47 protein-coding genes and 2 pseudogenes are annotated in these 45026 nt (G+C 66.7%); 14 read left to right on the forward strand and 35 right to left on the reverse strand.

All coding sequences use genetic code 11. From position 1 onward, the window contains the following. Positions 1 to 190 precede the first annotated feature (190 nt). From merE to merA (ACUVYZ_RS16415), 16 genes and pseudogenes are all read right to left on the reverse strand, one after another. The gene (merE, locus tag ACUVYZ_RS16340; protein WP_439935553.1) at positions 191 to 436 is read right to left on the reverse strand and encodes a broad-spectrum mercury transporter MerE; all 246 of its coding nucleotides are present in this window, start codon (positions 434 to 436) and stop codon (positions 191 to 193) included. Between the two features lie 33 nt (positions 437 to 469). After that, positions 470 to 1045, reverse strand: coding sequence for a CBS domain-containing protein (locus ACUVYZ_RS16345; protein ID WP_439935552.1), 576 nt, complete (start codon positions 1043 to 1045; stop codon positions 470 to 472). 67 nt (positions 1046 to 1112) lie between these two features. Next, positions 1113 to 1883, reverse strand: coding sequence for a sigma-70 family RNA polymerase sigma factor (locus tag ACUVYZ_RS16350; RefSeq protein WP_439935551.1), 771 nt, complete (start codon positions 1881 to 1883; stop codon positions 1113 to 1115). Positions 1884 to 2016: 133 nt separating this feature from the next. Next, entirely contained in the window at positions 2017 to 3681 is a 1665-nt protein-coding gene (gene merA, locus ACUVYZ_RS16355) for a mercury(II) reductase (protein ID WP_439935550.1), read from the reverse strand. Between the two features lie 340 nt (positions 3682 to 4021). Further along, a complete protein-coding gene (locus ACUVYZ_RS16360) occupies positions 4022 to 4240 on the reverse strand; it encodes a MerR family transcriptional regulator (RefSeq protein ID WP_439935549.1) in 219 nt (72 codons plus the stop codon). Continuing rightward, positions 4222 to 5031: a putative bifunctional diguanylate cyclase/phosphodiesterase gene (locus ACUVYZ_RS16365; protein ID WP_439935548.1), complete on the reverse strand. Its 810-nt coding sequence runs from the start codon at positions 5029 to 5031 to the stop codon at positions 4222 to 4224. The genes ACUVYZ_RS16360 and ACUVYZ_RS16365 overlap by 19 nt, the downstream gene beginning before the upstream one ends. Further along, positions 5028 to 5480, reverse strand: a complete 453-nt coding sequence (locus tag ACUVYZ_RS16370) for a MerR family transcriptional regulator (protein ID WP_439935547.1) — start codon at positions 5478 to 5480, stop codon at positions 5028 to 5030. Before ACUVYZ_RS16370 ends, ACUVYZ_RS16365 begins: the two co-directional genes overlap by 4 nt. Then, entirely contained in the window at positions 5477 to 6424 is a 948-nt protein-coding gene (locus ACUVYZ_RS16375; protein WP_439935546.1) for a patatin-like phospholipase family protein, read from the reverse strand. The genes ACUVYZ_RS16370 and ACUVYZ_RS16375 overlap by 4 nt, the downstream gene beginning before the upstream one ends. A gap of 27 nt (positions 6425 to 6451) precedes the next feature. Further along, the gene (gene merB / locus ACUVYZ_RS16380) at positions 6452 to 7102 is read right to left on the reverse strand and encodes an organomercurial lyase (RefSeq protein ID WP_446033087.1); all 651 of its coding nucleotides are present in this window, start codon (positions 7100 to 7102) and stop codon (positions 6452 to 6454) included. 4 nt (positions 7103 to 7106) lie between these two features. Beyond that, positions 7107 to 7751, reverse strand: a complete 645-nt coding sequence (locus ACUVYZ_RS16385) for a hypothetical protein (RefSeq protein ID WP_439935544.1) — start codon at positions 7749 to 7751, stop codon at positions 7107 to 7109. Positions 7752 to 7802: 51 nt separating this feature from the next. Next, positions 7803 to 8171 carry a MerC family mercury resistance protein gene (locus ACUVYZ_RS16390; protein WP_439935543.1) on the reverse strand — a complete coding sequence of 123 codons (369 nt, stop codon included), beginning with the start codon at positions 8169 to 8171 and terminating at the stop codon, positions 7803 to 7805. Positions 8172 to 8208: 37 nt separating this feature from the next. Beyond that, a complete protein-coding gene (gene merA / locus ACUVYZ_RS16395; protein ID WP_439935542.1) occupies positions 8209 to 9915 on the reverse strand; it encodes a mercury(II) reductase in 1707 nt (568 codons plus the stop codon). Beyond that, positions 9912 to 10208 carry a mercury resistance system periplasmic binding protein MerP gene (merP, locus tag ACUVYZ_RS16400; protein WP_439935541.1) on the reverse strand — a complete coding sequence of 99 codons (297 nt, stop codon included), beginning with the start codon at positions 10206 to 10208 and terminating at the stop codon, positions 9912 to 9914. The genes merA (ACUVYZ_RS16395) and merP overlap by 4 nt, the downstream gene beginning before the upstream one ends. A gap of 34 nt (positions 10209 to 10242) precedes the next feature. Beyond that, positions 10243 to 10671, reverse strand: coding sequence for a mercuric ion transporter MerT (locus tag ACUVYZ_RS16405; RefSeq protein WP_439935540.1), 429 nt, complete (start codon positions 10669 to 10671; stop codon positions 10243 to 10245). Between the two features lie 60 nt (positions 10672 to 10731). After that, on the reverse strand, positions 10732 to 11193 hold the full coding sequence (locus ACUVYZ_RS16410; protein WP_439935539.1) for a MerR family transcriptional regulator: 462 nt from the start codon (positions 11191 to 11193) through the stop codon (positions 10732 to 10734). 17 nt (positions 11194 to 11210) lie between these two features. Next, positions 11211 to 12599 (reverse strand): annotated as a pseudogene (gene merA / locus ACUVYZ_RS16415) (mercury(II) reductase); the annotation flags it as partial. Positions 12600 to 12685: 86 nt separating this feature from the next. On the opposite strand from merA (ACUVYZ_RS16415), the gene merR reads away from it, so the two are divergent. Next, a complete protein-coding gene (gene merR / locus ACUVYZ_RS16420; RefSeq protein ID WP_439935538.1) occupies positions 12686 to 13108 on the forward strand; it encodes an Hg(II)-responsive transcriptional regulator in 423 nt (140 codons plus the stop codon). Positions 13109 to 13165: 57 nt separating this feature from the next. Here merR and ACUVYZ_RS16425 read toward each other — a convergent pair whose 3' ends face one another. Then, on the reverse strand, positions 13166 to 14140 hold the full coding sequence (locus tag ACUVYZ_RS16425; RefSeq protein WP_439935537.1) for a quinone oxidoreductase family protein: 975 nt from the start codon (positions 14138 to 14140) through the stop codon (positions 13166 to 13168). Between the two features lie 175 nt (positions 14141 to 14315). Between ACUVYZ_RS16425 and ACUVYZ_RS16430 the strand changes: the two genes are divergently transcribed. Both ACUVYZ_RS16430 and ACUVYZ_RS16435 read left to right on the forward strand, forming a co-directional pair. Next, positions 14316 to 14546 carry a YdcH family protein gene (locus ACUVYZ_RS16430; protein WP_439935536.1) on the forward strand — a complete coding sequence of 77 codons (231 nt, stop codon included), beginning with the start codon at positions 14316 to 14318 and terminating at the stop codon, positions 14544 to 14546. A gap of 100 nt (positions 14547 to 14646) precedes the next feature. Then, positions 14647 to 15774: a GGDEF domain-containing protein gene (locus tag ACUVYZ_RS16435; protein WP_439935535.1), complete on the forward strand. Its 1128-nt coding sequence runs from the start codon at positions 14647 to 14649 to the stop codon at positions 15772 to 15774. 54 nt (positions 15775 to 15828) lie between these two features. Here ACUVYZ_RS16435 and ACUVYZ_RS16440 read toward each other — a convergent pair whose 3' ends face one another. From ACUVYZ_RS16440 to ACUVYZ_RS16450, 3 genes and pseudogenes are all read right to left on the reverse strand, one after another. Beyond that, positions 15829 to 17136 carry a hypothetical protein gene (locus tag ACUVYZ_RS16440; protein WP_439935534.1) on the reverse strand — a complete coding sequence of 436 codons (1308 nt, stop codon included), beginning with the start codon at positions 17134 to 17136 and terminating at the stop codon, positions 15829 to 15831. 337 nt (positions 17137 to 17473) lie between these two features. After that, a pseudogene (locus ACUVYZ_RS16445) lies at positions 17474 to 17620 on the reverse strand (anti-sigma factor family protein); the annotation flags it as partial. Beyond that, entirely contained in the window at positions 17617 to 18237 is a 621-nt protein-coding gene (locus ACUVYZ_RS16450) for a sigma-70 family RNA polymerase sigma factor (protein ID WP_439935533.1), read from the reverse strand. The pseudogene ACUVYZ_RS16445 and the gene ACUVYZ_RS16450, both read right to left, overlap by 4 nt. Before the next feature lie 143 nt (positions 18238 to 18380). Here ACUVYZ_RS16450 and ACUVYZ_RS16455 point away from each other — a divergent pair, with 143 nt between their 5' ends. After that, positions 18381 to 18626 carry a PsiF family protein gene (locus tag ACUVYZ_RS16455; RefSeq protein ID WP_439935532.1) on the forward strand — a complete coding sequence of 82 codons (246 nt, stop codon included), beginning with the start codon at positions 18381 to 18383 and terminating at the stop codon, positions 18624 to 18626. A gap of 67 nt (positions 18627 to 18693) precedes the next feature. On the opposite strand, the gene ACUVYZ_RS16460 is transcribed toward ACUVYZ_RS16455, so the two are convergent. Beyond that, entirely contained in the window at positions 18694 to 19128 is a 435-nt protein-coding gene (locus ACUVYZ_RS16460) for a DUF411 domain-containing protein (protein WP_439935531.1), read from the reverse strand. Between the two features lie 148 nt (positions 19129 to 19276). Between ACUVYZ_RS16460 and ACUVYZ_RS16465 the strand changes: the two genes are divergently transcribed. The 3 genes from ACUVYZ_RS16465 to ACUVYZ_RS16475 all read left to right on the forward strand — a co-directional run bounded on the left by ACUVYZ_RS16465 (position 19277) and on the right by ACUVYZ_RS16475 (position 20606). Continuing rightward, on the forward strand, positions 19277 to 19822 hold the full coding sequence (locus tag ACUVYZ_RS16465; protein WP_439935530.1) for an alanine racemase: 546 nt from the start codon (positions 19277 to 19279) through the stop codon (positions 19820 to 19822). A gap of 15 nt (positions 19823 to 19837) precedes the next feature. Then, complete coding sequence (locus ACUVYZ_RS16470; RefSeq protein ID WP_439935529.1) at positions 19838 to 20155, forward strand: hypothetical protein; 318 nt, start codon at positions 19838 to 19840, stop codon at positions 20153 to 20155. Positions 20156 to 20312: 157 nt separating this feature from the next. Beyond that, positions 20313 to 20606, forward strand: a complete 294-nt coding sequence (locus tag ACUVYZ_RS16475; protein ID WP_439935528.1) for a calcium-binding protein — start codon at positions 20313 to 20315, stop codon at positions 20604 to 20606. Positions 20607 to 20672: 66 nt separating this feature from the next. Here ACUVYZ_RS16475 and iscA read toward each other — a convergent pair whose 3' ends face one another. From iscA to ACUVYZ_RS16500, 5 genes are all read right to left on the reverse strand, one after another. Next, on the reverse strand, positions 20673 to 20996 hold the full coding sequence (iscA, locus tag ACUVYZ_RS16480) for an iron-sulfur cluster assembly protein IscA (RefSeq protein WP_439935527.1): 324 nt from the start codon (positions 20994 to 20996) through the stop codon (positions 20673 to 20675). A gap of 67 nt (positions 20997 to 21063) precedes the next feature. Next, on the reverse strand, positions 21064 to 22224 hold the full coding sequence (locus tag ACUVYZ_RS16485) for a cysteine desulfurase family protein (RefSeq protein ID WP_439935526.1): 1161 nt from the start codon (positions 22222 to 22224) through the stop codon (positions 21064 to 21066). After that, positions 22221 to 22700: a Fe-S cluster assembly transcription factor gene (locus ACUVYZ_RS16490; protein ID WP_439935525.1), complete on the reverse strand. Its 480-nt coding sequence runs from the start codon at positions 22698 to 22700 to the stop codon at positions 22221 to 22223. The genes ACUVYZ_RS16485 and ACUVYZ_RS16490 overlap by 4 nt, the downstream gene beginning before the upstream one ends. A gap of 90 nt (positions 22701 to 22790) precedes the next feature. Next, positions 22791 to 23543, reverse strand: a complete 753-nt coding sequence (gene cysE / locus ACUVYZ_RS16495; RefSeq protein ID WP_439935524.1) for a serine O-acetyltransferase — start codon at positions 23541 to 23543, stop codon at positions 22791 to 22793. Between the two features lie 117 nt (positions 23544 to 23660). After that, entirely contained in the window at positions 23661 to 24383 is a 723-nt protein-coding gene (locus ACUVYZ_RS16500; RefSeq protein WP_439935523.1) for an RNA methyltransferase, read from the reverse strand. A gap of 55 nt (positions 24384 to 24438) precedes the next feature. Here ACUVYZ_RS16500 and ACUVYZ_RS16505 point away from each other — a divergent pair, with 55 nt between their 5' ends. Both ACUVYZ_RS16505 and mutS read left to right on the forward strand, forming a co-directional pair. Continuing rightward, a complete protein-coding gene (locus ACUVYZ_RS16505; RefSeq protein ID WP_439935522.1) occupies positions 24439 to 25239 on the forward strand; it encodes an inositol monophosphatase family protein in 801 nt (266 codons plus the stop codon). 43 nt (positions 25240 to 25282) lie between these two features. After that, positions 25283 to 27856, forward strand: coding sequence for a DNA mismatch repair protein MutS (gene mutS, locus ACUVYZ_RS16510; protein WP_439935521.1), 2574 nt, complete (start codon positions 25283 to 25285; stop codon positions 27854 to 27856). A 171-nt stretch (positions 27857 to 28027) separates the two neighbouring features. Here the strand turns inward: mutS and ACUVYZ_RS16515 are convergent, their stop codons facing one another. Further along, positions 28028 to 28504 carry an FKBP-type peptidyl-prolyl cis-trans isomerase gene (locus tag ACUVYZ_RS16515; protein ID WP_439935520.1) on the reverse strand — a complete coding sequence of 159 codons (477 nt, stop codon included), beginning with the start codon at positions 28502 to 28504 and terminating at the stop codon, positions 28028 to 28030. A 184-nt stretch (positions 28505 to 28688) separates the two neighbouring features. Further along, positions 28689 to 29192, reverse strand: a complete 504-nt coding sequence (locus tag ACUVYZ_RS16520; RefSeq protein ID WP_439935519.1) for a peroxiredoxin — start codon at positions 29190 to 29192, stop codon at positions 28689 to 28691. 111 nt (positions 29193 to 29303) lie between these two features. Here ACUVYZ_RS16520 and ACUVYZ_RS16525 point away from each other — a divergent pair, with 111 nt between their 5' ends. Both ACUVYZ_RS16525 and ACUVYZ_RS16530 read left to right on the forward strand, forming a co-directional pair. Further along, a complete protein-coding gene (locus ACUVYZ_RS16525; protein ID WP_439935518.1) occupies positions 29304 to 30473 on the forward strand; it encodes a JmjC domain-containing protein in 1170 nt (389 codons plus the stop codon). Positions 30474 to 30710: 237 nt separating this feature from the next. Continuing rightward, on the forward strand, positions 30711 to 30980 hold the full coding sequence (locus ACUVYZ_RS16530) for a hypothetical protein (protein WP_439935517.1): 270 nt from the start codon (positions 30711 to 30713) through the stop codon (positions 30978 to 30980). 72 nt (positions 30981 to 31052) lie between these two features. Here the strand turns inward: ACUVYZ_RS16530 and ACUVYZ_RS16535 are convergent, their stop codons facing one another. The 4 genes from ACUVYZ_RS16535 to ACUVYZ_RS16550 form a co-directional block, all read right to left on the reverse strand. Then, positions 31053 to 31820, reverse strand: a complete 768-nt coding sequence (locus ACUVYZ_RS16535) for an MBL fold metallo-hydrolase (protein WP_439935554.1) — start codon at positions 31818 to 31820, stop codon at positions 31053 to 31055. 95 nt (positions 31821 to 31915) lie between these two features. Further along, complete coding sequence (gene bamC / locus ACUVYZ_RS16540; protein WP_439935516.1) at positions 31916 to 33064, reverse strand: outer membrane protein assembly factor BamC; 1149 nt, start codon at positions 33062 to 33064, stop codon at positions 31916 to 31918. After that, entirely contained in the window at positions 33061 to 33939 is an 879-nt protein-coding gene (gene dapA / locus ACUVYZ_RS16545; protein ID WP_439935515.1) for a 4-hydroxy-tetrahydrodipicolinate synthase, read from the reverse strand. The genes bamC and dapA overlap by 4 nt, the downstream gene beginning before the upstream one ends. Positions 33940 to 34033: 94 nt before the next feature. After that, on the reverse strand, positions 34034 to 34597 hold the full coding sequence (locus ACUVYZ_RS16550; RefSeq protein ID WP_439935514.1) for a class I SAM-dependent methyltransferase: 564 nt from the start codon (positions 34595 to 34597) through the stop codon (positions 34034 to 34036). A 191-nt stretch (positions 34598 to 34788) separates the two neighbouring features. Here ACUVYZ_RS16550 and ACUVYZ_RS16555 point away from each other — a divergent pair, with 191 nt between their 5' ends. Then, positions 34789 to 36987: a serine/threonine protein kinase gene (locus tag ACUVYZ_RS16555; protein ID WP_439935513.1), complete on the forward strand. Its 2199-nt coding sequence runs from the start codon at positions 34789 to 34791 to the stop codon at positions 36985 to 36987. Between the two features lie 11 nt (positions 36988 to 36998). On the opposite strand, the gene clpB is transcribed toward ACUVYZ_RS16555, so the two are convergent. After that, entirely contained in the window at positions 36999 to 39596 is a 2598-nt protein-coding gene (gene clpB, locus ACUVYZ_RS16560) for an ATP-dependent chaperone ClpB (protein ID WP_439935512.1), read from the reverse strand. Positions 39597 to 39733: 137 nt separating this feature from the next. Here clpB and ACUVYZ_RS16565 point away from each other — a divergent pair, with 137 nt between their 5' ends. Then, on the forward strand, positions 39734 to 40402 hold the full coding sequence (locus tag ACUVYZ_RS16565) for a haloacid dehalogenase type II (protein WP_439935511.1): 669 nt from the start codon (positions 39734 to 39736) through the stop codon (positions 40400 to 40402). Between the two features lie 4 nt (positions 40403 to 40406). After that, complete coding sequence (gene nadC, locus ACUVYZ_RS16570) at positions 40407 to 41249, forward strand: carboxylating nicotinate-nucleotide diphosphorylase (RefSeq protein ID WP_439935510.1); 843 nt, start codon at positions 40407 to 40409, stop codon at positions 41247 to 41249. A gap of 39 nt (positions 41250 to 41288) precedes the next feature. Here the strand turns inward: nadC and ACUVYZ_RS16575 are convergent, their stop codons facing one another. Together ACUVYZ_RS16575 and ACUVYZ_RS16580 are read right to left on the reverse strand one after the other, a co-directional pair. Next, entirely contained in the window at positions 41289 to 42725 is a 1437-nt protein-coding gene (locus ACUVYZ_RS16575) for an HlyD family type I secretion periplasmic adaptor subunit (protein ID WP_439935509.1), read from the reverse strand. 31 nt (positions 42726 to 42756) lie between these two features. Further along, on the reverse strand, positions 42757 to 44880 hold the full coding sequence (locus tag ACUVYZ_RS16580) for a type I secretion system permease/ATPase (RefSeq protein ID WP_439935508.1): 2124 nt from the start codon (positions 44878 to 44880) through the stop codon (positions 42757 to 42759). Between the last annotated feature and the right edge of the window lie 146 nt (positions 44881 to 45026).

A 45026-nucleotide genomic window follows, 5' to 3' on the forward strand; every position in this document is an offset into this window, starting at 1 on the left:
GCACGGGCTTGCGCTCTGCGCGACCTTCGGGGATGTTCTCCTCGGGGAAATGCTCCCGAATTCGCTCCCATCGTTCGTCGCTCAAACGCAGCATGAACCCAATTCTAGAAACTCATACGCGCGCAGACAACAATTTTGAGATAGGTTCTACCCATTCATGCTCACCTTTCCTTTTGAGCTTTGCAAAAAACTACAAATTCGATCCTCCTCGCGCAGCGTCATTCCGCAACAGCCGCATGGCGGCGGACAGCGAGAGCAGGAACAAGGCCCCCAGCACCGTCAACGCCACTCCCATGTGCTCGGTCAGGTAGGCGCCCGCTGCAGTCCCCGAGAGCAAAAGCGCAAGAACAGGCAAGTGGCAAGGGCAGGTCAGCGCAGCGAGGAACATCATGGCGTAACCGCCTCGCCGCCGGACGGCGCTTTTTTCGGAGTTCATTCGATTTTCCTCCACGAATCTCGGTCAAACCTTTCAGTCGCACTCGCCATGAGGATGTGCGAGCACTCGTTCGATGTCGGCGAAACTCTTGGCCATGCACAGAACATCGATACCCAGGCCGAGCTCCCGCTCGAGCCGGCTCGCCGAAAAAAGGCCCCGCACGATGCACCGGCCAGGCTCGGGTGGGCATTCGACCACCACCAAGTGGCGACATCCTGTGGCCTTGAAGGTGGCGACCACCTGGGCGATGCTCGCCCGGCGCACGGCCTCGTAGTCCAGTACTTCCCAGTCGGCCACGGGCGTCATGATGTTCCGGGCCAGGACATCGCGCCGGGAACAGCTCCGATCCTTGCATTCGATCGCCTGCAGGTATCGCAACGGCTTCTCCCCCTGGATATCGTCGGCGGTGATGAGCCCGATCAAGCGGGCATCGCGGCCGGTCACGAACAGCAGCCGCACGCCTGAATGGATCATGTGCTGCAGAGCCTGGTCGATGGAAATCCCGCCGTCCACGGTGATCGGGGTTACCTGCCGAAAGTCGGTCATGACGTTCAGGGCGAGCGCATCCGGTTTGAGCATCCCCGGCGCGAGGAAAGCCGGTCTCGCCAAAATGGGATCCCGTGTGATTTTCAACCTAGGAAGTGCGGTACCGATATTCACACTGTTACTCATAAGGTCACCCTCCTCGCATCTTTTTCCGTCTTAGGCCGTCACCTTCCTGGGAGGCGGCCCCCTCCCCCGCCGACCCTGCACGCGACGTGCAGCAACAATTCTCTGCCGGGGCACACGAAGTCATGTAACCGGCCCGCACAAGGCACCGTCGCAGACAGGCTTTCGCTCGCCACAGCATCGCTGAACAGGCGTTCATAGAAACCGCGTCTGCCGCCTTACAGGCTACGCCGAGGGGTTCGCCCATGAGCACCCGTAGGACGAAGGCTTGCGCTCGCTTCTCGGGCATTCCGGAGAGACAGCGGCCAACCACGTTCCAGAGCTCGCGAGCCTCCATCGCCTGCTCCGGCGTGCGCCCGTCGACGATAAAATCCCTCGTCGCTCCATGGGCAAGCTCCCCTTGTGCGCTTTCTTCATCGCTCTCCCAGTCCGGCGAGAAGTCAATCGCTACCCGCCGCGTGGCTTCCCGCTGCAAATCAATGATCTGGTGCTTGACAATACTGGCCAGCCACGAACGCAGCGACGAGCGCCCCTCGAACGACGCCAGATTCTCTAACGCGCAGACCAGGGCTTCCTGGACCGCCTCGCGCGCCATCTCGGGGTCGCGGGCTAGTGCCAACCCGAAGCGGTACAGGTAACCAAGATGGGGCTGCAGCGATGCGGGGTCTACCTGTCCCCCCAGCGGGCGACCGCCATTGACCGGCTGGGCGATGCGATGGTTGGGGGGCATGGTGTCTCCCGTCATACCGCTTTGACTCATGGTGCCATGCTTGCTCACAGGGCGCCCTCGTATCAAAGGCTAGACGCGGTACTCGGATACAGAGTCAAGCAGGGTTTTTCTCAAGACTTCGGCACCCCTGGCAAGCGAGCCTAACCCCGATGCCGATAGGGATAACACAAGGTGAGCCCGGCTACGCAGCGCAGCAGGAGAGCTGCTTCACGTCCTTGGTGAACGTTATCGCGGCGAGTTTCAGGCCCTCGACCATGGTGAGATATGGGTGGAACGTCTCGACGAGGTCCTGCACCCGCAAGCCGAAGCGGATGGCAAGGACGGCCTCCTGGGTCACTTCGCCAGCCTCGGCCGCCAGCACGTGAGCGCCAAGCAGCTTGCCGGTGTCCTCCTCGGCCACCAGCTTGATAAGCCCTTTCGTATTCCGAGCCGCGATAGCGCGGGGAACCTCGCTGAGCGACAGCACCGACGCGCGCACTTTTCTGCCTTCGGCCCGCGCCTGAGCTTCGGTCAGACCGACGCTGGCGATCTGGGGGTCGGTGAAGGTCACCCGCGGCAGCGGCACGAGATCGTAGATCCGGCCCGCATCGGTGAGAGCGTTCTCGGCGGCGAGGCTTCCGGCGTAAGCCGCCACATAAACGTACATGGGATCGCCGATGCAGTCGCCGGCGGCGAAAATATCCGGGTTATCGGTGCGCAAGTGCCGGTCGACGAGGATCTCGCCCCTTTCGCCGAGCTTCACCCCGGCACGCTCGAGGCCGAAGCCGGCCGTGGTCGGCCGACGGCCGGTGGCAACGAGCAACTGCTCGGATTCGATCGCGCGGATCTTGCCATCCACGACGGCCTCAAGCCGGTAGCCGGCCTCGCTCCGGCTCACACGCTCGATCGCCGCGCCGCAAAGCACCTGCATTTTTTCTTCCTCGAGGTAGCGGCACAGGGCCTTCCCGATTTCGGGCTCCTCCTGAGGTGCGATGCGGGGGCCGGCCTCGAGGAGCGTGACCTTGACGCCGAAGCGGTTGAAGAGCTGCGCGAGCTCGAGCCCGATCGCACCAGCACCGATCACCGCAAGGGTCGCGGGTAAGCGCTCCAGGCTCAGGGCGTCGGTGCTGTCGAGGTAGCTCGACTCGGCAAGACCCGGAATCGGCGGTGCCCAGGGCTTCGAGCCCGTGGCCACCAGGAGCTTGGCAGCGCTCAAGGGCTTGCCGTCCACGGCGACGCCGTGGCCGCCCGTGAGCTCGGCGTGGCCTTTCACGATGGTGATGCCGGGATAAGCGCTTGCTACGTCGACGTACTTGCCCTGCCGCAGGGCGGCGACCAGCTCGTCTTTCTGCCGGACGACGCGCTGCCAGTCCTGAGGTGGCGGACAAGCGCCCAGTCCCTCAAAGGCGGAATAGGCAGCGTGGTAGCAGTGCTCGGCCGCGCGGATGAGCGTCTTGGACGGCACGCACCCGATGTTGACACAGGTGCCGCCGAGGGTGCCGTGCTCGACGATGGCAACCTTGGCGCCCAGCTCGGCGCCCTTGATCGCCGCAGCGAAGGCCGCCGAGCCGCCGCCCACGATCACGAGGTCGTAGTCTGTCGCCTCGCTCTGCGGAACCTTGCGCCCGGCGTCCAGCTCGCGTCGCTCGCGCACGAGCGCCCGGTAACCTGCGCTTTCGACCGCACGGGCGATGGTCTCGTCGGCCAGCTCGCCTTTGACCAGCACTTCCGCCTTGCCAGCCTGCCAATTGGGCAGCCGGACTTCTTCGACCCCCTCCATTGCGGAAAGCGCTTTCCGCACATGGGCAGCGCAACCGTCGCAAGTCATACCCTCCACTTGCACAACGATCCATTGACGCTTTGACATCCTTCCCTCCTATCGTTCAGCACCCCACACTACAACCAACCACATCCCCGGGTGGACGGAAAAAAGTTAAGGGCCCTCATGCGCCCTGATCGGCCGGCGTGCTAGGACGGCCTTTGCGGGGGTTCGCGTCCGCACGCCGGCCCGATTTCTATGGCTGTGCTCGCTGAAGGTGTTCCAGCAGCCGGCAATCGGGAACTTCCTCGCCGGTGCAACGGTTAAGCTCTCGAGCAAGTGCGCGGCGTACCGCCAAGAGCTCTCTAAGCTTTGCATCGACGAGATTCAGGTGCTGCCTCGCAAGGTTCTCGACCTAAGCGCAGGTGTAACGAGGACCCTCCATGACCTAAAGCAGATCCTTGACCTCCGGGAGAGAGAAGCCCAGGGAACGACATCTCGCAATGAAGTTCAGGCGGGTAACGCTGCCGGCGCCGAAAACCCGGTAGTTCGCGCCCGTGCGACCCGCGGCCTTGATCAGCCCCAGACGCTCGGAATGCCGGATCGCCCTGGCCGTGACGCCGGTCTTGCGGGCAAGCTGTCCAACCGTCAGCGGTCTCGAGGACACGGCTCACGCTCCGATGCGGCTTTGATCCCCCAACGCTTTAGCTCGCCGGGAACCATCTCTGCACGCACGGCCGGGCTCACGAGGAATCCCTGGATTTCGTCGCAGCCATAACCGCGCAGCAGTTCGAGCTGTTGCTCGGTCTCCACGCCTTCGGCCGTGACCCTCATGTCAAGGCTATGACCGAGAAAGACAATCGCTTGGACGATCGCTTTGTCCGGCGTGTTGCGTGCAAGATTGCCGACAAACGAACTATCGATCTTGAGCTTGCTTACCGGACAGCACTGGAGCTGAGCGAGCGACGAATAGCCCGTGCCGAAATCGTCGATCGAGAGGTTCACGCCCATTGCCTTCAACGCCTTGAGGGATGCAATGGCGTGTTCCTCGCGCGCCATGGCGATGCTCTCGGTAATCTCGAGCTCAAGCCCCTCGGGCGCAAGGCCCGTCTCCCCCAGGATCCTGGCCACCGTCTCGTGCAGGTGCCCTTCCTGGAACTGCCAGGGCGAGACGTTGACCGCGACGGTCAATCCGCTCAGGCTGTTCCTTTGCCAAGCCTTGGCTTGCTCGCACGCGGTGCGCAATACCCAGACGCCGAGAGACACGATGAGCCCGGACTCCTCGGCGAGGGAGATGAACGTCGAAGGCAACCGGATCTCCCGCCCCGGCCGTTCCCATCGGAGAAGCGCCTCCACCCCGTTCACGACTCCTGAGCGCAGATCCACCGAGGGCTGATAATAAAGCCGCAGCTCGCCCTGTTGGAGCGCGAGTCGCAAGGCCGTCACATCGGGCATCATTTTACCGCGCGCTTCACCGGAGCCCCGTTCCGGCGTCTGTCCATGTCCTGCCGATTCCCGATGAGCGCCTCGACGACCGGGCACTTAAGGCCCGCTTCTTTTCGTTCGCAAGCTTCCATCATCACCTGCAGCGTGTGCTGCAGGGCCTGAAGGGCGGCAATGCGCGCGCCAATCTGGGTAAGCTTGTTCGCGGCGAGCCGCCGCGCGTCGTCGCAGCGTCCCGCGTCCAGCGCAAGCAGTTCCCTGATCTCGTCGAGACTGAACCCAAGCTGCTGGGCCCGCTTGATGAACCGCACCCGATCCGCCGTATCCTGCGGATAATGGCGGAAGCCGTAAGCAGGCTTCTGCGGCTGTTCGATCAGGCCGATTCTTTGGTAATAGCGGATCGTCTCGACGATCACGCCGGCCGCTTTGGCCAGCTTTCCGATGGTCAGGGCGCGGCTGGTCATGAGCTTCTCTCTACCAGGCCGGTGAGCGTGTCCGTTCCGCTCGCTCCCGGAACTACAGGAGCACACGTCAGGGCATTCTGCGCCTGCGCAAGGGGGACAAGATACTCGATGCTCTGCCGGTAGCCCGCCTCGATCAGCTCTGCCGTGTAGGAAAAGTCGAGCAGCCCGATATCCCAGGCCAGCCTGGGACGCACCACATGGATACGAACCAGAGAGCCCAACCGCTCGAGATCGACGTTGTACTTGCTGTCCATGGCGATGGAAAAACTCCGGGTCATTACTTCGAGCAGGCTAATGTAGCGTTTCAGGACCGGATCGCAGCAGACACATTCGATCATCAGCACGGTACGGGCGCCTAATTCGTAAGCCCTGTCCAGGGGGGCCTTGTTGGCCACACCGCCGTCTACATGCTGGTGGGCGCCGATGACGACAGGCGGAAACAGCCCCGGGAGACTCATGCTAGCCACGACGGGCTCGATGAGATCCCCACTGCCAGACCAGTAAACGGGCGCGCCGAGCTGCAGATCGGTGGTCACCACGGTCAATGGCATCTCGAGCTTTTCGAAGCGCTGGACAGGGAGGGCTTGCCGCAGGGTTCGACGCAGACGTTCCAGGCTGAACAGCCCGGGTTGGTCACGCAAGCCGAACAGCCACGGCAGGTTCCACGAGAGGGCATCCCTGCGCCGGAATTTGAGCCAAAGCTCCGCCAGCGCATCCGGGCTCATTCCTGCCGCGATGAACGCTCCATTCAAGGCACCGATCGAGCTTCCAATGACGAAATCGGGGCGCAACCCCAGCTCCCACAACGCCCAGTAGAAGCCGACCTGCAAGGCACCCCGACTGTTGCCGCCGCACAGGACCAGCGCTACCGGCGGCTCGATCCCAAGGGCAGGATCGACCGGCCTTGTTCCAGCCGAAGCCCTATCGCTAGAGATGGTAGACACCGACTGCTCCCGATTCGTGTAGCGCTGTCACAGAGGCCCGTAGTGCTCTAAGAGCTTGTGCTGGAACGCGAAAAACGCGTTCCCGATCGCTGCGGCTTCAGGCAACGAAAAAGCGGCGGACTCTCCCGGGACCGAGCAGTAGCGGCAGATGAAGGTAATCCCGGCACACAAGCTGTCGCAGCACGGGCCCGCGTGAGACGCGGATGGCTCCCACAGGATGCGGATTCCTCGGTCGAAATCATGGGGCAGGGCGCCGTTGGCCTCCAGATCGCAGGCTAGGCGGCACCGGCAAACTGTGCAGCGCGCTTCGATGCGAACCGGCCGCCGGACCAGCCGCGGGATGGCAAGCGCGTCGATGGCGCACATCGCGTAGACAGGGCTGCCCGAATACTGCACCCGGATGCCGGTCTTGCGCGCGCTGAAGGGATAGCAACCAATGCCGCTTTCGCCTATCACCAAGGCGTCCATCGCAGTCAGCTCGTCGAGAACCGCAAGGGGCGCTATGTCGGCTCGCGGCGGCATCCCATGGCGCACCCAATGCAAAATCACCTGGGCATACACGGCCTGCACTGCTGGCTGAGCCCGCTTGATCCGCTCCTCCAGGGGAAAATCGCGCCGGAGTCGGTCCAGCGATTCGAGGACCCGGGCCCTGCGCTGCGCTCGACCCACTTCCACCATTGAGTCAATCCCTGTCCGAAATCGGACGGTACCCCGCCGAGATCACTTTTTGCAGCACGCCAAGCTGCCCTATGCTGAGATATCGCCTCCCGGCCGCCATGGTTCCTTGGAATATTCTCTCTCGGCGTGCCTGTTCCGGCTCCGGGGAGTAGTTGATGAACTCGTGTCGGCAAACCTCGGCGAAAGCAGCCTGTAGCGTTTCGCTTTGCCCATCGGGCAGCGGTAGCCTCTTGCGTAATCTACGCACTAGCCTCGCCGCTATGACTTCGGCCTCTTCTTCGCTGAGCCGATCCACCTGCGCTCCACGATACCAGCCGATGCCGAAAACAAGATCTTTCAACGCCTGCTCCCGCTCAATTCCCTTTATCTCCTCCTCCATTGTCAGACCGTGGACTAGAAGAAGCGCTTTCAGCGTTTGAGCGCTGGGGGTTGCACTCTTCCACACCAAGCACAGCATCGTCCCAGAGCGGTGGAGCCAGGCCTGCGCGACGGAGGATTCCCGCTCCAGCGCTTCTAACAACGGTTTGGCGCGCGAACCGCAACCGAGTCCCGGAGCGGCCCGGCAGCCTAAGGAGACTCTGAGTACACTGGCGGACATGGACGAGTACGCCCCGAGACGGAACGAGCGCATGTTGTCCGATTTCTTCACGGCGTGACCTCCCCTATGGAAGAAACGCCAATGGGCCCGGGCCGATAAACATCAATTACTCGAACAAGCGCGTTGCCGGCGCTTCCTTTGAAAATCCCAGACGCTCCCGGCGACAATCGCCGCAAGCCCCCCGTAAACCAAAAAAGGGCCGACCCATAACCCCACGAGCGCGACGATTGCCCCGCTCAGCCCCAGGTAGAACGGAGCGGGGCTGCCGTGGGCCCGTGTCGAACGATAAAGGAGCCAGACGCTCAGTCCGAGGAGCGCTCCATAAAGCGGGATCAGAAACGCGTCGTTGATCAGGAAGCCCGCGCCGATAGCGGTGACCGCCGAGAGCGCCGCGCTCACGCCGAGGCAGCACGCGGCGGCGAACCCCGCTCCAAAAACGCTGCCGAATTGCTTGATTAGATCCGCTAGCATAGGGTCCTGTCCTGCTCTTCGTCATTGCGCCGCTCGCTCACCCTGCGCAACACGAGAGCTGTCTCACATCCTTGGTGAAGGTTTGAGCGCAGAGCTTCAGTCCTTCGACCATGGTGAGGTAAGGGAACAATTGGCCCGCCAAGGCCTGCACCGTCATGCGGTTTCCGATGGCAAGCGCGGCAGCCTGGATCAGTTCGCCCGCCTCCGCCGCGAGCGCCTGAACACCGATCAGACGGCCGGAGCTCCGCTCCGCGACCAGTTTGATGAATCCACGCGTATCGAAGTTCGCGAGCGCCCGCGGCACGTTATCCAAGGCAAGGATGCGGCTCTCCGCCTCGATGCCCAGTTTGGTCGCCTGGGCTTCAGTCAAGCCCACCGTCGCCACTTGCGGATCGGTGAACACCACTGCCGGCATCGCTGATAGATCGAGGGTTTCCGCGCCGCCCAGCATGTTGAGCGCCGCCCGAGTGCCAGCCGCGGCCGCCACGTATACGTAGCTCGGCAGGGTCGTGCAATCGCCAGCAGCATAGATGTGTTCAATGGACGTACGCATGTGCTCGTCCACAATGATGGCGCCGTTGGCATCGGTCTTGACGCCCGCCTTGTCCAAATCCAGCGCAGAGGTGTTTGGCTTACGGCCCGTCGCCACCAGCAAGCGGTCGCCGATCAGCTTTTCGCCGCCCACATCGACAGTGAACCGCTCGTTGTCGAAGCCCACATACCTGGGCGCGGTATGCGTGAGCACGCGCATGCCTTCACCTTCCAACGCCGCCTTGAGCCCCTCGCCGATCGCCGGATCTTCCTTCGACAACAGGGTCGAACGAGCGACGAGGGTCACCTTGGAGCCTAGGCGCAGAAAAGCTTGTCCCAACTCCACAGCGACCACTGAGCCGCCGTAAACGATCAGGTGCCTGGGCAACCGCTGCGCAGCCAGTGCCTCGGTCGACGTCCAGTAAGGGGTGCTCTCCAGGCCGGGCGTGGCGGGAACAGCCGGCGAAGCGCCCGTGGCGATCAATATCCGGTCCGTCCGCAGTTCCAATTCCCTGCCGTCGGGCCGCACCACAATCAGCGTGTGAGCATCTTTGAAACGCGCAAAACCCCTAACAAATGTTATTCCATGGTTGGCTTTAAGTATGCTCTCATACTTAGCGTGACGCAGCGCCTCGACCCTGGCTTGCTGCTGCGCGACTAACCTTGTGCGTTCCACCACGGCCGGCTGTCTCGCCAGACCATCAAATGGATGGTGTGCCTGGAGATGCGCCACATGCGCCGCCCGGATCAAGATCTTGGAGGGCACGCAACCCACGTTGACACACGTTCCCCCCAGCGTGCCGCGCTCGATTAGAGTCACTCGAGCACCCTCCCCGGCAGCGCGGATGGCCGCGGCGAAGGCCGCCCCGCCGCTTCCGATGATCGCAATGTGCAACTGGGCCGGCTTCTTGTGCTGACGACCGAAGAGGTCCTTGACGACCCCCAAGAGGGGCCCCTCGCGCACGCGCGGTTTCTCTTTTGCCTCGGCAGCTACGCGCTGATCCGGAAGCCACACTTTATAGCCTTTAGCTTCGATCGCCTCGACGAGCTCAGAGGCTACCACTTCACTTGTGGTTTGAATGTGAGCGATTCCGTCAGGGTACGAGACAACGGCCTTGATCACGCCAGCGACGCTGGCAAGTGTTTTCTCGATCCCCTGCGCGCAGTGGTCGCAGGTCATCCCCGAGATCCCAAGCCTATGAGTCACCGTCATCGCCTTGCTCCCTCTTTGATGAATGAGGGATAACCCGCCTCGGCGGTCGCTCGCATTAGCGCGTCAGGCGAGGTTTTGCTATCGTCGTAGGTGACTACGGCTTCCTTGGGCTCATAGGTCACCTTGGCCTTGAGTACGCCAGGAACTCTTTCCAGACTCTTCCTCACCGTGATCGGGCAAGCTGAGCACGTCATGCTCGGCACCTCGAGCACGACGGTTTGCGTAGCCGGGAAAGCCGGCGTGCTCATCAGCACGCCCAGGCCGAAGACGGCGGCAAACGTCAACCCACGCATACTCATCTCCTGGATCTCCTATACATAGGGTGAATCAGTAGAACAGGGGGGCAAGGTAGGGTGAAGCCCCGGCCAGCAAGACCAGCGCGGAGACGGCCCAAAACAAAGCCTTGTACAGGCGATCGACGCGCGGCGTCGCGCAGACAGCGCCGGAGGCGCACGCTTGCTCCGGCCGGGCGCGGTAGAGCTTGCGGTAGGCGAGAACCAGGGCGGTCACCGCGGCGACGAGAAACAAGGGTCGATAGGGCTCGAGCGCGGTCAGGTTCGCCATCCAGGCGCCCCCGAAGCCCAGGCTCACTAGGACCAGAGGTCCCAGGCAGCACAGCGATGCACCGACCGCGGCAAGCACCCCTCCCGCCAGCGCACCGCCTACGAGTTTTTCTTTGGCACTTTGGCGGCTGTTCAAAGCACGCTCCGCCTTGAGTGTTCCAGCTTCCAACGCATGGTCTTTGACTCGCGACATCGATCACCTCCAAGGTATGAATATCGTGGCGAATGCTAGAGAAGGTACCTAAGTACAATGTCAAGCGCCCGAGGGCATTTCGGCTTCCGAAGCGGTAATCGGCTCAAGCGTCCCGAGTGTGCTGGCCGATCGGCGCACACGGGGCGTGGGTCGTGGGATGCCCACGGCCTCTTTGCTGGGTCCAGGCGGCTTCCGAAGGACGATCAGTGCGGCATCCAGAACAGCCAACGCGCTGCGCACGCCTGCGATATACGCTCGGATCGTCGCGACACCGCGAGCCATTCGTCGTTCGTCGTCCTCGTCCAGCGCGTGAACAACTTCAGCCAACGCATCGAGAGGAATGCCAGCCGCTCTCCCCGCGCGGATCCATCGCAGGCGCTCCAGGTCGCTCGCGTCATAAATGCGATAACCAGAGAGCGTGCGGCCACATGCCCTTAGCAATCCACGCTCGGTATAGTTGTGCACGAGATGGATGCTGACCTTGGCGTTCCGAGCCAGTTTCGAGATCGTGTATGTCTTCATTGCCTCTTTCTCTTGCCTCATCCCGCGCAGCAGGAGAGTTTCTTGACGTCCTTGGTAAACGTCTGGGCGCAGAGCTTGAAGCCTTCCACCATGGTCAAGTAGGGGAAAAGCTGATCGGCCAGCTCGGCCACGGTCATCCGGGCACGCAGCGCGAGAGCGGCCGCCTGGATGATCTCCCCCGCCTCGGGGGCAAGCACATGGGCGCCGAGCAGTCGCCCGCTTCCCCGCTCCGCGACCAGCTTGACGAAGCCCCGGGTATCGAAGTTGGCGAGCGCCCGGGGAACGTCTTCCAGGCGCAAGGTCCGGCTTTCCGCCTCGAAATCCCTCGTCCGGGCCTCCTCCGCGGTCAACCCCACCGCCGCCACTTGGGGCGAAGTGAAAACCACTGCGGGCATGGTGGAGAGGTCCAGGCGCGCATCCCCGCCCAGCATGTTAATGGCGGCCCGGGTGCCGGCCGCCGCCGCCACGTACACGAATTGGGGAAAGCCCGTGCAGTCGCCCGCGGCGTAGATATGGGGCACCGAAGTACGCAGGCCCTGGTCGACTAGGACGGCGCCCGCCCGGTCGGTCTCGACCCCGATTTCCGCAAGTCCGAGCCCCAGGGTGTTGGCCCGCCGGCCGGTGGCCACCAGCAGCCGGTCGCCGGTGATCTGCTCAGCCCCAGCATCGAGAGTAAAGCGCCCGCCCGCGTACGCGACCCGCTTAACTTCGGTCCGGGTGAGGATTCGCGCGCCTTCTTCCTCCAGCACGTGCTGAAGCCCTGCTCCCAAGTCGGGATCCATTCTGGGCAACAGGGAGAGAAGCTCGACGATGGTCACCCGGGCGCCCAGATGCAAGAACGCCTGGCCGATCTCCAGCCCGACGGCGGAGCCCCCCAGCACGATCAGGTGTTCGGGAACTTCCTCCGCCACCAGGGCCTCGGTAGAAGTCCAGTAAGGTGTACCGGCCAGGCTGGGGATCGGCGGGATAGCGGGGGAAGCGCCGGTGGCGATGAGAAAGCGATCAGCGGCGACGGTCTCCTCCCGGCCGTCGCGGCGGGTGACGGCGAGGGAGTGGGAGTCGCGAAACCGCGCCGATCCCTCTAGCAGCCGGATGTTAGGGTTTTCCTCCAGGACGCGGCGGTACTTGGCGTGGCGCAACCGATCCACCAGCGCCTGCTGCTGGGCCACCATCGCGTCCCGGCGAATGACCGGCCGGCGCCGCTCCAGGCCGTCGAACGGGTGAGCCGCCTGCAAGCGGGCGATCTCCGCGCCGCGGATGAGCACCTTGGAAGGCACGCAACCCACGTTGACGCAGGTGCCGCCCAAGGTTCCGCGCTCGATCATGGTAACCCGCGCCCCTTCCTCGGCGGCGCGGATGGCGCAGGCGAACGCCGCCGAGCCGCTGCCGATAATCGCGATGTGCAGAGAAGTCACGATGCCCCCTTCTTCCCAAACGGTTCGGACGGGGATAGCCTGCATTGCGTACCATAGTCCGCAGTCAAGGAGCGATCATGGCGAAGATGAAAGGACCGGGACCGGCGGACACGTTGACCGTCGGGCAGGTGGCCCGCGCCGCCGGAGTCAACGTGGAGACGATCCGCTTCTACCAGCGGCGCAAGCTCATGGATAAACCGGAAAAGCCCTTCGGGGGCGTGCGCCGCTACCCCCGGACGGCCGTGGACCGGGTGCGCTTCATCAAGCGGGCGCAGCAGCTCGGTTTCACCCTGGAGGAAGTCCGCAACCTCCTCGCCCTCGAGGACGGGCGAAGTTGTGCCGAGGCGCAGCGGCTGGCCACGGCCAAGCTCGCGGCGGTGGAGAGCCGCATCGCGGACCTCCAGCGCATGCGCCGGGTGCTCAAGGCCCTAATCGGCGAGTGCCACGCGCGCCGCGGTAAGCTCGCCTGCCCCATCATCGCCACCCTGTCGGAAGGGTGAAGCAGGGTGGAAAATGAGCGTGCCGGGCGACGGATTTGACCGCCGCCTCGTCATCGATCACACGACGAACACCGTCGAGCCGGTGGTCTTGCGCGCTTGCAGGTCCCGGTGGGCCTGGGCGGCCTCCTTGAGGGGATAGGTCTGGTTGATCTCGATGCGGATCTTGCCGTCCAGCACCATCTGGAACAGGGCGTTGGCCGACATCACCAGGTCTTCCCGTTTGGCGGTGTAGTGCATCAGCGTGGGGCGCGTGAGATAGAGCGACCCCTTGGCGGAAAGCACTCCCACGTCAAGGGGCGGCACGGGGCCGGAAGACTGGCCGAAGGAGACCAACATGCCGAACATCCGCAGGCAATCCAGGGACTTCATGAAGGTATCCTTGCCCACCGAGTCGTAGACCACGTCGCACTTGCGCCCGCCGGTGATGTCCAGCACCCGGGCGACGAAGTTCTCCCGGGTGTAGACGATGGGATACTTGCAGCCGTGGGCCTCGGCGAGCTTCGCCTTCTCGTCGCTGCCCACGGTGCCGATCACGGTCGCTCCCAGCGCCCGGGCCCACTGGCACAGAATCAGCCCCACGCCGCCCGCCGCCGCATGTACCAGGACGGTGTGCTCCGACCCGACCCGGAAAGTGCGGCGCACCAGGTATTCAGCCGTCATGCCCTTGAGCATCATGGAGGCGGCCTGCAGGTCGCTGATCCCTTCGGGCACCTTGACTAAACGGTCCGCGGGCATGAGCCGCGCTTCCGCATACGCTCCCATGGGGGGCGAGGCGTACGCCACCCGGTCGCCGGGCTTGAGCTCGGTCACGCCCTCGCCCACTTCCTCCACCACGCCGCACGCTTCCAGCCCGGGCGTGGCAGGAAGGGAGACCGGGTACAACCCGCTGCGGTGGTAGACATCGATGAAATTGAGCCCCACGGCGGTGTGCCGCAGGCGCACTTCGCACCGGCCGGGAGAGCCCACCTGGATTTCCTCCCAGCGCAGCACCTCCGGTTCCCCGGTCTCGTAGAAGCGTATCGCGTGCGGCATTCAGGCCTCCTTTTCAAAGAGATGGGTCGCGGCCGCCGGCCTCGCGGCGTGGGGGTGTACCCATTGTCGAACGGCGGGAGTATGCTAGCGAAAAGCCGTTCGGAACCTCAACCGCGGGCGGGTCGCCCCGGGATCCCGGCGTCCGCCCGCACCTTTGGCCGAAAGGAGGCGATCGATGTTCGTGAGCGGAGGATACGCCATGGAAGAGGAGGAAATCGAAGCAATCAAGCGCAAAATCAAGGAACTGGAGCTGGAGCACCGAGATCTGGACGACATCATCAAGCGCTTGTCCGAGGACGTCTACCAGGACGAGCTGCAGTTGCGGCGCCTCAAGAAACGAAAACTTTACCTTAAAGACCACATTGCCCTGCTGGAACGCCGGCTCACCCCGGATATCCCGGCCTAGCAACAAGGCCTACCGAATTCCATGAAAAGCGCGCTTCCGCCTTCGCGAGCGCGCTTTTTCATTACCGCCGGGCGGCTTGAGTCCGCCGCGAGCGCTGTCCGTGGGTAAACCGCCCTCCTTCCCAGCCATGCCTCCCGATTCCAACGAGTACCAGCTCATCGACGGCCTGCGGCGCCAACTGGAGTTTCTCACCACCCAGGCCCGGGACAACGAGCAGGTCCTGCGCCGCTTCCAGCAATGCGAACTGGCCTTGATCGGCGCGGTGGGCTTTGCCGCCTTGTTCGAGGCCCTCTTTCACCGTACCCGCCGCCTGCTACGTCTGGCATGGGTCAGCCTGGTGCTGCTGGATGGGGATTTCGAGCTGAGGCGTACCCTGGAAACCCTGGAAGTCGATCCGGCGGAGTTTCCCGACCTGGTCTTCGCGGATGACCTGGGTGGCCTGGAACGGCTCCTCGGACCGCGCCGTTCTCCCTGGCTCGGGCCCTTCGATCCCGCCCTCCACGGCGGGCTGTTCTCGGGGGGATCGCCGCGCAGTTGCGCGGTGCTGCCCCTGCTGCGCCGGGAGCGGCTGATGGGCGTGCTCACCCTGGGCGCCAGGGAACCCCAGCGCTACGCCCCGGGCCTGGGCACCGACTTCCTGATGCACCTGGCGGCGGTGGCGGCCGTGTGTCTGGAGAACGCTACCTACAGCGAACGGCTGAAGCACCTGGGCATCACCGACGCCTTAACCGGCGTCCACAACCGGCGCTACTTCGAGGAGCGGTTGGGGGAAGAAGTCGCCCGGGCGGCCCGCAAAGGAGAGCCCCTCGCCTGCCTGCTCTTGGACATCGATCGCTTCAAGCACGTCAACGACGTCTACGGGCACCAGGAGGGGGACCGGGTCCTGCGGGAGGCGGCCTCCCGCATCAAGCGGGAGCTGCGCTTGACCGATGCGCTGGCCCGCTACGGGGGCGAGGAGTTCGCCGTGCTGCTCGGCGGCACGGACGAGGATCTCGCCCGCCATATCGCCGAACGGGTGCGCCGCGCCATCGGCGGGACGCCGTTCCGGCTGATGCACGGGGAGGAAATCCGCATCACCCTCTCGGCGGGCGTGGCGGTGCTGCGCCCGGGCCCGGGTTCCTCCGAGGCCGCCGCCCGGGACCTGGTCCAACGGGCGGACCGGGCCCTCTATCACGCCAAGCAGGGCGGGCGGGACCGGGTCTGCAGCGCCGATCAGGCCGCCGGCTGAGGAACGGCCCGAGGAACCGGCCCGATCACGGGTCCAGGAAGGGACCGGATCCGCTCACAGGATCAGGGCGGCGAACAGCCATAAAACCACCGCCCCGGCCGCCACCATGCGCAAGGCGTAAGCCGCGTTCCAGGCGAGGAGCTTGCGCCCCTGCACGCCGAAGCGCCCCTGGAGGGCCAGGGCCAGTCCCGAGAAGGGGTTGCAGGGGGTGGCAATGCCCCATGCCATGAGAATGGTCAGGGCCAGGAGATCCTGGTGGGGGGCGACCGGCGCGAGCCAGGCGCTGGCGGTGGCCACCGATATGACCGGGTGGATCCCCACCAGGGACAAGGCCACGATCAGCCCCAGGACCAGGGAAGCTTCCAGGGGCCCGAACCCGTGGAACGGCAGCCCCGGCCCCAGCAGCTTGAGCACGGCGCCCAGCCCGGAGGCGAACACCGCCGCCGAGAGGAACAGATGGACTTCCCCCGCCATGCCCGAAAGCCGGGTAGTCACGTGGCGAGAGAGACGCCGGGCCGCAGCGCCCGGGCCGCTGCGCAGGAGAAGCAGCGCCACGGCCGCGAGGGGCGCCAGCAGGGTGACGCCCGACAGGACCGACCAGCCGGGAATGAGGGCGTGGAGGGCGATCACGCCCGCCGCCAGCGAGAGGGGCAGCGCCAGGGAGTCCAGGTGCATGGGATAGCCCCGGAAGCCTTCGCCCCGGGCGGGATCCCCGGAGGTGAGGTCTAGCCAGGTGAAGAAGAGCCCCAGGGCGGCGAAGGGCACGCCCACCCCCATCAGCTTCGCAAAATTCGCTCCAGGGGCAAAGGAAAGGGCCGTGGCCATGGCCGCCCAGAAAGGGGACCAGAAAGCCGCCGCACCGAAGGAGCGGGAGAGGGCGATCACCTGGCTGCGCCCCAGCCGGGCGCCCAGGGCGATCCGCTCGCCCACGATCAGCACGGTGGACAGGTTGATGACGCCGCCGAAGAGGTGCACCCCCAGCAGGGTCCGCCCCAGGGCCCGGCGACCGTGGGGGAGCGCTTCCTCCGTGGGCCGGGCGAGGGTGACGAGCTGGAGGAAGGAGACGGCGATCAGCATCGCCACCAGGGCGTTGTTTTGGGTCAGGGCCTGGCGCACCAGCGCCTCTTCCCCCAGCGGCGCGCCGGCCATGATGCCCGCCGCGCCCAGGAGCAGCATGGCCAGCACCGGGATGCGCTGCTTGGCGCTCAGGCGGCGCCAGAGCAGCAAAGCGGCCGTCCAGCCGAGCACGCCCGCCGCCTCCAGGGGAACGGCGGGCCGGATCTGGTGGGCCATGACCAGGACCACGAAGGCGACCAGGGTCCAGCCGCCGAGCCGCTCGGAGCGCGTGGGAGCGTCGAGCAAAGCCGGCCCTCAGGGGCGCCCCGCCCCGGCCGGGCGGGCAAGCCTCGTAGTCGCGATCGAATCCATGGGGAAGCGGAAGCGCCGGGCACGCCCCGGTCAGCCCTGCATGGTACAGAAAGGCGCGGGACGAAGAAAGAAACCGCCGCGCCGGCGGCGGCGAGATTCAGCCCTCTCTTTCGTGGCCCGCGCCGTTGGGACGGCCGGCGGACCGGGGGGGCGCTCCCTCTTCGGCGATGCGCCGGCGCACCGCCTCCAGGATCTCGGCCCGACGTTGCTGGTCCAGCCCGGCGAGGCGGTCGCCGTGGCGCTCCAGGGCCTCCTCCAGCATGCCCGCCGCCCTGCCGATAAATTCGATCTGCCGGCCGTAGCGACGGCACATCTCGCAGGCGAGGAGGTGCAGGCGCAGGGCCAAGCGCTCCCGCCAGGCGAGGCGCACGTCCCGGGCCCGGGAGATCAACTGGGAGGCTTCGCGGCAGGTGATCATGGATCTCGGTTTCTCTGGGCGGATTCGAACCACCGCTTTTCGAGGCATCGGCGCAGCCGATGGCGGGCCCGGTGCAACAACACCCATAAATTAGACGCCGTGATCCCCAGGTCCTTACAGATCGCCTCCGCCTCGATCCCGTGGACCTCTCGCAGGACGAAGGCCGAGCGCTGGAGCTCGGCCAGATCGTCCAGGCACGCCTGGACCGCCTCCCAGAACCGGGCCCGCTCCAGGCTCGCCTCCGGGTCGCCCCAGGTCCCGGGCGGGACGGCGTGGTGCCCGTCCTCGCGCCAGGACTCCTCGTCCTCCGCCCCGATGGCGTCCGGGTCGAAGGGCCCGGCCGCCAGCGCCTCCCGGACGCTCGCGCGGAAGTGGTCGGCGATCTTGTTCTTGAGGATGGCGGTGAGCCAGGTCTTCTCCGACGCCCGCCCCTGGTAGCCGTGGCGCCCCTTCCAGGCGGCGAGCAGGGTCTCCTGGACCAGGTCCTTCGCCTGCTCTTCATTTTTTACCATGACGAGGGCATAATGGAGGAGCGCGTCTCCGTGCCGGGTCAGCCACCCCGCCACGTCGAGGGGGCTCTCGCCAGGAGTGTCTTCGTCGGGTGGAGCTTGGGCCATGGAGGGCTCGGTGCTGGAAGGGGTTCCAGTATTTCCCAGCCCCCGCCCCAGGTCAATCGGGCCGGCCGTCCACGAGACGCGCGCCCGCCCGCTCAGGTGGGTTTCCATCCTAACTGCATAACATCGACGAAAGGAGAAGCCACATGAAAACCTTTGCTTCAGCGAGAGGCCTCGTCTTGGCCAGAGGCCTCGTCCTGGCCGCCGGCCTCGCCTTCTGCGCTGCCGCTTCCGCCGCCGAGGATAAGCCCTTGACGCCCCAGCAGCAGCGCATGGCGGATTGCTCCAAGGAAGCGAAAGCCAAGGGGCTCTCTGGGGATGCGCGCAAGGACTTCATGCGGGAGTGCCTAAAGGGCGGCAAGCCCGCCGCGTCCAAGGGCGCTTCCGGCTGATCCCCACTCCTCTGACCGCCGCCCAGGAAGGAGGGCCGCCCCGCCGGCGGCCTTCCATCGCCGGCGTTCAATAGCGCATGTACACCTGCGCTTCGCCCTTGTCGTCGAAGGTGTAGACGTTGTAGGGCTGCGGGTCAGGTCCCTCCATGCCCGGCGATCCCACCGGCATCCCCGGCACGGCCAGGCCCTTCACCGGCGGCCGTTCCTGCAGCAGTCGCTTGACCGCCTCCGCCGGCACGTGGCCCTCCAGCACGTAGCCGTCCACGACGGCGGTATGGCAAGACGCGAGGCGGGGGCGCACCCCGTAGCGGGCCTTGATCTCGGTAAGATCCACCACATCCCGGGAAGTCACCTGGAAGCCGTTTTCCCGCAGGTGCTCGACCCACTTTCCGCAGCAGCCGCAGTGGGGATTTTTGTAAACGGTGACCTCGCCCGCGGCTTGCGCGCCCGACGAAATCACCAGCGCGGTGGCGAGCAGGCTCCTGCGCAAGGTGCGGATCATGGCGTTTCTGCTCCCCGTGAATTGCCAGAAGGGCCTGGCGCCGGCCGGGCCCTGACGGAGCGCCGCGGCGCCCGACCGGCGCAACCTTAGCTATTGTAACGGTCAGCGCCGGCCCCGGCACCCGTCAACCCTTGCCTGAGGAACCCCGGTGGCCCCACCTCCGCCCGCTGAGTTCGGCATGCCCCTGGAGGAAGTCGACACCCCGGCCCTCCTGGTCGACCTGGACGTTCTCGAGCGTCACCTGCGCCGCATGGCGGATTCCCTCCGGGGCCTGCCCGTGCGGCTTCGCCCCCACGCCAAGAGTCACAAGTGCCCGGAGATCGCCCGCCGGCGGATGGCCCTTGGGGCGGTGGGGGTGTGCTGCCAGAAAGTGAGCGAGGCCGAGGCCCTGGTGGAAGGGGGCATCGTCGACGTGCTGGTGTCCAACGAGGTGGTCGGCCGGCGCAAGCTCGAGCGCATCGCGGCTCTCGCCCGCCGGGCCCGGGTGGCGGTGTGCGTGGACGATGCCGGCAACGTGGACGAGCTGGACGCGGCCGCCCGGCGCGCTGCCATCGACGCGGCCGTGGGCCACGTGCAGGCCACGGTGGGGCTGCTGGAGAACCACGGCATCCCCTGTCCCTGGGTGACCGGCGGCGGCACCGGCACCTACCTCCTGGAGGCCGCCAGCGGCGCCTACCGGAAGGTGCAGCCGTAGGGTTCCTATGTCTTCATGGACGCGGACTACGCCAGGGACCTGGGGGGGGCGCCTGAGGCCTCGCCCCCTCCGCCCCCCTTTGAGCTGAGCCTTTTCGTGCTCGCCACGGTCATGGGCCGGCCTGCGGCCTCCCGTGCGGTGGTGGACGCCGGCCTGAAAGCCTTCAGCGTGGACTCGGGACTGCCCCTGGTCCACGGCCGCCCGGACATCGTCTACACCCGCGCCATGGACGAGCACAGGGCGCTGGAGCCCGCGCCGGGGGCGAGGCTGCCGGCCCTGGGGGGAGAAGCTCCTCCTGGTGCCGGGCCATTGCGACCCCACCGTCAACCTTGACGACTGGTACGTGGCCGTTCGAGGGGGGCGGGTCGAGGCCCTGTGGCCCATCACCGCCCGGGCTGCCGTCTGGTAAGGACGTCCCCCCGGGAAAACTTCACGCCCCATGCCGCGGTCGAATTTAGCGTCTGCGGAAGAAGAGGAAAGGAGGGGAACCATGAAAAAAACCGTCGTCGCCCTGTCGTTGCTTCTCGTCGCTGGAAGCGCCCTGGCCCTGGCCCAAAGCCCCGAGGACTACTACAAGCGCCGGGCCCAGGAGTACGTGGCCCTGTTCGAGCAGTACGATGTGAACCGGGACGGGCGCATTAGCCGTTCCGACATCTTCGGGCACATTGAGCTGCTGGCCCGCTTCAACGACATCGACGTCAACCGGGACGGCTACATCACCCGGGAAGAGATGCAGGCCTACGTGGACCGGCAGTACCTGTCCCACATCGCGGCGGGCAAGTAACGAGCGCCCGAAAAAAAGAAAGCGGGACGCCGGTCCCGCTTTCTTTCGGGCCCGGAAAGACTCGCTTCAGACGCTGAAGCTCTCCCCGCAACCGCACTCGTCCTTCACGTTGGGGTTACGGAAGGTGAAGCGTTCGTTGAGGCCCTCCCGGGTGAAGTCCACTTCCGTGCCGTCGAGGAAGGGCAGGCTCTTGGCGTCCACCAGCACCTTGACCCCGTGGCTTTCGAACAAGGTATCCCCTTCCCGCGCCTCGTCGGCGAATTCTACTTTGTAGGCGTAGCCGGAGCAGCCGGCCGTACGCACCCCCAGCCTCAAGCCCAGGCCCCGGCCCCGCTTTTCCAGGAAGCTTCGAACGTGTTTCGCCGCTGTTTCGGTCAACGTCACTGCCATAGAATTCGCTCCTTGCCGTCGATTGGCTTATTTTAGCGCCACGTCCCGGCGGCGTTAACCGCTCCCATCAGAGGGCGAGGGCGCTCAGGCGCCGCAACCGAGCCACCACGCCCCCCAGGGCCTCCAGGAAAGCCTCCACCTGGGCCTGGGTGTTGCCGCGCCCCAGGCTCACCCGCACCGCCCCCCGGGCGAGCTCGGGGCTGACCCCCATGGCGAGGAGCACCTCACTTGGACCCGTCTTCAGGCTGGAGCAGGCGGAGCCGCTCGCCACGCAAAAGCCCAGCCGGTCCAGCTCGATCACCAAAGTCTCGCCATCGATGCCTTCGAAGGCGAAATAGCTCGTATTGGGAATGCGGGCCGCACCCGCGCCGAAAATCACGGCGCCGAGGCTCGCCACCCCCCGCTCCAACCGGTCCCGCAGGCGGGCAAGCCCCTCAGCGTCCTGCCGCCAGCGGGCCCTGGCGAGCTCGCAGGCGACCCCCATGCCCACGATGGCGGGCACGTTTTCCGTGCCGGCCCGCAGCCCTCCTTCGTGGCCGCCGCCGCTGATCAGGCCCTTCACCGACACCCGCTTGTCTAGCACCAGGGCCGCCGCCCCTTTAGGACCGTAGACCTTGTGGGCCGACACCGTCAGCGCGTGCACGCGAAGCGAGCGGAAGTCCACTTCCATCTTCCCTAGAGCTTGTACCGCATCACTGTGTACCCAGGCCCCTGCCCCTCGGCCCCGTTCAGCGATGCGAGCCACGTCCTGGATTACCCCTGTCTCGTTGTTGGCCAGCATCACCGACACGATCCCGGTGGGCTGCGTCAGGGCCGCCTCGTAATCGCCGAAGTCGAGCCGTCCCTGCTTGTCCACCGCGATCCGGCGGCACTGCCACCCTTGGCGGATGAGCTCCTGGGCGGGCTTCGCCACGCAGGGGTGCTCCACCGCCGACACGAGGATCTGGGAGGGCTTGAGGAAAGCGGCGGCCCCCTTGATAAACAGATTGTTGGCTTCCGAACCGCCGCTCACGAACACCACCTGGGAAGGCTGAGCGCCCACCGCTTCGGCCACCTGCTCCCGCGCCCGGTCCACGGCTTTGCGCGCCCGGGTGCCCAGCTCATGGCGGCTGGACGCATTGCCGAAGTCTGCGCGCAAATAGGGCAGCATGGCCTCCAACACCCGCTCGTCCAGGGGCGTGGTGGCGTTGTGATCGAAGTAGACCGGATCCACGACGGCAGGGCTCAAACCGAAACCGCGGGCTCGGGACTGGTTCTGCCGCCCGCCTTGCGCTGGTCCTTCAGGACCGCCACGCTCTCTTGCCGCTGTTTCGCCACCAGCTGGGCCAAGCTCACCGAGGACAGATACTCGTAGATTCTCTCGTTGAGACCGGCCCATAGCTCGTGGGTCATGCAACGCTCCCCGTCCTTGCAGTCTTCCTTTCCGCCGCACAAAGTGGCGTCGATGGGCTCGTCCACCGCCAGGATGATGTCGGCCACGGAGATTTCCGCCATGGACCGGGCGAGGGTGTACCCGCCCCCGGGCCCGCGCACGCTCTCCACCAGCCCGTGGCGCCTCAGCTTGCTGAAAAGCTGCTCCAGGTAGGAGAGGGAAATCTTTTGCCGCTCGCTGATCCCGGCAAGGGCGGTGGGCTTTGCGCCTCCCTGGAGCCCCAGGTCGATCATGGCGGTCAACGCGAAGCGTCCCTTAGTGGTCAGTCTCATGCCCGCTGTCCTTTTCTCCCGGTTGCCCGCTTTAAAATTCAACTCATTGAAAATATTAATAATAAGACAAGGATAAAATACACAACTAAATTAGTCAACTATTTTGTTCAGATAAGCGGCGTCGAACTTGTCCTCTAGGGCTTTGAGCTCGTCCACCCGGGCGCCCAGCCGGTCCAGGGCCTCGATGATCTTGTTGAGCCGCTGGTCGGTGACCACCGTATGGTCGAGCAAACCGTGGATCGCCTTCACGATGGGATCATCCATGTCCTGGCTGATAGCGTAGGCGGAAAAGCCCATCTGCTCCGCCTGGCGCTCCCGGGCGTCCTTGCGCGAATCGTCCACCAACCGGGCCGGGATCCCCACCGCGGTGGCGCCGGGCGGCACGTCCTTGACCACCACCGCATTGGAGCCGATCTTGGCGCCATCGCCGACGGTGATGGGGCCGAGCACCTTGGCGCCGGCGCCGATCACCACCCCCCTGCCCAGGGTGGGATGGCGCTTGCCCTTGTTCCAGGTGGTTCCGCCCAGGGTGACCCCGTGGTAGAGGGTGCAGTCGTCGCCGATCTCGGCGGTCTCCCCGATCACCACGCCCATGCCGTGGTCGATGAAGAAGCGCCGGCCGATGCGCGCCCCCGGATGGATTTCAATGCCGGTAAGCCACCGGCCGATGTGCGAGACGAACCGCGCCAGCCACTTGAAGCCCATGAGCCACAGCCGGTGGCTCACGCGATGGATGACGATGGCATGAAAGCCAGGATAGCAGGTGATCACCTCCCAGGCATTGCGCGCGGCCGGGTCCCGGTGAAAAACGCTGGCGATGTCTTCTCGAAGTCGGTCGAACATGCGGGTATCCTTGAATCGCTGTACGAGTATCCATTTCCCAACCAATTCGGTCAAGAATTCGGCCGGGACTCGTACATCGCTCGGACCGCCCGCACTGCCGATCCATGAACGCGCTTGTCATTCCCTGGCCACCGCCTTGAGGATGCCCCGCAGGAGGCTCACCTCGTCCTTTTCCAGGCGGGCGCGATCGAAGATGCGCCGCAACCGCCGCATCGACCGCCCCGACCGCTGCGGTTCCAGGAAGCCGACGGCGAGAAGGGTGCGCTCCAGGTGGGCGTAGAAATGCTCCATGTCCTCGTGGCGCGCCATCTCCCGCGGGCTCGCCTCCAGGCTTCCCGCTTGGGGCAAGGCCATACGCAGCTCGTAGCCCATGACTTGCACGGCGGCCGCCAGGTTCAGGGAGTGGTAATGGGGGTTCCCGGGAATATGCACCACCATCCGGCAGCGCTGCAATTCCTCCCGGGTGAGCCCGCTCGCCTCGTTGCCGAACACCAGCGCCACCGGCCCGGCCCGGGCGAAGGCAAGCAGCTCCGGCGCGGCCTCCCGAGGCGTCAAAGGCTGCGGCGCCAGCTCCCGGTGGCGAGCGGTGAGCCCCGCCGCCAGCACGGTGCCCGCCAGCGCCTCGTCTAGGCTGTCCCATTGCCGGGCCCCCTCCAGTACGTCTGCCGCCGCCGCGGCCATAGCGGTCGCCTCCGGGTCGGGGAAGCGCCGGGGGCGCACCAGGTATAGCGCCGTAAGCCCCATGGTCTTCATCGCCCGCGCCGCAGCGCCGATATTGCCCGGGTGGCTCGTGCCCACGAGCACCACGCGCACCCTCTGCAGCGGATCGGGTTTATTCACCGGGGGAATCGCACTACAATGCGCGGATTCTTCGTAACCCAGTCAACAGCGTCCCATGCATCCCATGCTGAATACCGCCGTCAAGGCGGCGCGGCGCGCCGGCAACATCATTCTGCGCGCCGCCCGGGACCTGGATCTGGTGAAGGTCAGCGCCAAGGGGTACAACGATTTCGTGTCGGAGGTAGACCGCGCGGCCGAAGAAGCCATCATCGAAGTGTTGCACAAGGCCTATCCGGACCATGCCATTCTAGCAGAAGAGAGCGGCGGCCATGGGCGTTCGCCGTACCAGTGGATCGTGGACCCCCTGGACGGCACCACCAACTTCCTCCACGGCATGCCCCAGTATGCGGTGTCCATCGCCCTCATGCACAAAGGGACGCCGAGCCAGGCCGTGGTCTACGACCCCGTCCGCAACGATCTGTTCACCGCCAGCCGGGGCGCCGGCGCCTATCTGAACGACCGGCGCATCCGCGTGAGCAAGCACCCGAGCCTGGAAGGGGCGCTGATCGGCACCGGCTTCCCTTACTCCCGCAAGGAGCACAGCGAGGCGTATCTCGCCATGCTGCGCGACGTGATGGGAATCGCGGCCGGCGTGCGACGGCCGGGGGCCGCGTCCCTGGACCTGGCGTATGTAGCCGCCGGCTGGTACGACGGTTTCTGGGAACTCGGGCTCTCCCCCTGGGACATGGCGGCCGGCTGCCTCCTCATCACCGAAGCGGGCGGCCTGGTGGGTGACCTGAGGGGGGAACCCCATCACTTGAAGAGCGGCCACATCGTCGCCGGCAACCCCAAGGTGTTCGTCGAGCTGCTCAAGGCGATCGCGCCCCACCTCACCGAGAAGCTGAAGAACCCCTGATTCCCGCCACGCCGGCCTCGGCAGAACCCGGTCCACGCTTCCCATGAAGCTCGACGACCTCTCCCGCCACACGCCTGTCATGCAGCAGTATCTGCGCATCAAGGCACAGCATGCCGATGTGCTGCTGTTCTACCGCATGGGCGACTTCTACGAGCTGTTCTACGAGGACGCGGAGAAGGCCGCCAGGCTCCTCGACATCACCCTCACCCGGCGGGGGGTATCCGCCGGCGAGCCGATTCCCATGGCGGGCGTGCCGGTGCACTCGGCGGAGCAGTACCTGGCCAAGCTCCTACGGCTGGGGGAGTCGGTGGCCATCTGCGAGCAGGTGGGGGACACGGACGCCGCCCGCGGCCCGGTGGAGCGGCGGGTGGTGCGCATCGTCACCCCCGGCACCCTCACCGACGCGGGCCTGCTGGACGAACGCGCCGAGAGCGTGCTCCTCGCCGCCACCTGGGAACGCCGGCGCGTGGGCCTCGCCTGGCTCAACCTGGCCGCCGGGAGCCTGCGGGTCATGGAAATCGAGCCCGCCGCCCTCGCCTCCGAGCTGGAGCGGATCCGGCCGGCGGAAATCCTGCTGCCGGAGAGCCTGCGGCACCCGGTCTTCGAAGCCCGCCCGATCCCGCTGAAACGCCTGCCCGACTGGCAATTCGACCACTCCATCGCCCAGGACCTGCTCGCCCGCCATTTCGGCACCCGCGACCTCTCGGGCTTCGGCTGTGACGACCTGCCCCTCGCCGTCGCCGCCGCCGGCGCCCTAGTGGAGTACGCCCGCCTCACCCAGGGGGCCACCCTCGCCCATCTGCAAGGCGTCACCGTGGAGCGGACGACCGATTTCGTGCGCTTGGACGCCGTGACCAGGCGCAATCTGGAGATCAGCGAGACCTTGCGCGGAGAGCCGGCCCCCACCCTTCTCTCGGTGCTGGACACCTGCGCCACCAGCATGGGAAGCCGCCTGTTGCGCCACTGGCTGCACCATCCCCTGCGCCTGCGCTCCCCGCGGGAACAGCGGCTGCAGACGATCGCCGAGCTGGCTGGGGATGCGCGCGAGACCTGCGCCGCTCTGCGTGCCGAGCTCAAGTGCATGGCCGATCTGGAGCGCATCGCCGCCCGCATCGCCCTGGGAAGCGCGCGCCCCCGGGACCTGGCCGCGCTGCGGGACAGTCTCTCCCGCCTCGATGCCCTCGACGCACTGCTCATGTCTCTCCAGGCCTCGCGGCTGGGCGAGATCCGGTCGGCGCTCGCTTTACCCAAAGAAGTGCTGGCCCGGCTCAAGCGCGCTGTCAAGGAGACGCCCGCAGCCTTCCTGCGCGACGGGGGCGTGATCGCCGACGGCTACGATGCGGAACTGGACGAGCTACGGAGCCTCCAGGCCCATTGCGGCGAATTCCTGCTGGCCATGGAGGCCCGGGAGCGGGCCCGCACCGGGATTCCCAACCTCAAGGTGGAATACAACAAGGTCCACGGCTTCTACATCGAGGTGACCCGGGCCCAGAGCGACAAGGTGCCGGAGGACTACCGCCGGCGCCAAACCCTCAAGAACGCCGAGCGCTACATCACGCCAGAACTCAAGCGCTTCGAAGAAAAGACCCTCTCCGCCCAGGAGCGGGCCCTGGCACGGGAGCGGGAACTCTACGAGGAACTGCTCGCCTGGCTCGGCGGGTACGTGCCCCGGCTGCAGGGCATCGCCCGGGCCGTGGCGGAGCTGGATGTCTTCGCCGCTCTGGCGGAGCGAGCCTTGGCCCTGGACTACCGCGCCCCGGAGTACACGGAGGAGCCGGTCATCGAGATCGAGGCAGGGCGCCACCCGGTGGTGGAGCGCGCGACGGCGGACTTCATCCCCAACGACGCCCGGCTAGGTCCCGGGCGCAGGCTTCTGGTGATCACGGGCCCCAACATGGGGGGCAAGTCCACCTACATGCGGCAGGTGGCGCTGATCGTGCTCCTCGCCTGCTGCGGCAGCTTCGTCCCGGCAGGCCGGGCGGTGATCGGGCCGGTGGATCAGATCTTCACCCGGATCGGCGCCGCCGACGACCTGGCCGGCGGCCGCTCCACCTTCATGGTGGAGATGACCGAGGCAGCCAATATCCTGCACAACGCCACGGACACGAGCCTGGTGCTCATGGACGAGGTGGGCCGCGGCACGTCCACCTTCGACGGCCTCGCCCTGGCGTGGGCCATCGCTTGCCATCTCCTCACCGTCAACCGCGGCTATACCTTGTTCGCCACCCACTACTTCGAGCTGACCCGCCTCGCCGCTCTCTACCCGGAGGCCGCCAACGTGCATCTGGGCGCGGTAGAGCACGGCAACAAGGTGGTCTTTCTCCACACGGTGAACGAGGGGCCCGCCAGCCAGAGCTACGGGCTGCAGGTGGCGGCCCTCGCTGGCGTTCCGGCGCGGGTGATCGCCCAGGCGCGCAAGCAGCTCCACTGGCTGGAAACCCAGGGATTGAGCCGGTCGCGGCAAGGGGACTTGTTCGCGCTGGCAATCGAAGCGCCGCCGGCCGAACCCGAACCCCACCCGGTCCTGGACGCGCTCAAGGCGCTGGAGCCGGACGAGTTGTCGCCACGGGAGGCACTGGAAAAGCTCTACGAACTCAAGCGCCTCGGTAAGGCGTGACTCGCCTGGATATTTCACGAAGGGCTGCGGCCGAGCGTCCCGAAAGACTGCCTGGCGGTTCAGTCCCCTTCTCAGTCTCTCTCTCCCTCTGGGCGAGAGGGGAGGAGGGAGGGTGGATTGCGGCCCATGGCCCGCTGGCCATCGACCAAAGACTCGATGGCCCGGCCGCCCTCAGTGATGCCCGTGGGGGCCGTGGACGTGCCCGTGGGCCAGCTCTTCCGGGGTGGCCGGCCGCACGTCGGTCACCTGGCAGTCGAAACGCAGCCGCATGCCGGCGAGGGGATGGTTGCCATCCACCACCACCTTGTTCTCGGCCACCTCGGTCACGGTGAAGATGTGCACCTCCCCCGATTGCTCGCCCCGGCCTTCGAACTGCATCCCTACCCTCACCTCGGCCGGAAATAGGGCCCGGTCCTCCACCCGCACCAGGGAGGCGTCGTACTCGCCGAAGGCGCTCTCCGGCTCCATGGTGATGGAGCACTCGTCCCCGGGCTGCTTGCCCTCCAGGGCATCCTCCACCAAGGGGAAAATGCCATGGTAGCCCCCGTGCAGGTAGGAGACCGGCTCCCGGGATTCCTCGAGTAGATTGCCCTGCGCGTCGAACAGCTTGTAGGTGAAGGTAACGATAGTGTTTTTTGCGACGATCATGGCGATAGTTCCTTTAGTTCATTGAGCCGGAAGACGAACCCGCCTGGCCCGGCCCGGATATTTTTCGTCCATCGCCGCTTCCTTTGAGGGGCATCCTGGGGAAATATCCGAGCTAGACAACAAGGTACCGTCAAAGGGTCCCGGCGCGCAACCGCCGCCCCATATCCCCGCCGCCCGTTATCTCCTAGGAGCGTCTTCGTGAAACATGGGGACCGGCTTTGGCACCGAGCTGTTTGACCAGCTCCAGCACCGCGTGGGCGTGACCCTTCGGGTTGACCCCGTAGAGGGCGTGGCGCACGATGCCCTTCTTGTCGATGATGAAAGTGGACCGGCACACGATCAGCCGACGCTTGCCCTCCACCTCTTTTTCCTGGAGCACGCCGTAGCGCCGGCACACCTCGCCGTCGGTGTCGGAGAGGAGCTGGATGGACAGTCCGTGCTTGTCGCGGAAGGAGCCGTGGCTGATGCAGTCGTCCCGGCTCACCCCCAGAATCACGGCGTCCAAACGCTTGAATTCCTCCTCCAGGTCACTAAAGTCGATCGCCTGCATGGTACACGCCGGAGTGTCGTCCTTAGGGTAGAAGTACAGCACCACGTTCTTCTTGCCACGAAACGTCGACAACCGCACCATCGCCATGTCGGCATCGGGAAGGTCGAATTCCGGCGCGGCCTGGCCGACTTGAACCATTGCAGGCGGTGCATCCATCGTCGAGGAGAAATGGCGAGGCCATTCTAACGTATTTGTCTCGCGGCACAATGCGCGATCGGGCCGATCGCGGGGTTCCTTTGACAATTGAAAATGCAAGCTTCTTCGCACTCGGTAAAGCTCTCCCTCCTGGGCGGCCTGAGCGCCGCCGATTTCCTGCGCGCCCACTGGCAGAAGCGACCCCTCCTGGTGCGCGAGGCGCTTCCCAGCTTCGCCGGGCTTCTCTCCCCCCGGGAACTGATAGCGCTCGCCGCCCGGGACGACGTGGAGTCCCGCCTGGTGATCAAGCAAGGCCGCCGCTGGCACGCCGAGAGCGGCCCCTTCGCCGGCCGGCGCTTCTCCCGGCTGCCCGAGCGGGGATGGACCCTGCTGGTGCACGGTCTCGACCTGCACCTCGCCTCCGCCCACGCCCTGATGATGAACTTCGCCTTCCTGCCCCTCGCCCGGCTGGACGACGTGATGGTGAGCTACGCCGCCCCCGGCGGCGGGGTCGGGCCCCATTTCGATTCGTACGACGTTTTCCTGCTGCAGGGCCCGGGGCGCCGGCGCTGGCGCATCTCCGCCCAGGCCGATCTCGAGTGGGTGGAAAACGCACCGCTCAAGCTCCTCAAGCGCTTCCGCGCCGAGCGGGCCTGGATCCTGGAGCCCGGCGATCTCCTCTATCTCCCGCCCCGCTACGCCCACGAGGGCACTGCCCTGGGGGAATGCATGACCTACTCCATCGGCTTCCGCGCCCCTTCCCACGGGGAGCTCGCCACCCAGTTCCTGGCCTATCTCCAGGATCGCATTCGGCTCCCGGGGATGTACGCCGATCCGGACCTGCGCCCCCAGCGCCGCCCGGCCCGTATCCCCGCCCAGATGGTGCAACGTTTCGCCCAGGTGCTCGCCCACATCCGCTGGAGACCGGCGGAGGTAGAGGCGTTCGCCGGAGTCTACCTCTCCGAGCCCAAGCCCACGGTGGTGTTCTCTCCCCCCTCGCGCCCTTTAAGCCCAAACGCCTTCGCCCGGGAGGCGGCGCGGCGGGGCGTCGTCCTGGCCATCAAGACCCGCATGCTCCATGGCCCCCGAGGGGTCTACATCAACGGGGAAGCCGTCCGGGTGGAGGGCGCTTCCCGGGAAGCGCTGGCGCGGCTGGCCGATGCCCGCGTACTTCCGCCCAGAACACCCCTCGATCCCACCGTCCGGGAAGCGCTTTACCAGTGGTACCGGGCCGGGTATCTCGCCCTGGGGAAGGCCGCAGGGAAGCGCGGGCGCGGCCGCTAAACTGTATAAAAATACAGGTTACTATCCTTTTCGCCGTGTTCTGCTAAAATCCGCCGCCGGTCGGGATCCGGGACAGCCAGCGCCCATCCGTTCGGACCAGGGCGCCAGGCGGTCCCCCAGGAGCCTGTACAGGCAACCGGGTCTCGCCGGAAGCGGGCGAGACTTGCACGTACAGGTTCCTGGGATGCCGGCCTGGAAAAGCAGGACATGACCAACTTTTCGAAGGATAACTCCCCTATGAAACGCTCCATCCTCCTCGTAGCCCTCGCCGCCGTGGCGCTGAGCGCCTGCGGCAAGAAAGAAGAAGCGGCCACGGCGCCGGCGCCCGCTCAACAGGCCGCTCCGGCGCCCGCTCCGGCCCCGACCCAGCAGGCGGCTACGCCTGAAGCCAAGCCGGCCGAAGCCCTACCGCAAGCGGCCGCGCCTGCGGGCGAAGCCAAGCCCGCCGAAGGCCAGGCCGCCCCTGCCGCCGCGCCCGCCGAAGAGAAGAAAGAGCAGCCCAAGTAATCCGGGTCGCTCGAACGGGCGAGTGGCAAAAAGGCCGGCGCAAGCCGGCCTTTTTCATTGGCTGAGCGGAGGTCAACGGACCTCGCGCCAGCCGAAGCCCAGGTCTTGATCCGCCGCGCCGATCCACTCGGGCTCGCAGGATAGGGCTTGGGCCAGGGCGCGCCGGGCCAGCTCGGGGGTGTTGTTGGTCTGGCTGAGATGGGCGGCGACCAAATGCTGCAAGCGGCCCGTTTCCAGGCTCCCAAGGAGCCCGGCGGCGGCCGGGTTGGCTAGGTGCCCGTAGCGACCGGCCACCCGCCGTTTGAGGGACGGGGGATAGGGTCCCTTCTCCAGCATCTCGGGATCGTGGTTGCACTCCAGGACCAGGGCCTGGCAGCCGTTCAGCATTGCCCGGATGTGGGGCGTGGGGCAGCCGGTGTCGGTCAGCACCCCCAGGCGCACCGCCCCGTCGGCGAAGACGAACTGGACGGGCTCCCGGGCGTCGTGGGGCACGGGGAACGGATGGATCTCCAAGTCTCCCACGGCGAAGGGCGTATGGCTGTCGATCAGATGCACTTCGGTGGCGGGGAGCAGGGCCGATTCCAGGGCCCGGCGGGTGCCGTAGGTGAGGTAGACTGGAATGCCGTGACGGGCTGCCAGTCGGGCGACGCCGCTGGCGTGGTCCTCGTGCTCGTGGGTTACCAGGAGGGCGTCCAGCTCGCCGGGATCCACCTTCAGCCGAGCCAGCCGGGCCTCGGTCTCCCGCAAGGGAAAACCGCAATCGAGGAGCACGCGGGTCCCGTTCGCCTCCACCAGCAGGCCGTTCCCTGCGCTGCCGCTGCCGAGGGAGGCGAAGCGCATCATGACGCGGGGGAAGGGAGGAGAGGGATAACCACGCCCCGCGGCCCGGCGCGGCTTCTCATCCCTTTCCCTCGCCCGGCATCCGTGGCGCCCGCTCACTTGAGCTGCTCGTACAGCAGGCTCAGGATCTTTTTGCCGGTTTCGGACTTCTCCGGCTGGCCTTCCTTGTCGAGCACGCTCACCCGAGTGCCCTCTCCTGTGGGCTCCAGGTGAACGCGATACTGCTCCGGCCTGGGCTTCCCCCCCTCGTCGCTGCGCCAGAAGGCGAGCCGGGAGAGGAGCCCGCCTTCTTTCCTCGGCTGGGTCTCCAAGGGGGCGTAGCGCACGTAGTAGATCCCGTTGGAGCGGTCCCGGTCCACCACGGTGAATCCTACCCGGTCCAGGGCGAGCCCCACCCGCCGCCAAGCCCGGTCGAAGGGATCCACCAGGGCCAGCGTCCCCGCCCCCGGCATCAGGCTCGCCTGGGGCTCCCGGCTGGGCGCCGCGAGCAGTTGCCGGCTGCGCTCCTCTTCCACACCGAAGCGCACCGCCAGCCGCCGCAGCATCTCCGCCTCCAGGTCTGGATTGGGCGGCACCGGCTCCCACACGGAGCCCTGGGGCTCGTTGGGATTGTTGCCCACCAGCCGCTCCACCATCCCCCGGTGGCTGATGTAGACCTCGGTGGCGGTGCGATCCTTGATCGGCTCCAGCCGGGTGCGGAACTTGTCCCGCTCGCCGGTGGACCACAACTGGTCCAGCACCTTGCCCAGGGTATCGCGGATGAAGTCTTGGGGAATCTTGGCCCGGTTCTCCGCCCAGTCGGTCTCCATCACCCCGGCCTCCGGGACCTCGGTGGCGATGATGAAGCCCAGCTCCAGCCAGAAGTCCCGCACCACGGGCCATACTTTTTCCGGCGGCTGGTTCACCACCAGCCAGCGCTCGCTGCCCGCCCGCTCGATGCGCACTTGCGCGTTCTCGGGGAGCAGGGTGGATACGCCCGAGGGCTGGGGGCGCCCGGCGCGCTCGGCGCTGTAGGCGGAATAGGTGGCCGGTCCCGGGGCGTTCACGTCCGGCACGGTGTAGCGATCGCTCGTGCTGGGCGCCGTCAGGTCGGGGGGAATTTCCAGCGGCGGCAGCTTGCTGGAAGACTTGTAATCGATCTCCTTGCGCAGCAGCCCCCCCGAGCAGCCCGCCACCACCAGGGCCAGCAGGAAGGCTCCGATCCCCCGAACCAGGGCGCGCGGCCCTCCACTCCTTCGGCTCACCCCAGCACCCCCGCCTGACGCATGGCCTCCCGCACCCGCCCGTGATACTGGGAGGCGAGGGGTGTCAAGGGGAGCCGGATGCCCTCGTTGATGAGCCCCAACTGGGCGACGGCCCACTTCACCGGAATCGGGTTCGCTTCGATGAACAGATCCTTGTGCAATCCCATCAATCGATTGTTGATCTCCCGGGCGCGGCTCAAGTCCCCCTCGAAGGCGGCAGCGCACATCTCGTGCATGAGCCGGGGCGCCACGTTGGCGGTAACGGAAATGACCCCATGGCCGCCCAGCAGCAGGAGCGCGAGGGCGGTGGCGTCGTCACCGCTGTAGACCGCGAAATCCTTCGGCACGCGCCGCAGCAGGTCGGCACCCCGCTCCAGGTTCCCGGTGGCGTCCTTGATGCCCACGATGTTGGGAAGCTCGGCCAGGCGCAGCACCGTGTCGTTGCAGATGTCGGCCACCGTCCGGCCGGGCACGTTGTAGAGGATATGGGGCATGTCCACCGCTTCGGCGATGGCCTTGAAATGCCGATACAGCCCCTCTTGGGTGGGCTTATTGTAATAGGGCACCACCGACAGGCTCGCGTCGGCGCCGGCTTCCCGGGCGTAGGCCGCCAGCTCGATGGCCTCCCGCGTGGCGTTGGCCCCCGTGCCGGCGACGATGGGAATGCGTCCCGCCGCGTGCTCTACCGCCACCCGGATCAGGGTGCGGTGCTCGTCGAAATCCACCGTGGGCGATTCCCCCGTGGTGCCCACCACCACGATGCCGTCGGTGCCTTGCTCGATGTGCCAGTCGATCAGCGCGCGGTAGCGCTCCAGGTCCAGGCTGCCATCGTCGTGCATGGGGGTGACGATGGCGACGAGACTGCCCTTGATCATGTGATAGCGCCCAGAAAATGGGCCATTGTAGCCAATTCAGCCTCCCGGCGAAATGGAACCCCCGCCTCTTTTGCCCCGCGGCATACACGCCGGCTCAATCCGCCGGCAGTGCCGGTTCCAGGTCCACCGGCTCGGAGAAGCGCACCGCGCACAGGCGCTGGAGGACCGCGGGTTTCGGAACGCTGACCCGCCCGCTTTCAAAGGCCACCACCTGGAGCGCGGCACCGAAGACCGCGAGCAGCTCCCCCGGCCGCAACAGGAAGTCCGGGTTGCTGGGGCGGCCGTAGCGCTCGTTGCCCGCCGCGAAGGTCTCGTAGATGAGGACGCCCCGTTCCCCGAGGGCCTCGAGCAAGCAGGGGAACAAGGGCCGGTGGAGGTAGTGGGTGACCACGATCCCGTCGAAGCGCCGCCCGGCATAGGGCCAGGGCCCGCCCTCCAGGTCGGCCACCCGCACCGTGATCCCGGGCACCCCCGCCAAAGCCTGCAAGACCTCGGCGTCTCGGTCCACCGCTTCTACCCGGTACCCCAGCCCCGCGAGATAACGGGCGTGCCTGCCGGAGCCCGCCGCCACGTCCAGAACGGCGCCGCCGGCGGGAATCAGCCGGGCCCAGCGCTTCACCCAGGCGGAGGGTTCGAAAAGGGTGTGGGCGTGTTCCATGGTGATCCGCGCCCGGCCTTGGGATCAGGGGCCAGGTGGCTCGGGCGCAGCAGCCCATTATAAAAAAGCCCTCGCCCGGTTTGCCGCGGCCGCCGGGGTTGAGGTATAAGTTTTCTCAAGCGGCCAGCCCTCGCCGCACCGACAGAACCGCGACTCCCCATGCTCCTCGGCTCCGCGTCCCGCGGCCGTCCATGAGCCCTTCCCCCACTCCTCCCCCCTCCGCCCCCGATCCCGAGGAGATCAGCCGGGCCGAGCGGCCCGCGCCCGCGGTGGGCAAGGACCGGCGCCCGTCCCTCGCGGCCCTGCTCTTCGCGACCCCCCTGCGCCGCAACCTGGCGCTGGCCCTCACCCTGGCGGCCATCGGGGGGCTGGGTGGCTGGACCTACCAGGGCGTGCGCGGCTCCCTGCAGGAGATCCGCGCTTCCGAGCTCACCACGGTGCTCGACGCGGAAGTCAAAGGGCTGGAGATCTGGATAGAGGAAAAGAGGCGGGAAGCGGAGCGCTGGGCCCAGGACCCCCGGGTCCGGGAGGCCGTGGTGGAGCTTGCCCGCCTGAGCCGGGACCCGGCAACGGCGTCAAGCCGCCTGTGGGAGTCGCCGGCCCGGGCGCGGTTGTTCGAAATCCTGTCCCCCGTCATCCGGGACTCGGGCAGCGTCAGCGCCCAGGTGATCGACCGGAGCGGGGTGATCATCGCCACCCGGTTTCGCGAGTACGCGGGCGCCCGCTTGTCAGGCACGGCCCTCGACCACCTGGAACCGGTGTTCCAGGGAAAGACCCGCTTCGTGCGCCCGCTGCGGGAGGAGCAGCGCCTGAACGCTCCGCCCCTGCCCCTGTTCCGGCGCCCGGTGCTGTGGATCGAGGCCCCGGTACGCAACGAGCGGGGCGAAGTGATCGCCGCCCTGGGCTTCGCCCGGTTCGCCGACGAAGAGTTCGCCCAGATCCTCAAGGTGACGCATCCCGGGAAAACGCTGGAGGTGTACGCTTTCGACGAAAGCGGTCTGATGCTCTCCGAAAGCCGCTTCGACGAAGCCCTCAAGCGCGCGGGCCTTCTGCCTCAATCTCCCGACGCCCGCTCGGCACTCGCCGTGCAGGTGCGCGACCCCGGGGGCGAACTGGCCACCGGGTACGTGCCCGAGCTGGAGCCGAACGCCTGGCCCCTCACCCGGCTGGCGGCGCTGGCCGTGGCGAGCCGCTTTAAATCCGACCCCCAGGAGCAGCGGGGCGTCCTGGTGGAGCCGTATCGCAACTATCGCGGCGTCCTGGTGATCGGCGCGTGGAAGTGGCTGCCGGAGTACGACATGGGGGTGGCGGTGGAGGTGAGCGCCCGGGAGGCCTTCGCCCCCCTCGCCTATCTCAACGTCATGTTCGGCACCCTGTTCGGGCTGTTCGTCCTGTCCCTGCTGGCGGCCCTCGGCTCGTCCCTGCTGGTGGCCCGGCTCAAGCGCCAGGTGGGCGAAGCGCGCCAGCTCGGGCCGTACAAGCTGGAGCGAGAGATCGGCGAAGGCGGCATGAGCCGGGTCTATCTCGCCACCCATGCGCTCCTCAAGCGGCCCACGGCGGTGAAGATCCTGAAGCCCGCGGTGGCCACCGACGAGATGATTGCCCGCTTCGAGCGGGAGGTGCGCCTCGCGAGCCAGCTCTCCCACCCCAACACCATCGAGATCTACGACTACGGCCGCTCGCCCGACGGGGTCTTTTTCTACGCCATGGAGTACCTGAACGGCATCACCCTGGACGTCCTGGTGGCGCGCGACGGGGCGGTGCCCGTTCCCCGGGTGATCCACATCCTGCGGCAGTTGTGCGGGTCGCTACGGGAAGCCCACGGGAAAGGCCTGGTGCACCGGGATGTCAAGCCCCAGAACATCATGCTGTGCGAGCGAGGCGGGGAGCTGGACGTGGTAAAGGTCCTGGACTTCGGGCTAGTGAAGGACCTGGACAAGCCCGACCCCCGGGACCTCACCCGCACCTTGCGCATCCTGGGCACGCCCTTGTACATGGCGCCGGAGCGCATCCGCAACCCGGGGCAGGCCGACTCCCGCTCCGACATCTATTCCGTGGGCGCAGTGGCCTTCTATCTTCTCACCGGGCGGCGGCTGTACGAGGCGGAAACCGACATGGACCTGACCCACCAGGTGCTGAGCGCCCCGCCCCCGCGGCCTTCCGAGCGCGGCGCCCAGGAGATTCCCCAGGAGCTGGACGACCTGGTGGTGCGCTGCCTGGACAAGGACCCCGCCGCCCGTCCCCAGCGCATGGAGGAGCTGCTCGTGGTGCTCTATGTGCTCTCCGCCTGGCACCCCTGGACCCAGACCGCCGCCGCCGAGTGGTGGCAGCGGCTGCGGGCGAGCGGGGAACGCGCCCTTTCCTCGGCGCCCCAGCCGTCGGCCGCATAAGAAAAGCGCCCTCACGCCGCGGCCGCCTGCCGCTCCGCCTTGGTGAACATGAACTCGCCGCCGGAAACGTCCACCCGGATCAGGTCCTTCGGCCCGAAGCGGCCCTCCAGGATCAGCCTGGCCAGGGGATTTTCGATCCGCTGCTGGATCGCCCGCTTCAAGGGGCGCGCCCCGTAGGCCGGATCGAACCCCACCTTGGCCAGCTCGGAGAGGGCTGCCTCCGACACCTCCAGCCCTATGTCCATCGCCGCCAGCCGCTTGCGCAGGTAGGCAAGCTGGATCTGGGCGATCTGCTTGATGTGCTTCTCGTCAAGGGCGTGGAACACCACCACCTCGTCGATGCGGTTGATGAACTCGGGCCGGAAGTAGTTCTTTACTTCCGCCATCACCGCCAGCTTGATCACCTGGTAGTCGTCCCCCGCCATCTGTTGGATCATGTGAGAGCCCAGGTTGGAGGTCATCACCACGACCGTGTTGCGGAAGTCCACCGTCCTGCCCTGCCCATCGGTGAGGCGCCCGTCGTCGAGCACCTGGAGCAGTACGTTGAACACCTCGGGATGGGCCTTCTCCACCTCGTCCAGCAGGATCACCGAGTAGGGCTTCCTGCGCACTTGCTCGGTGAGCTGGCCGCCTTCCTCATAGCCCACGTAGCCCGGTGGCGCGCCGATCAATCGCGCCACCGAGTGCTTTTCCATGTACTCGCTCATGTCGAGGCGGATCAAGTGCTCCTCCGAGTCGAACAGAAACTCGGCCAGGGCCTTGCACAGCTCGGTCTTGCCCACCCCGGTGGGTCCGAGGAACAGGAACGAGCCGTAGGGCCGGTTCGGGTCGGCAAGCCCAGCCCGGGAGCGGCGGATGGCGTCGGAGACAAGCCGCACTGCCTCGTCCTGGCCCACCACCCGCTGATGCAATCGCTCCTCCATGTGGAGCAACTTTTCCCGCTCCCCTTCCATCAGCTTGGAGACGGGAATGCCGGTCCAGCGGGACACCACCTCGGCCACCTCCTCCGCGCCCACCTGGGTGCGCAGCAGTTTGAACTGCTTCTTGCCCGCGCCGCTTTCCGCCTGCTTGAGCTGGGCCTCGAGCTGGGGGATCTTCCCGTACTGGATCTCGGAGACTTTCTGCCAGTCGCCCCTCCGCTTGGCCGCCTCCATCTCCAGCTTCAGCTTGTCCAGCTCCTCCTTGATGTGCTGGGCGCCGGCCACCTGGGCCTTCTCCGCCTTCCAGATCTCCTCCAGGTCCGAATACTCCTTCTCCAGCTTGGCGATCTCCTCTTCCAGGAGCTGCAGCCGCTTCCGGGACGCCTCGTCCTTTTCTTTCCTCACCGCTTCCCGCTCGATCTTGAGTTGGATCAGGCGCCGCTCCAGGCGGTCCATCTCCTCCGGCTTGGAGTCGATCTCCATGCGGATGCGGGCCGCCGCCTCGTCGATCAGGTCGATGGCCTTGTCCGGCAGGAACCGGTCGGTGATGTAGCGGTGGGAAAGTTCGGCAGCGGCCACGATGGCCGGGTCGGTGATCTCCACCCCGTGGTGCAGTTCGTACTTCTCTTGCAAGCCCCGCAGGATGGCGATGGTCTCCTCCACCGTGGGCTCGTCCACCATCACCTTCTGGAAGCGCCGCTCCAAGGCGGCGTCCTTCTCGATGTACTTGCGATACTCGTCCAGGGTCGTGGCGCCGATGCAATGCAGCTCGCCCCGGGCAAGGGCGGGCTTGAGCATGTTGCCGGCATCGATCGCCCCTTCGGCCTTGCCCGCCCCCACCATGGTGTGGAGCTCGTCGATAAAGACGATGATGCGGCCTTCTTCCTGGGCGATCTCCTTGAGCACCGCCTTCAGGCGCTCCTCGAACTCGCCCCGGTACTTGGCCCCCGCCAGCAGGGCCGCCATGTCCAGGGACAGCACGCGCTTGTTCTTCAGGGATTCCGGCACCTCGCCGTTGACGATGCGCTGGGCGAGCCCCTCCACGATGGCGGTTTTGCCCACGCCGGGCTCGCCGATCAGCACCGGGTTGTTCTTGGTGCGCCGCTGCAGGATCTGGATCACCCGTCGGATCTCGTCGTCGCGCCCGATCACGGGATCGAGCTTGCCCCGGCGGGCCCGTTCGGTGAGGTCCAGGGTGTAGCGCTCCAGGGCCTGGCGCTGGCTCTCGGCCTCGGGGTTTTCCACGCTCGCGCCGCCCCGCACCGTCTGGATCGCCTGCTCCAGTGCCGTGCGGTTGGCCCCGTGTTGCTTGAACAGGCGCCCGGTCTCGCCCTTGTCCTCGGTCAAGGCCAGGAGAAAGAGTTCCGAGGCGATGTACTGGTCCCCCCGCTTCTGGGCCTCCTTGTCGGTCAAGTTGAGCAGGTTGACGAGGTCCCGGGACAGGGTGATTTCCCCCCCGGTTCCCTCCACCTTCGGCAGCCGCTGGAGGCTCTTCTGCAGGTCGGCTTTCAGGGCCCCCACGTTGACCCCCGCCCTAGCGAGAAGCGACGCCGTGCCGCCGTCTTCCTGGTTGAGAAGGGCCATCAGCACGTGCTGGGGCTCGATAAAGGGGTTGTCCTGGCCCAAGGCCAGGCTCTGGGCGTCGGCCAATGCCTGCTGGAACTTGGTGGTCAATTTGTCCAGGCGCATGGAGGGTCTCCAAAAAGTCTTTGCCGAAAAATGAACTTTTCACTTAAATGGGGGGACGGGCGGCGATTTCAATGCCTTCCGGGGTTCGGAATCCTGCCGGGCCAGGGTATCATCGGGGAAAGAAAGGAGCAGACCCCATGACGAACCGGATCAAGGCCCTGGTTTTCGACGCCTACGGCACGCTCTACGACGTGCACTCGGTGGTCGCCCGGTGCGACCAGCGCTTCCCCGGTCAGGGACAGGCCTTGAGCCAGACCTGGCGGCAAAAGCAACTGGAATACACCTGGCTCAAAAGCCTCATGGGGGAATACGAGGACTTCTGGGCCATCACCGAGAGGGCCCTGACCTACGCCTGCCGTCACCTGGGCCTTGCCTGCGACAACGCCACCCGCGCCCGGCTCTTGAACGCTTACCTGCACCTGGAGCCCTACCCAGAAGTGGCGGAGGCGCTGGAGGCCCTGCGAGGGCGGCCGCTGGCGATCCTCTCCAACGGCAGCCCCCGCATGCTGCTGGACCTGGTCCGCAACACGGGGCTCGAGCCCAAGTTCAAGGCGATCCTGTCGGTGGACGAGCTCAAGATCTTCAAGCCCCACCCGTCCGTGTACGCCCTGGCCCCGGCCCGCCTGGGGGTGGACAAGCATGAGGTGGGGTTCGTCTCGTCCAACTACTGGGATGTGGTGGGGGCCAAGGCGTTTGGCTTCCACGTCTTCTGGATCAACCGCTTCGACGCCACGCCCGACGAGTTGGGGCACAGCCCGGACGCGGTGCTGAAGGCCTTGACCGAACTTACCCAGCACGTGCGCTAGCCCGATGGACCCCACGCTCCAGGAGCATGTGGCCCGGGACGTGGCCGGGGCGCTCGAAGAAGACCTGGGTCCCGGAGACCTGACCGCGCAGCTCCTGCCCGAGGACTTGATCGCCCGGGCCCGGGTCATGTGCCGGGACCACGCGGTGCTGGCCGGCGCCCCCTGGTTCGATGCCTGCTTCCGGCGGCTCGATCCGGCCGTGGAGATTCAGTGGAACGTCCCCGAGGGCGGCGCCTTGTCCCCGGGCACCGAGGTCTGCCTGCTCCAGGGTCGGGCCCGGGCGCTTCTCTCGGCGGAACGGCCCGCCCTCAACTTTCTTCAGACCCTCTCGGCGGTGGCCACCGCCACCCGGCGCTACGTGGACGCGGTGGCGGGCACTCGTGCGCGCATTCTCGATACCCGCAAAACGCTGCCCGGGCTGCGGTTCGCGGAAAAATACGCGGTGCGCGTGGGCGGTGGCACAAACCACCGCATGGGGCTTTATGACGGGATCCTGATCAAGGAGAACCACATCGCCGTGGCGGGGGGCGTGAAGGAGGCCCTGGCTGCCGCCTGGCGGATGAACGCTTCGGTGCCGATCCAGATCGAGGTGGAAACCCTGGCCCAGATCGAGGAGGCTCTGGCCGCCGGCGCCCGGCTCATTCTGCTCGATAACTTCTCCCTCGACGCCATGCGGGAGGCAGTGCGCCTGACTGCCGGCCGGGCCGAGCTGGAAGCTTCCGGCGGCATCACCTTGGAGAACGTGCGCGCCATCGCCGAAACGGGCGTGGACCGCATCTCCATCGGCAGCCTCACCAAGGACGTGAAGGCGGTGGACTTCTCGATGCGGGTGGTGCCGGTGGCGTGAAGCCTGAAGGAGTGCCAAGCTGCTGCACCGGCGCTCGGTCTAGCGCTCCCGCAAGCTCTCGTTCGCGGTCTGCAGCAAGGGCGAGAGGAAGTACTCGATCACCCGGCGGCTTCCCGTTTTGATCTCGGCGGTGACCGCCATGCCGGGGGTGAGCTGCACGGTGCGCCCGTCCACCTGGAGGGTAGAGCGTTCCAACAGCAGCCGCGTCTGGAACACCAGCCCCCGCTTCTCGTCGTTGACGGCGTCGTTGGAGACGAAGGTGACGGTGGCCGGAATCGTGCCGTAGCGGGCGAACGGGAAGGTCTCCACCTTGATCTCGGCCCGCTGCCCCGCCTTCACGAAGCCCACGTCCTTGTTCGGCAGCCACGCCTCCACCTCCGCCCGGTAGTCCCTGGGCGCGATCACCAGGAGGGGCTGGGCCGGGGTCACCACGCCGCCTTCGGTAAAGACCGCGAGCTGCTGCACCGTGCCGTCCACGGGGGCGGTGAGCCGCGTGAGCCTGCGCTTCTGCTCGGCCTTCACCACGTCTTGGGCGAGGCTGGCGGCGCGCTTGTCCGCCTCGTTCAGCGTCGCCGCCACGGTGCGCCGGAACTCCGCCGCGTACGCCGCCTGTTCCCGCGCCGCCTGGGCGATGGCGCTCGCGAGTTCCGCGGCCCGCAGCTGCTGGTGGGCAAGTTCCCGCTCCTGCTCGATGCGCGCCTGCTCCTTCTCCAGGAAGCCGTGGCGGGAGACGAAGCTCTTCTCCATCAAGGCTTGGAAATCCTCCGCCCGCCGGCGGGCGATCTCCACCGTCTGTTCCAGCCGGGCGGCGAGCTCCCGGGTCGTGGCGAGCTCCGCCCTGCGCCTGGCCAGCTCCGCCTCAAAGGCCGCCATACGGCTGCGGTATTCCTCGAACTGGCTCGAAAGCAACCGCTGCTCGGACGCCAGCCGCGCCGGGTCCACGTCCGGCAGTGGGGGAAGCCGCGGCGCGGCGCCGCCCTCCAGCGCGTTGAGCAGCGCCCTGGCGCGGGCCGACTCCAGCCGTGCCGCGACCCAGGCGTCCCGCGTCTGGGCTGACTCCGCGTCGGCGGCGGTGGCGTCCAGCTCGATCAGGATATCGCCTTGCCGGACCGACTGCCCGTCCCGCACCAGGATGCGCTTCACGGTGGCCGTCTCCATGGGCTGGACCACCTGGGCGCGCACGTCGGCGATCAGCTTCCCCGGGGCCACGGCCACCGTGTCCACGCGCCCGAAAACCGCCCAGGCGAGCGTCAGGGTGAAGGCGGCGATGAGGGTCCACAGGATCGCGCGGGGCAGCGGCGCCGGCGGGGTCTCCTGCAGCTCCAGCACCGCCGGCAGGAACTCGCGCTCCAGGGGCTCGCGCCGGGGTGGCTCCAGCGCGCGCCGTGCTTGCCAAGCCGCCCGGAACACCCGGACGTAGCGGGCGAGCAATTCACCCCAAGGGGAGCTGGAAGCGCCCATCGCCGCGCGCTTCATGCCGTCTCCGCCATGGTCCCACCCCGGATGCCTACGCGCTCTGCAGCGCGTAGAGCCGGGCGTAGCGCCCGTCGGGACGCTCCTTGAGCTCCCCGTGCCGGCCTTCCTCCACCAATTCCCCCTGGTCGAGCACGAAGATGCGGTCCGCCTCCTTCACCGCAGAGAGGCGATGGGTGATGACGATCACCGTGCGCCCGGCGCAGATCCGCTTCATGTTTTCCTGGACGGTGCGCTCCGACTCGTAGTCGAGGGCGCTGGTCGCCTCGTCGAAGATGAGCACCCGGGGATTGCCAAGCAGCGCCCGGGCGATGGCGATCCTCTGGCGCTGCCCGCCGGAGAGGGTCGCGCCGTGCTCGCCGACGGGCGTATCGTAAGCCTGGGGAAGCTCCATGATGAACTCGTGGGCGCCGGCGAGCTGGGCCGCCTCGATCACCACCTCCAGGGACGCGCCGGGATCGGCGAGCGCGATGTTGTCGCGGATGCTCCGGGCGAAGAGCACGTTCTCCTGCAGCACCACCCCGATCTGCCGGCGCAGCCACACCGGGTCGGCCAGGGCGAGATCCACCCCGTCCATCCGCACCCGCCCCCGCTCGGGCGCGTAAAGCCGCTGAATCAGTTTGGCGATGGTGCTCTTGCCCGAGCCGCTGCGGCCCACGATGCCGATCACCTCGCCGGGCTCGATGCGGAAGGAGACGCCTTTCAGCACCTCGGTCCCGTCCGGACGGTAACGGAAGTGCACATTCTCGAACTCGATGGCGCCGCGCATGGGCGGGAGATCCTGGCGGCTCGCCGGGAGTTCAGTGCGGGCGTTCAGGATGTCCCCCAACCGTGCCACCGAGATCCCGGCGTGCTGGAACTCCTGCCAGAGCTGGGCCAGCCGCATCACCGGCTGGGCCACCCTGGCCGCCAGCATGTTGAAGGCGATGAGCGCCCCGATGGTGAGCTCGCCGTCGATCACCTGATAGGCGCCGAGCCACAGGATCGCCACCGTCGTAAGCTTGCCGATGAGGGACACCGTCTCGGCGGCTACGGAAGAAAGGCGTGCCACGCGAAATCCCGCCGTCACGTAAGCCGCGAGCTGGCTGTCCCAATGACGGGTGACATGGGGCTCCACCGCCATCGCCTTCAGCGTGTGGATGCCGGAGACGGACTCCACCAGGAAAGCCTGGTTCTCGGCGCCGCGGTCGAACTTCTCGTTCAATCTGGCCCGCAGTGCCGGGGTGACCAGCACCGAGAGAAGGGCGTAACAGGGAAGCGACGTGAGCACGATCAAGGTAAGCGCTACCGAGTAGTACAGCATCACCCCGATGAACACCACCGAGAAGACGAGATCGAGCAGCGCGGTAAGCGCCGGGCCGGTCAAGAACTGCCGGATGTGCTCCAGCTCCCGCACCCGGGCCACCGAATCCCCCACCCGGCGCGCCTCGAAGTAGGCGAGCGGCAGCGCCAGGAGATGGCGGAACAGCCGCGCGCCCAGCTCCACGTCGATGCGGCTCGCGGTATGGGAGAACACGTAGGTGCGAAGCCCCGACAGCAGCGCCTCGAACAGGGACACCGCCAGAAGCCCCACGCCCACTACCGTGAGGGTGCTGTAGCCCCGGTGCACCAGCACCTTGTCCATCACCACCTGGAAAAAGAGGGGCGTCACCAAGGCGAAGAGCTGGAGAAAGAGGGAGGCCACCAGCACCTCCCCCAGGAGCTTGCGGTACTTGACCAGGGCGGGGATGAACCAGGAGAAGTCGAATCGCGCGAGCTCCCCCGCGAGGGACGCCCGGGAAGCGATGAGGATCAGCTTCCCCGACCAGCGCGCCTGAAACGCCTCCCGCGCGAGCACCTGGGGCCGCCCGGCGCCCGGGTCTTGGATCAACACCTGTTCGCGATCCCTATCCGCCCGGGCCAGGACAAAGAAGCGGCCATCCGTCCCTTCCGCGATGGCGGGGAGAGGGGTGGTTGCCAGGCGCTCGAAACGGCTCTCCGCCACTTTCGCCTTCAGCCCCAGGGATTTCGCCGCCAGAAGGATTTGCTCGATGCCGAAGGGCTCGTCCCCGATGTCGAACTCGTGGGCGAGGCGCCCGGCATCGGCCGCAACCCCGTGGAACCGGGCGAGCATCACCAGACACGCGAGGCCGCTCGCCCGGCCTTCAGGCTCTTGCATGGTCCCCTCCCCGCGTACTTACTGCCAGTTCGCCGCGATCACCGGTTCGAGCGCCTGCTGGTACTGCGGCGGCAGCGTTCCCTGGCCCATGGAGGGCGGGGCGAAGGCGGCCATCGCCTGCACGAGCTGCTCCACCTGGGCCTCCC

This window comes from Pelomicrobium sp. P1, assembly GCF_052805615.1.

Excerpts from the sequence above, each read along its gene's own strand:
- ACUVYZ_RS16550 (WP_439935514.1), bottom strand. The coding sequence starts at position 34,597 with ATGGAACACGCCCACACCCTTTTCGAACCCTCCGCCTGGGTGAAGCGC.
- dapA (WP_439935515.1), bottom strand. The coding sequence starts at position 33,939 with ATGATCAAGGGCAGTCTCGTCGCCATCGTCACCCCCATGCACGACGAT.
- ACUVYZ_RS16515 (WP_439935520.1), bottom strand. The coding sequence starts at position 28,504 with ATGATCGTCGCAAAAAACACTATCGTTACCTTCACCTACAAGCTGTTC.
- ACUVYZ_RS16565 (WP_439935511.1), top strand. The coding sequence starts at position 39,734 with ATGACGAACCGGATCAAGGCCCTGGTTTTCGACGCCTACGGCACGCTC.
- ACUVYZ_RS16405 (WP_439935540.1), bottom strand. The coding sequence starts at position 10,671 with ATGTCGCGAGTCAAAGACCATGCGTTGGAAGCTGGAACACTCAAGGCG.
- mutS (WP_439935521.1), top strand. The coding sequence starts at position 25,283 with ATGAAGCTCGACGACCTCTCCCGCCACACGCCTGTCATGCAGCAGTAT.
- clpB (WP_439935512.1), bottom strand. The coding sequence starts at position 39,596 with ATGCGCCTGGACAAATTGACCACCAAGTTCCAGCAGGCATTGGCCGAC.
- ACUVYZ_RS16555 (WP_439935513.1), top strand. The coding sequence starts at position 34,789 with ATGAGCCCTTCCCCCACTCCTCCCCCCTCCGCCCCCGATCCCGAGGAG.
- ACUVYZ_RS16410 (WP_439935539.1), bottom strand. The coding sequence starts at position 11,193 with ATGAAGACATACACGATCTCGAAACTGGCTCGGAACGCCAAGGTCAGC.
- ACUVYZ_RS16425 (WP_439935537.1), bottom strand. The coding sequence starts at position 14,140 with ATGCCGCACGCGATACGCTTCTACGAGACCGGGGAACCGGAGGTGCTG.
- cysE (WP_439935524.1), bottom strand. The coding sequence starts at position 23,543 with ATGTTCGACCGACTTCGAGAAGACATCGCCAGCGTTTTTCACCGGGAC.
- ACUVYZ_RS16390 (WP_439935543.1), bottom strand. The coding sequence starts at position 8,171 with ATGCTAGCGGATCTAATCAAGCAATTCGGCAGCGTTTTTGGAGCGGGG.
- merB (WP_446033087.1), bottom strand. The coding sequence starts at position 7,102 with ATGGTGGAAGTGGGTCGAGCGCAGCGCAGGGCCCGGGTCCTCGAATCG.
- nadC (WP_439935510.1), top strand. The coding sequence starts at position 40,407 with ATGGACCCCACGCTCCAGGAGCATGTGGCCCGGGACGTGGCCGGGGCG.
- ACUVYZ_RS16430 (WP_439935536.1), top strand. The coding sequence starts at position 14,316 with ATGTTCGTGAGCGGAGGATACGCCATGGAAGAGGAGGAAATCGAAGCA.
- ACUVYZ_RS16575 (WP_439935509.1), bottom strand. The coding sequence starts at position 42,725 with ATGAAGCGCGCGGCGATGGGCGCTTCCAGCTCCCCTTGGGGTGAATTG.
- merA (WP_439935550.1), bottom strand. The coding sequence starts at position 3,681 with ATGTCAAAGCGTCAATGGATCGTTGTGCAAGTGGAGGGTATGACTTGC.
- ACUVYZ_RS16580 (WP_439935508.1), bottom strand. The coding sequence starts at position 44,880 with ATGCAAGAGCCTGAAGGCCGGGCGAGCGGCCTCGCGTGTCTGGTGATG.
- ACUVYZ_RS16505 (WP_439935522.1), top strand. The coding sequence starts at position 24,439 with ATGCATCCCATGCTGAATACCGCCGTCAAGGCGGCGCGGCGCGCCGGC.
- merP (WP_439935541.1), bottom strand. The coding sequence starts at position 10,208 with ATGCGTGGGTTGACGTTTGCCGCCGTCTTCGGCCTGGGCGTGCTGATG.
- iscA (WP_439935527.1), bottom strand. The coding sequence starts at position 20,996 with ATGGCAGTGACGTTGACCGAAACAGCGGCGAAACACGTTCGAAGCTTC.
- merA (WP_439935542.1), bottom strand. The coding sequence starts at position 9,915 with ATGACGGTGACTCATAGGCTTGGGATCTCGGGGATGACCTGCGACCAC.
- ACUVYZ_RS16520 (WP_439935519.1), bottom strand. The coding sequence starts at position 29,192 with ATGGTTCAAGTCGGCCAGGCCGCGCCGGAATTCGACCTTCCCGATGCC.
- ACUVYZ_RS16450 (WP_439935533.1), bottom strand. The coding sequence starts at position 18,237 with ATGGCCCAAGCTCCACCCGACGAAGACACTCCTGGCGAGAGCCCCCTC.
- merR (WP_439935538.1), top strand. The coding sequence starts at position 12,686 with ATGGCGAAGATGAAAGGACCGGGACCGGCGGACACGTTGACCGTCGGG.
- ACUVYZ_RS16470 (WP_439935529.1), top strand. The coding sequence starts at position 19,838 with ATGGACGCGGACTACGCCAGGGACCTGGGGGGGGCGCCTGAGGCCTCG.
- ACUVYZ_RS16535 (WP_439935554.1), bottom strand. The coding sequence starts at position 31,820 with ATGCGCTTCGCCTCCCTCGGCAGCGGCAGCGCAGGGAACGGCCTGCTG.
- ACUVYZ_RS16365 (WP_439935548.1), bottom strand. The coding sequence starts at position 5,031 with ATGATGCCCGATGTGACGGCCTTGCGACTCGCGCTCCAACAGGGCGAG.
- ACUVYZ_RS16475 (WP_439935528.1), top strand. The coding sequence starts at position 20,313 with ATGAAAAAAACCGTCGTCGCCCTGTCGTTGCTTCTCGTCGCTGGAAGC.
- ACUVYZ_RS16525 (WP_439935518.1), top strand. The coding sequence starts at position 29,304 with ATGCAAGCTTCTTCGCACTCGGTAAAGCTCTCCCTCCTGGGCGGCCTG.
- ACUVYZ_RS16530 (WP_439935517.1), top strand. The coding sequence starts at position 30,711 with ATGAAACGCTCCATCCTCCTCGTAGCCCTCGCCGCCGTGGCGCTGAGC.
- ACUVYZ_RS16460 (WP_439935531.1), bottom strand. The coding sequence starts at position 19,128 with ATGATCCGCACCTTGCGCAGGAGCCTGCTCGCCACCGCGCTGGTGATT.
- ACUVYZ_RS16490 (WP_439935525.1), bottom strand. The coding sequence starts at position 22,700 with ATGAGACTGACCACTAAGGGACGCTTCGCGTTGACCGCCATGATCGAC.
- ACUVYZ_RS16370 (WP_439935547.1), bottom strand. The coding sequence starts at position 5,480 with ATGACCAGCCGCGCCCTGACCATCGGAAAGCTGGCCAAAGCGGCCGGC.
- ACUVYZ_RS16455 (WP_439935532.1), top strand. The coding sequence starts at position 18,381 with ATGAAAACCTTTGCTTCAGCGAGAGGCCTCGTCTTGGCCAGAGGCCTC.
- merE (WP_439935553.1), bottom strand. The coding sequence starts at position 436 with ATGAACTCCGAAAAAAGCGCCGTCCGGCGGCGAGGCGGTTACGCCATG.